The 43,635-nt window shown below is 70.5% G+C and carries 37 protein-coding genes and 7 pseudogenes; 14 read left to right on the top strand and 30 right to left on the bottom strand.

The window, feature by feature from the left end; all coding sequences use genetic code 11:
* Positions 1-84: 84 nt before the first annotated feature.
* The 3 genes from ABGB16_RS24020 to ABGB16_RS24030 all read right to left on the bottom strand — a co-directional run bounded on the left by ABGB16_RS24020 (position 85) and on the right by ABGB16_RS24030 (position 7,586).
* Positions 85-4,815: a PQQ-binding-like beta-propeller repeat protein gene (locus ABGB16_RS24020; RefSeq protein WP_347670355.1), complete on the bottom strand. Its 4,731-nt coding sequence runs from the start codon at positions 4,813-4,815 to the stop codon at positions 85-87.
* Between the two features lie 33 nt (positions 4,816-4,848).
* Entirely contained in the window at positions 4,849-5,979 is a 1,131-nt protein-coding gene (locus ABGB16_RS24025) for a HupE/UreJ family protein (RefSeq protein WP_347670356.1), read from the bottom strand.
* Between the two features lie 503 nt (positions 5,980-6,482).
* Entirely contained in the window at positions 6,483-7,586 is a 1,104-nt protein-coding gene (locus ABGB16_RS24030) for an endonuclease/exonuclease/phosphatase family protein (RefSeq protein WP_347670357.1), read from the bottom strand.
* Between the two features lie 140 nt (positions 7,587-7,726).
* On the opposite strand from ABGB16_RS24030, the gene ABGB16_RS24035 reads away from it, so the two are divergent.
* The 8 genes and pseudogenes from ABGB16_RS24035 to ABGB16_RS24070 all read left to right on the top strand — a co-directional run bounded on the left by ABGB16_RS24035 (position 7,727) and on the right by ABGB16_RS24070 (position 13,963).
* The gene (locus tag ABGB16_RS24035; protein WP_347670358.1) at positions 7,727-9,061 is read left to right on the top strand and encodes a phytase; all 1,335 of its coding nucleotides are present in this window, start codon (positions 7,727-7,729) and stop codon (positions 9,059-9,061) included.
* A gap of 263 nt (positions 9,062-9,324) precedes the next feature.
* Positions 9,325-10,485, top strand: coding sequence for an alkaline phosphatase PhoX (locus tag ABGB16_RS24040; protein ID WP_347670359.1), 1,161 nt, complete (start codon positions 9,325-9,327; stop codon positions 10,483-10,485).
* 100 nt (positions 10,486-10,585) lie between these two features.
* Positions 10,586-11,323, top strand: a complete 738-nt coding sequence (locus ABGB16_RS24045) for a hypothetical protein (RefSeq protein WP_347670360.1) — start codon at positions 10,586-10,588, stop codon at positions 11,321-11,323.
* Between the two features lie 59 nt (positions 11,324-11,382).
* Positions 11,383-11,757 (top strand): metalloregulator ArsR/SmtB family transcription factor, encoded by a 375-nt coding sequence (locus ABGB16_RS24050; protein ID WP_347670361.1) that lies wholly within the window; start codon positions 11,383-11,385, stop codon positions 11,755-11,757.
* Positions 11,754-12,467 (top strand): annotated as a pseudogene (locus ABGB16_RS24055) (MIP/aquaporin family protein); the annotation flags it as partial. The gene ABGB16_RS24050 and the pseudogene ABGB16_RS24055, both read left to right, overlap by 4 nt.
* A 20-nt stretch (positions 12,468-12,487) precedes the next feature.
* Positions 12,488-13,003 (top strand): annotated as a pseudogene (locus ABGB16_RS24060) (N-acetyltransferase family protein).
* A gap of 13 nt (positions 13,004-13,016) precedes the next feature.
* Positions 13,017-13,424: an arsenate reductase ArsC gene (locus tag ABGB16_RS24065; RefSeq protein ID WP_347670362.1), complete on the top strand. Its 408-nt coding sequence runs from the start codon at positions 13,017-13,019 to the stop codon at positions 13,422-13,424.
* 167 nt (positions 13,425-13,591) lie between these two features.
* Entirely contained in the window at positions 13,592-13,963 is a 372-nt protein-coding gene (locus ABGB16_RS24070; protein WP_347670390.1) for a metalloregulator ArsR/SmtB family transcription factor, read from the top strand.
* A 214-nt stretch (positions 13,964-14,177) separates the two neighbouring features.
* On the opposite strand, the gene merB (ABGB16_RS24075) is transcribed toward ABGB16_RS24070, so the two are convergent.
* From merB (ABGB16_RS24075) to ABGB16_RS24100, 6 genes and pseudogenes are all read right to left on the bottom strand, one after another.
* Positions 14,178-14,399: an organomercurial lyase gene (gene merB / locus ABGB16_RS24075; RefSeq protein ID WP_347670363.1), complete on the bottom strand. Its 222-nt coding sequence runs from the start codon at positions 14,397-14,399 to the stop codon at positions 14,178-14,180.
* The gene (gene merB / locus ABGB16_RS24080; RefSeq protein ID WP_347670391.1) at positions 14,396-14,638 is read right to left on the bottom strand and encodes an organomercurial lyase; all 243 of its coding nucleotides are present in this window, start codon (positions 14,636-14,638) and stop codon (positions 14,396-14,398) included. Before merB (ABGB16_RS24080) ends, merB (ABGB16_RS24075) begins: the two co-directional genes overlap by 4 nt.
* Positions 14,639-14,794 (bottom strand): annotated as a pseudogene (locus tag ABGB16_RS24085) (DUF4158 domain-containing protein); the annotation flags it as partial.
* 352 nt (positions 14,795-15,146) lie between these two features.
* Positions 15,147-16,376 carry an MFS transporter gene (locus tag ABGB16_RS24090; protein ID WP_347670364.1) on the bottom strand — a complete coding sequence of 410 codons (1,230 nt, stop codon included), beginning with the start codon at positions 16,374-16,376 and terminating at the stop codon, positions 15,147-15,149.
* A gap of 1 nt (position 16,377) precedes the next feature.
* Positions 16,378-17,739, bottom strand: a complete 1,362-nt coding sequence (locus ABGB16_RS24095) for a condensation domain-containing protein (RefSeq protein ID WP_347670365.1) — start codon at positions 17,737-17,739, stop codon at positions 16,378-16,380.
* Between the two features lie 5 nt (positions 17,740-17,744).
* The gene (locus ABGB16_RS24100; protein ID WP_347670366.1) at positions 17,745-20,228 is read right to left on the bottom strand and encodes a tetratricopeptide repeat protein; all 2,484 of its coding nucleotides are present in this window, start codon (positions 20,226-20,228) and stop codon (positions 17,745-17,747) included.
* Positions 20,229-21,046: 818 nt separating this feature from the next.
* Between ABGB16_RS24100 and ABGB16_RS24105 the strand changes: the two genes are divergently transcribed.
* Positions 21,047-21,250 carry a hypothetical protein gene (locus ABGB16_RS24105; RefSeq protein ID WP_347670367.1) on the top strand — a complete coding sequence of 68 codons (204 nt, stop codon included), beginning with the start codon at positions 21,047-21,049 and terminating at the stop codon, positions 21,248-21,250.
* Between the two features lie 253 nt (positions 21,251-21,503).
* Here the strand turns inward: ABGB16_RS24105 and ABGB16_RS24110 are convergent, their stop codons facing one another.
* The 6 genes from ABGB16_RS24110 to ABGB16_RS24135 all read right to left on the bottom strand — a co-directional run bounded on the left by ABGB16_RS24110 (position 21,504) and on the right by ABGB16_RS24135 (position 30,242).
* Entirely contained in the window at positions 21,504-22,760 is a 1,257-nt protein-coding gene (locus ABGB16_RS24110) for an MFS transporter (RefSeq protein ID WP_347670368.1), read from the bottom strand.
* Positions 22,761-22,927: 167 nt separating this feature from the next.
* Entirely contained in the window at positions 22,928-23,689 is a 762-nt protein-coding gene (narI, locus tag ABGB16_RS24115; RefSeq protein ID WP_347670369.1) for a respiratory nitrate reductase subunit gamma, read from the bottom strand.
* Positions 23,686-24,309: a nitrate reductase molybdenum cofactor assembly chaperone gene (gene narJ / locus ABGB16_RS24120; RefSeq protein ID WP_347670370.1), complete on the bottom strand. Its 624-nt coding sequence runs from the start codon at positions 24,307-24,309 to the stop codon at positions 23,686-23,688. The genes narI and narJ overlap by 4 nt, the downstream gene beginning before the upstream one ends.
* Positions 24,306-26,000 carry a nitrate reductase subunit beta gene (gene narH / locus ABGB16_RS24125; protein WP_347670371.1) on the bottom strand — a complete coding sequence of 565 codons (1,695 nt, stop codon included), beginning with the start codon at positions 25,998-26,000 and terminating at the stop codon, positions 24,306-24,308. The genes narJ and narH overlap by 4 nt, the downstream gene beginning before the upstream one ends.
* Entirely contained in the window at positions 26,000-29,665 is a 3,666-nt protein-coding gene (locus ABGB16_RS24130; RefSeq protein WP_347670372.1) for a nitrate reductase subunit alpha, read from the bottom strand. The genes narH and ABGB16_RS24130 overlap by 1 nt, the downstream gene beginning before the upstream one ends.
* A 127-nt stretch (positions 29,666-29,792) precedes the next feature.
* Positions 29,793-30,242 (bottom strand): hemerythrin domain-containing protein, encoded by a 450-nt coding sequence (locus ABGB16_RS24135; RefSeq protein WP_347670373.1) that lies wholly within the window; start codon positions 30,240-30,242, stop codon positions 29,793-29,795.
* Between the two features lie 234 nt (positions 30,243-30,476).
* Here ABGB16_RS24135 and ABGB16_RS24140 point away from each other — a divergent pair, with 234 nt between their 5' ends.
* From ABGB16_RS24140 to ABGB16_RS24150, 3 genes are read left to right on the top strand one after another with little or no spacing between them, the layout of a single operon-like run.
* Positions 30,477-31,184, top strand: coding sequence for a helix-turn-helix domain-containing protein (locus ABGB16_RS24140; RefSeq protein WP_347670374.1), 708 nt, complete (start codon positions 30,477-30,479; stop codon positions 31,182-31,184).
* Complete coding sequence (locus tag ABGB16_RS24145; protein WP_347670375.1) at positions 31,181-31,585, top strand: hypothetical protein; 405 nt, start codon at positions 31,181-31,183, stop codon at positions 31,583-31,585. The genes ABGB16_RS24140 and ABGB16_RS24145 overlap by 4 nt, the downstream gene beginning before the upstream one ends.
* Positions 31,582-32,337 carry a YwiC-like family protein gene (locus ABGB16_RS24150; protein WP_347670376.1) on the top strand — a complete coding sequence of 252 codons (756 nt, stop codon included), beginning with the start codon at positions 31,582-31,584 and terminating at the stop codon, positions 32,335-32,337. The genes ABGB16_RS24145 and ABGB16_RS24150 overlap by 4 nt, the downstream gene beginning before the upstream one ends.
* 454 nt (positions 32,338-32,791) lie before the next feature.
* Here the strand turns inward: ABGB16_RS24150 and ABGB16_RS24155 are convergent.
* Both ABGB16_RS24155 and ABGB16_RS24160 read right to left on the bottom strand, forming a co-directional pair.
* Positions 32,792-32,842, bottom strand: a pseudogene (locus tag ABGB16_RS24155) (hypothetical protein); the annotation flags it as partial.
* 382 nt (positions 32,843-33,224) lie between these two features.
* Positions 33,225-33,755 (bottom strand): annotated as a pseudogene (locus ABGB16_RS24160) (nitroreductase); the annotation flags it as partial.
* A gap of 2 nt (positions 33,756-33,757) precedes the next feature.
* Between ABGB16_RS24160 and ABGB16_RS24165 the strand changes: the two are divergent.
* A pseudogene (locus ABGB16_RS24165) lies at positions 33,758-33,945 on the top strand (LuxR C-terminal-related transcriptional regulator); the annotation flags it as partial.
* A gap of 257 nt (positions 33,946-34,202) precedes the next feature.
* Here the strand turns inward: ABGB16_RS24165 and ABGB16_RS24170 are convergent.
* From ABGB16_RS24170 to ABGB16_RS24180, 3 genes are all read right to left on the bottom strand, one after another.
* The gene (locus ABGB16_RS24170; RefSeq protein ID WP_347670377.1) at positions 34,203-34,616 is read right to left on the bottom strand and encodes a hypothetical protein; all 414 of its coding nucleotides are present in this window, start codon (positions 34,614-34,616) and stop codon (positions 34,203-34,205) included.
* A gap of 339 nt (positions 34,617-34,955) precedes the next feature.
* Entirely contained in the window at positions 34,956-35,411 is a 456-nt protein-coding gene (locus ABGB16_RS24175; RefSeq protein WP_347670378.1) for a DUF6463 family protein, read from the bottom strand.
* Between the two features lie 2 nt (positions 35,412-35,413).
* Positions 35,414-36,028, bottom strand: a complete 615-nt coding sequence (locus ABGB16_RS24180; RefSeq protein ID WP_347670379.1) for a DUF2867 domain-containing protein — start codon at positions 36,026-36,028, stop codon at positions 35,414-35,416.
* A 91-nt stretch (positions 36,029-36,119) separates the two neighbouring features.
* Between ABGB16_RS24180 and ABGB16_RS24185 the strand changes: the two genes are divergently transcribed.
* Positions 36,120-36,677 (top strand): TetR/AcrR family transcriptional regulator, encoded by a 558-nt coding sequence (locus ABGB16_RS24185; RefSeq protein ID WP_347670380.1) that lies wholly within the window; start codon positions 36,120-36,122, stop codon positions 36,675-36,677.
* Between the two features lie 368 nt (positions 36,678-37,045).
* Here ABGB16_RS24185 and ABGB16_RS24190 read toward each other — a convergent pair whose 3' ends face one another.
* The 10 genes and pseudogenes from ABGB16_RS24190 to ABGB16_RS24235 form a co-directional block, all read right to left on the bottom strand.
* The gene (locus ABGB16_RS24190) at positions 37,046-37,537 is read right to left on the bottom strand and encodes a winged helix-turn-helix domain-containing protein (RefSeq protein WP_347670381.1); all 492 of its coding nucleotides are present in this window, start codon (positions 37,535-37,537) and stop codon (positions 37,046-37,048) included.
* A 37-nt stretch (positions 37,538-37,574) separates the two neighbouring features.
* Positions 37,575-37,823, bottom strand: a complete 249-nt coding sequence (locus tag ABGB16_RS24195; protein WP_347670382.1) for a dihydrofolate reductase family protein — start codon at positions 37,821-37,823, stop codon at positions 37,575-37,577.
* A gap of 28 nt (positions 37,824-37,851) precedes the next feature.
* Positions 37,852-38,991 carry a glutathione-independent formaldehyde dehydrogenase gene (locus tag ABGB16_RS24200; protein ID WP_347670383.1) on the bottom strand — a complete coding sequence of 380 codons (1,140 nt, stop codon included), beginning with the start codon at positions 38,989-38,991 and terminating at the stop codon, positions 37,852-37,854.
* Between the two features lie 56 nt (positions 38,992-39,047).
* The gene (pqqE, locus tag ABGB16_RS24205; protein ID WP_347670384.1) at positions 39,048-40,220 is read right to left on the bottom strand and encodes a pyrroloquinoline quinone biosynthesis protein PqqE; all 1,173 of its coding nucleotides are present in this window, start codon (positions 40,218-40,220) and stop codon (positions 39,048-39,050) included.
* Positions 40,213-40,425, bottom strand: coding sequence for a pyrroloquinoline quinone biosynthesis peptide chaperone PqqD (gene pqqD / locus ABGB16_RS24210; RefSeq protein WP_347670385.1), 213 nt, complete (start codon positions 40,423-40,425; stop codon positions 40,213-40,215). Before pqqD ends, pqqE begins: the two co-directional genes overlap by 8 nt.
* Before the next feature lie 85 nt (positions 40,426-40,510).
* Positions 40,511-41,200, bottom strand: coding sequence for a pyrroloquinoline-quinone synthase PqqC (pqqC, locus tag ABGB16_RS24215; protein ID WP_347670386.1), 690 nt, complete (start codon positions 41,198-41,200; stop codon positions 40,511-40,513).
* 5 nt (positions 41,201-41,205) lie between these two features.
* Positions 41,206-42,099, bottom strand: a complete 894-nt coding sequence (pqqB, locus tag ABGB16_RS24220; protein WP_347670387.1) for a pyrroloquinoline quinone biosynthesis protein PqqB — start codon at positions 42,097-42,099, stop codon at positions 41,206-41,208.
* A 92-nt stretch (positions 42,100-42,191) separates the two neighbouring features.
* Complete coding sequence (pqqA, locus tag ABGB16_RS24225) at positions 42,192-42,302, bottom strand: pyrroloquinoline quinone precursor peptide PqqA (protein WP_347670388.1); 111 nt, start codon at positions 42,300-42,302, stop codon at positions 42,192-42,194.
* Between the two features lie 35 nt (positions 42,303-42,337).
* The gene (locus tag ABGB16_RS24230; protein WP_347670389.1) at positions 42,338-43,441 is read right to left on the bottom strand and encodes a PQQ-binding-like beta-propeller repeat protein; all 1,104 of its coding nucleotides are present in this window, start codon (positions 43,439-43,441) and stop codon (positions 42,338-42,340) included.
* A gap of 104 nt (positions 43,442-43,545) precedes the next feature.
* Positions 43,546-43,635: pseudogene (locus ABGB16_RS24235) on the bottom strand (IS5/IS1182 family transposase); the annotation flags it as partial.

The following is a 43,635-nucleotide window of genomic DNA, read 5'->3' on the forward strand; positions in this document are numbered from 1 at the left end:
CGGCTTACCCGTCTCCCGCACGATCCGCACAGCGCCCTCACGGAACTCCCGGTCGAACCGTCTCCTCGTTTCAGCCATGACCATCTATCCCCTTAGGTCCGGCCTCCACGCTATCGGGGGAACCTCAACGCCGTCGAGGATGCCCACCGCGTCGGTGCCCGGGGTGACAACGAGCTTGCGGGTGAGGGTGTAGGAGCCACCCGCCGGCACGTCGACGTTGAACCGACTCATCACCCAGTTGCCCGCGGCGTAGACGTCGAAGGCGCTGGCCGGCGTACCGTAGACGAGACCGAAGACCTGCGGGTCGGTCCCGGTCATGCCGATGTACGGCTTGGTCGGGGCGTACGCCGCCGTCGCGCCCGGCGTCACGATGCCGGCGCCCGGGATGACACTGGTCTGGCCGGCTGCGTCGTGGTCCATCGCGTCGCCGGTCCACACGTTGAGTGGTGCCGAGCCGGAGTTGCTCAGGTCCGTCGAGACCGTGGCGAAGGTGTCGCCCGGCTTCAGCGTGTAGGTCGTCGTCGCCGTCAGACCCGTGAAGCCCTTGACCGGCCCGGACACCCGGACGACGGCCTTGTCGCCGGTCGCCTGGACGATCTGGACGTCGGTCGCCGTCACCGACCGGATGTCCCACGCGCTACCGTCGGTCGGCTGGGTCGCCGAGACGTAGGGCAGGTTGATCCAGTCGAGCTGGTCGGCCATGCCGCGGACGGCGATGTCGACCGGCTTGCCGCGGGTGCCACCGGAGAGCTGCGAGTCGTTGTAGGCGTCGGCGATCGCCATCGAGAGCTTGTCGTTCTCGAGCATGACGTCGCCGTGGCCCGCCTCGACCAGACCCGAGCCGATCTGCTTGCCGTAGCTCGCCTCGACCGTGACCGGGCTCAGCGCGATGTCGGCGGCGCCGCTGCCCGCCGCCGGTACGGTGACCGTGCCGGTGGCCGTCTGGTAGCCCAGCTTGGACACCCGGACGTCGTACTGACCGGTCGGGGCCTTGACGAGATACTTGCCCTGGGCGTCGGTGCTCGTGGTCGCGACCACCGTGCCGGCCTGCTCGAGGGCGACCCGGGCACCGGAGACGGCGGCGCCGCCTGCGGTGATCGTGCCGGCCGCGCGAGCGGCGTCCGGGACGGCCGCGTCGTGCAGGTCGATCTCGTCGGCCCACTTCTCGATGTTGCGGGTGGGGTCGCCACCGGCGGTCGCGTAGTCGGTCAGGTGGTAGAAGCTGAACTGCTTGGTGGCGCCGGGCGCCATCGTGGCGTCGTAGTAGAGACCCTCGACGTAGCCGTACGCACCGACCGCGGTCGGCGTGTCCAGCGCCCACGCGAGACCATGGGCGGCCTGGCCGTTCGTGGTGGCCGCGTCCGCACCGACGTAGACGTAGTTCCCGGTCCAGCCCGAGGTCTTCAGACCCGGGTTGATGCCGCTGAACCCGGGGATCCGGCCGTTGTCGACCGAGCTGTCGGGGTCGATCATGTAGTTGAAGTAGCCCTGGTAGCCCGTCGTGCCGGTGTTGGTCAGCTTGACCGTCATCTTCACGATCGGAGCGTCGGGCAGGGTCTCGTAGCGGACCTGCGCCTTGATCGCCGGGTTTGCCCGGTACTGACCGTTGCCGACCACGGCAGCGCCGTCGACCGCGAGGTCGGGCAGGTCGAGCTGGTCGTTCGGCCGGTCCCACGAGTCGGGCGGCGTGAGACTCGGACGCAGCAGCATCTCGGCCCAGTCGAGGGTCTCGGCGCCGTTGGCGTCGTTGAGCATGAGGTCCGACAGCGCCCCCTGGCCCAGACCGCCGGCGCCGTTGTTGCCGCCGACGTACGGCGTCACGGACGCCCGGATCTTGTCGTTGGCCAGGTAGTAGTATTCCTTGCCGGTGACGACGTCCGTGCGTGTGCTGCCGTTGCCGTAGTCCGGCGCGTACGTCGACTTGCCGGCGACCGGGCGGGTCACCTTGATCAGCTTCAAGTCGGCCGTCGCGTTGCCGGTGGTGCCGACCGTGACGCTGGCCGCCGAGCGGTCGTCGGCGATCAGGCCGCGCTTGGCCGCCGTGACGGTCCAGGTCGACGCCGGCAGGCCGATCCGGTAGTGGCCCTGGGCGTCGGTGCTTGTCACCGCGGTGTCCTGACCGGCGGCGACGGCGGTGACCTTCGCGCCGGCGATCGGAGCGCCCGTCTCCGGGTCGCTGACCGTGCCGGCCACGGTCGTCCAGCGCTGCGCGGACTCGCCGCCCGGCACGTAGGCGTAGAGGTTGCCGTCCCAGGCGCCCGTCACGACGGTGTTGCCGCTGACGGCCGGGCCGGCGCCCACCCAGGTGCCGATCTCGTGGCTCCAGAGGATCTGGCCGGTGTCGGTGGCCAGGGTGTAGAACCTGCCGTTGTTGGCGCCGACGAAGAGTGTGTCGCCGGCCACGACCGGGCTGGACATGACGCCACCGTGGTAGACGTCGCCGGGCAGCACCCGCTCCCAGAAGACGTTGCCGGTCTGGGCGTCGAGGGCGACGACGGCGCCGCTCGGGAAGCCCATGTAGACGACGCCGTCCTTGACGGCCGCGGCGCTCGGGGTCGAGCCGCTCGAGACGAGCGAGGAGCGCGAGCTCCGGTAGGTCCACAGCGTCGCGCCGGTCTTGGCGTCACGGGCGGCGATGCCGTTGTTGGCGCCGATGAAGACCTTGCCCTCGGCGGCGGTCGGTACGCCGTCCTGCCAGCTGCCGAGCGACTCGACCCCGGTCCACTTGCGGGCTCCGGTGGCCAGGTCGTAGGCGAGCACGCGGTCGGCGGTCTGGTTGCCGACGTACACGGTGCCGTCCATGACGGCGGGCGTGCCGTCGCTCATGGTCGCGCCGGACATCGGGGCGGCCCAGATCTCCTGGCCGGTCTTGGTGTCGAGCGCCTTGAGGACGCCCTGGCTGCCGATGCCGTAGCGGGTCTGATAGGGCCACAGCACGGTGTGGCCGGAGACGGCCGGCGAGTAGTAGCCGTAGGTGCGCTGGTTGTTCGGGGCCGGCGCCTGCTCGGGCACGGCCTTCCAGCGCAGCTCGCCGGTCACCGCGTCCACGGCGTAGAGCTCCGAGCCGAGGGTCGGCGCGAAGATCAGGCCGTCGCCGTAGGCGAGGCTGCCGTGGATCGACTGTGGCACCTCGAAGTTCCACAGCTCCTTGCCGTTCTTGAGCTGGACGGCGTGGACCCGGCTGTTGCCGTCGCCGTTCTCGTCGCGGGTGCCCGCGTAGACGACGCCCTCGTGGATGACCGGCGAGCCGGTGAGGAAGGTACCGTCGGTGCGGAAGCTCCACGCGAGGCGGCGACCCGGCTCCTGCGCCGGGGCCACACCAGAGTGGGCCTCGTCGCCGTGGTGCTGGGTCCAGTCGGCGCCGGCGACGGACTGCAGCGCGGGCTCGCCGGTCAGCATGAAGTCGGCGGACTTGGTCCACGTCTTGCCGGCCGCGTCGACGACCTTCACCTCGACGGTGTGCTTGCCGACGGTCTGCAGGTTCTCCGGCAGGTTGCTCTGCCAGGTGAACTCGCCGCTGTCGTGCAGCGGCAGCCAGATCTTCGAGCCGTCGATGCGGTAGCGGGCCGAGACGACCTCGTCGCCGGTGTCGTAGGCGTTGACCTGGATGCCCGGGAAGCCGGCGGCCGGGACGGCCGTGCCCGGGGCGGGGTTGACGATGGTGAGGTGCTCGTTCTCGCCGTACATCCGGAACGGGTTGTCGAAACCCGGACCCGCCATGTGGATGTAGCGGAAGCCGCGGGGCGCGTTGTCGATCGTGTAGGAGCTCGACACGGTCTGGATGTGCTTGGCGGTCGAGGCGAACGCCGAGTGGTTCTCGACGTGGTTGGAGTGCTCGTGGCCGACCAGGATCAGCTGCGCCTGGTAGTGCTCGAGCACGTCGCCGAAGGCGTCGTACGTCGACGGCGAGCCGAACGGGACGTTCATCGGCTGGTGGGCGAGGACGACGACCTCGATGTCGTTGGTCGGGTCGTCGTCGAGCGGAACGCTCGCGGCGAGGTCGTCCTTGAGCCAGTTCAGCTCCTCGTCGAACGGCGCCGAGCCGTTGTTCTCGAGCACCACGAAGTGCCGGTTGCCGTAGTTGAACGAGTACCACTCCGGACCGACGTTCTTGCGATAGTTGTCGATCTTGTCCGCGTACGCCGACCCGCTCGCGTACTCGTGGTTGCCGACGGCCGGCCACACCCCGACGGCCGACTGCTGGGTGCCGCGGCGATACGTGTCGAACTGCCCCTGGCTGGCGTCGTTGGTGAGGTCGCCGCTGACCGCGATGAAGCGCAGGTCGGTGCCCGTGGAGTTGATCTCGCGAATCTGGTCGGGCAGCTGTGCGTTGACGTGCGGGTCGGCGATGTTGGCCCAGGAGAAGGTGTCGCCGTCGGAGAGTTCGTCACGGACGAGCGCGAAGTCCGCGGTCGGCGTAGCGTCGTCGGCGAGCTGGCCGAGGTTGGCCCAGAACATCGGCTCCTGGTACTGGTCCAGGCCGAACCGGTAGCCCCGCGGCTGGCCGGCCCACACGATGTCCGTCTTGCGACGGTCGGTGGAGATCGTCAGCGAGTAGGAGCCGTCGGCGGCGGTCGTGGTGGCGACCTTGCCGTCGGAGACGCGCACGCCGGCCAGGCCGACCTCGTCGGGGTTGTGCTGACCGTCGCCGTTGGCGTCGACGTACACGACGCCGCTGACGGTGGCCTCCGGCGGGTCGATGGCGGCCGCCGCGTACGACGTGAGCGGGCCCGCCACGACGCTGGCGGCGAGCCCCAGCGTGGTGGTGTACAGGACGACGCGCAGGCGCGCGCGTGTCCAGGTGAACGCGGACATCGGGATCCTTCAGGGTGGGGGGGGAGGTGGATGTCAGGTCAGGAGCGGGGAGCGTTCGACGAACCAGACCAGACCGGCACCGGCGACGGCGACGGTCGCCGCGACGGTGCCGAGCGTGAGGGCGCGAGCGGCGACCGGCGTGGTCGCGGCCCTGCGCAGGAACAGCAGCGCCGGGAAGGTGAGCGCGATGGTCGCCAACTGGGCGAGTTCGATGCCGACGTTGAAGGAGACCAGGTCGGCCAGCGTCGAGGCCGACAGCGGCCCGTCGACGCTGAGTACGCCCGCGAAGCCGAGCCCGTGCAGCAGCCCGAAGCCGAAGACCACGGGCAGCCGGTGGCTCGTCCTCGGCGAGAGCAGGTTGTCGAGCGCGACGAACGCGATCGACAGCGCGATGAGCGGCTCGACGATCCACCCGGCCACGCTGACCCAGCCGATCGCGGCCAGCACCAGGGTCATCGAGTGTGCGACCGTGAAGGCCGTGGCGACCTCGACGACGTCGCGCAGCCGCTTCGCGCCCAGCAGCAGCGCCAGCAGGAACAGCACGTGGTCGAGCCCGAAGAGCAGGTGCTCCGCCCCGAGCCGGACGAACCGCGGGATCTCGCGGAGCAGGTCGGTGCGCCCCACCGTGACGCTGGTGCGGGCGGCGTCGAGCAACGTCGAACCGCGGCGGCCGTCGATATCGTAGGCCACCACCGTGGTGGTGTCGTCGATGACGCCGTCGGAGGCGCGGAAGATGCCGCTGCGGACCGTGAGCGCGCCGGACGCCGGGCAGTCGTAGGCGAGCGCGACCCGCACCGCGCCGGAGTCAGCGAGTTCGACGCGGGCGTCGTCCTCAACGGTGCACCCGATCGAGCCGCGGCTCAGCCACAGCCGCCCGCCGACGTACGCCGCCACGTCGCTCGCGTGCGCGTCCAGCGACCTGCGCCGCACCTCGGTCGGCACCTCGGCGGCCGCGCCGTCCACGCTGACCGCGTCCGGGCTCAGGGCACCGTCGAGACTCAGCAGCCGGGCGAGGACGTCGTACTCCACGTCGACGACAGCCGCGACACCGTCGCCCTGGCTGCGCAGGTCCACCGCGACCGAGGTCGCGCGGACGTGCGCCCGCGCCGGAGCAGCGACGAGGAGCACGGCGACAAGGGCGGCAAGGAACGCCAGTACACGCACAGGCAGGCACTTCCGTCGTGGGGGGAACGGCGGTCGTTTCCCAACCCTGCAGTGCTCGCTCCATACCCGGCAACTCGATACGGTCCCCTTTCACCGAACCTTCCGCTGCTGGTCACCCACCGGCCGAAAGCCGGGTTTCTGGGCGTCGAAAGCCGGGTTCTGGGGCCCGGGTACGAGGCCCGCGTCCGAAGCCAAGCCGGGTGGGCCCGGAGGCGATCCCGACGCCCAGGGCGCACCCGCCCGAGTTGAGCATGACGTCGTCGACGTCGGCGGCGCGGCTCAACAGCAACTGACCGAGCTCGATAAGCAGCGACGCGGCCGCCGAGGCGGCAGGCGGTTTCGGTGTGCGGGCGCAGCAGCAGGGCATCGAGAACGATGTCCTTGGCGCCGCTGCAGACGGCGACGGCTCACAGTCGCCCCCCGCCTCGGCGATAACCGGGGCCATGTCCGTTGAGCGTTTGAACATGGACGAGCGCGTCGACCAGCCCAGAGGTGCACAGTGTTCACCAGCTGAGGCTGGCCGCCACCGGCAGGTGGTCGCCGCCGGTGGCCGGCAGCACCCAGGAGCTCTCCGGCTTCACGCCGCGGACCAGGATCTGGTCGATCCGCACCACCGGGAACTTCGCCGGCCAGGTGAAGCCGAAGCCGTTCCCGGCCTCGCCCTGCGCCGAGCGCAACTGCGAGGTGATGCTGGCGAGCGCGCGGTCGTCCATGGTGCCGTTCAGGTCGCCGAGCAGCACCACCCGCTCGTTCCGCTCGGCGGCAATGGCCTCGCCGAGCGCCTGCGCGTTTCTGTCCCGATGGGCCGTCCAGAAGCCCGCCCTGGGATTCACCCGCACGGACCCCAGGTGGGCCACATACACCGCCAGCGGCCCCTGGTCCGTGGCCACCGTGGCGCGCAGCGCCCGGTTGTAGGCCATCTTGATGTCGACCGGCTTGGTGGCCGCCAGCGGCCCGGCATCCATCTGGATGTCGACCGGCTGAGTGTCCGACAGCGGCAGCTTGCTCCACAGCCCGACCGTGCCCCGCACCGTGTGGTGCGGGTACGCCTTCGCCAGCTCCTTCTCGTACGTGCCCGTGGCCTGCGGGGTCAGCTCCACCAGGGCCAGCACGTCCGCACCGGAGGCGGCCAGGTCGCGGGCAGTGCCGGCCGGGTCGGAGTTGTCGGCGTGGACGTTGTGCTCGGCCACGGTGAGGTCGCCGCCCGGGCGGGACCTGTCTCCAAGCAGCCCGCCGAAGAGGTTCAGCCACACCACAGCCGGCAGCAGCAGCGCGGCCACCGCGGAGGCGGAACGACGCCACAGCGCCCCGATCAGCAGTACGGGGATGAACAGGCCGAACCACGGCAGGAAGGTCTCCACCAGGCTGCCGAGGCCCCCGCGGTCCGTGATCTGCGCGTGCAGCAACAGGATCAGGCCGAGCAGCAGCGCCAGCGCCGCGAGCACCAAGCCGCGCTTCCAGGGGCTCGGCCGCAAGACGGCGCGTATCGCCCGGCGGATGCGCACGCGCCAAGTCCCGGCACCGGCATCCCGGCGGCCGGCGTCGCCCTGCCCGGTACCCGCCGTGTCCACCTGCGTCATCGTCTGCCCCCGCTCACCGCCGGTCACCGCTACATCCTATTTTGATCAACGGGTTGTCCGGGTGAGATCACCGAGGCGCACAAATGGAGGCCGGGTATGCGCCGAGTTTCATCCACGGCAACCGCTGATCCCATCGGCGGCAATCTCCGGCCCGGAGTCTGGCTGCCGTGACGTACACATTGAACGCCATGGTCGCCGTGGGTGCCGTCGTCGCCGCGCTGCTCGCCCCGCCCCACGCCAGCGCCGCCACCACACAACCCGCTGTCGTGACCACCGACAACGAAACCCCGGTCCTGTACGACGACGAGGCTGGCGGGAACGCTTCCGGTGACGACCCGGCCATCTGGGTCCACCCGGCGGACTCCCGGAAGTCAATGGTGATCGTGACGGCCAAGGAGGGCGGCCTCCGGGTCTACGACATGGGCTCGCGGGAGCTCCAGTCGCTGCCCGCCACCGAGGCACCGCGGATCGACACCGCCGTCGGTCGCTACAACAACGTCGACATCGCGTACGGCGTCAGCCTGGCGGGTCGCACGGTCGATGTCGCCGTCGTCTCGGACCGCTACAACGACCAGCTCCGGTTCTTCGTCATCAACCCGGCCGGTGCTACGGCGCGTACCCCGCTGGTCGAGGTCACCGCAGCCGACCAGAACTTCCTCTTCAACCCCGACCGTGCGGCCGTAGACGAGGAGCACACCGCGTACGGCCTCGCCATCTGGCAGCCGCGGCCCGGTGAGTCGTACGCCGTCGTCACCCAGGAGGGGGCGACGACCGTCGCGACCGCCCGGATCGTCGAGATCGGCGGCAAACTCGGCTACACGGACATCCGACGGCTCACCATGCCGGGCACCTTCCGGCTGCCCGACGGGACGACCTGGGTTCCCTGCGAAGAGCCGGGTGTGCTGCCGCAGTTCGAGGGCGTCGCAGTGGACCAGGCGTCGGGCGTGCTCTACGCCGCGCAGGAGGACGTCGGCCTGTGGCGGCTGCAGCTGCCGCTGGGCTCGGCCAGCCAGCCGACGCTCATCGACCGGGTGAAGGACTTCGGGATCCACGACGTCTACGACAGCGAGACCGAGGAATGCCAGCCGGTCGACCCGAACGCCAAGGGCTACGGCGGAAACCTGCTCACGGCCGACGCCGAAGGCGTCGACATCTACTACGGGCCGGGCGCGAGCGGGTACGTCCTCGTGTCGAGCCAGGGCGACGACACGTTCGTGGTCTACGAGCGCCAGGGCGCGAACGAAGCGTTGGGCAGCTTCCAGGTCAAGGGCGTCGACGGCGCCGACGACATCAACGGCTCCGACGGCCTCGCCGTGACGAACCGCCCCGTCGGCGACTACCGGCAGGGCCTGCTCGTCACGCACGACGAGCCGGAAACCGGGCCCGACGTTGACGACGAGCGCGACGCCACGAACTTCTCCTACGTCTCGTGGGGTGACATCGCGGGTGCGATGTCGCTGACCGTGGACATCCGGACCGGAAACGATCCGCGCTTCCGCTGAGCTGAGCCGCCCGCAAGCGCGAAACGGCCTGCTCCAGATCCCCTGGAGCAGCCCGTTTCGGAGCAGGCCGTTTCGCGTGTGCATCGAGCTCGGGATGTTCGCCGGCATCGGCGATGCCGCATGTCTCCGGGTTTGACACGCCCGGCTGTCACATTGCCGTCCACCGATCGCCAAGCGGCCGCCGCGCATCGTTCACCTCACGCTTGGCCGCCAGATAGCAAACCACTCCTAACGTTCTCTGTACCCGATTTCGAGGAGGATTCATGGATCGGCGCACACTACTGAGGGCAACGGTCGCCGGAGCAGGTGGATTGGTCCTGCCATTCACGGCATGGTCCACAGCGTACGCGGCACCGGCACAGAACGCCGCCAGCCCCTACGGCCCACTGCAGGCCGCCGACGCCAACGGCATCCAACTGCCGGCTGGCTTCACCAGCCAGATCATTGCGCGGTCCGGCCAGGTAGTGCCCGGCACATCGTACGTCTGGCACAACGCGCCGGACGGTGGCGCCGTGATCGCGAACGGCACCGGCTGGATCTACGTGTCCAACGCCGAGACCAGTGCCACGTCGGGCGGTGGCGCATCGATGATTTCGTTCAACTCCAGCGGCCAGATCACCGGCGCCTCCCGCATCCTGTCCGGCACCGACAACAACTGTGCCGGTGGCAAGACCCCGTGGAACACCTGGCTGTCCTGTGAAGAGATCAGCCTCGGCCGCGTCTGGGAGACCTATCCCCTGGGCGGAACGGCCGTCGTACGCCCGGCTATGGGCCGGTTCAAGCACGAAGCCGCCGCCGCCGACCCGGTCCGCAAGGTCATCTACCTGACCGAGGACGAAACCGACGGTCGGTTCTACCGCTTCGTCCCAACTACCTGGGGCGACCTTTCCACCGGCACCCTGCAGGTCCTCGTGGCCGGTACCGCAACGTCCGGCACATACACGTGGGCCACCATCCCCGACCCGGACGGGTCGCCCAAGGCCACCCGCAAACAGGTCTCCGGCGCCAAGGTCTTCAACGGTGGGGAAGGTTGCCACTACGCCAACGACACCGTCTGGTTCACCACCAAGGGCGACAACCGGGTCTGGCAGGTCAACCTCACCAACAACACCTACGAACTGGCCTACGACGACAGCCTGGTCAACCCAGGCCCCGCCCCGCTCACCGGCGTCGACAACGTCACCGGCTCGACGTTCGGAGACCTCTACGTCGCCGAGGACGGCGGCAACATGGAGATCTGCATGATCACCCCAGACGACACGATCTCGGTGTTCCTACGAATCAACGGACAGAGCTCGTCGGAAATCACCGGCCCCGCCTTCACCCCCGCCGGCGACCGGCTCTACTTCTCGTCCCAGCGCGGCACAACGGGCTCCTCGTCCGGCGGCATCACCTACTGCGTGACCGGACCATTCCGCACCTGACCCCGCAATTCCCCGGCAACGTCGTGAGGGTGTCTGACCCGACCTGTCTGGTGTAGACGCGCCCTTGCTCGTGGCAGCAAAGCGGGCATGACCGGTTCAGATGATCATCGAGGGGTCTCTACGCCTTGTTGATCGTTCGAAACAAGTCATGCCCGCCTGCCATCATCACCGATCTCGTCTGTGTCAAACGCGCCGGCTGTCACCGTGCCCGAACCGCTGCCGGGATCTCGCTGCCACCGGCGTGGTCAACAACGCGTGGCGCAACAGCGCGGTGGAGGACTGGCACGCCGGCGACGGGCCACCCATCGACGGCGACATGCTCCGCATCAAATCACGAACCTGCTGGCGGGTACGGCAGATCATCCGGCGCTGCCGCCATGAGGTGGACCTGGCAGCAGATGCCGCCACTGGGCAGCTTGACGACGTTAGCGTGGACGATCGGGATTGGCGGGCCGTACGGATCTGGCGCTGGTTGGTCAACTCGCAGCGCCTGCTGCCGGGTGGCTTGCGGCTTGTCGAGATCGCCGGCGACGACCTCGCGGAATACAGCGACATGTCGCCGGAGTGTTGGGCGGGCGGGCAGTCGCAGCCGAGGAACGGGGTGGCCGACACTCCGCCTGGCGCGCCGCGGCACACGGTGGGCTGGCGTGCCGCCATCGGTGGGACACGCCGACCTGGCCCAGCCTGGTCGACGGTTTCGTCACCGTCTTTGACGAGCCGTCGCATCGGCACTGGGGTCCCGACGGCCAGCGGCACCGACGTCCTCGGCGTCGACGCGACGGCGACGGCGACGGCGACGGCGACGGAACAGCTTGATCATCGCTTCACTCTTGCCTAGATGCTTTTCGAAGCAGGAACCACATTGCACTCTGTTTCGAAATCTGCCAACCTAGAGGAATGTCGAAACAAGCGCTGCCGGTGGTGGATCTCAACGCGGTCGCCTGCTGCTCCCCCATCGCGGCCAGCCCGATGGACGCCGATCAGGCAGCGGTGGTCGCGCCGATGTTCAAGGCCCTGGGTGACCCGGTCCGGCTGCGACTGATGTCGATGATCGCTTCGGTGCCGGAGATCTGCGTCTGCGACCTGACCCCGGCGTTCGACCTGTCCGGGCCGACCATCTCCCACCACCTCAAGCTGCTGCGGGAAGCCGGCCTGGTCGACTCCGAGCGCCGCGGCACCTGGGTGTGGTACCGGGTGAAGCCGGAGGCGTTCCGGCAGCTCGGCTCGCTGCTGGAGATGTCCATCACCCCGGCCGCCGGTGGCACCGCGTGAGCCTCACCCTGGCCCGGCGGGCATCGGCGGAATTCGCCGGCACCGCCCTGCTGGTCGCCGCCGTGGTCGGCTCCGGGATCGCCGCCGCCCGGCTCTCCCCCACCGACGTCGGCCTCCAGCTCCTGGAGAACGCGATCGCCACCGCCCTCGCGTTGGGCGCGCTGATCCTGACCTTCGGCCCGGTGTCCGGCGCGCATTTCAATCCGGTCGTCTCCGCCGTCGACTGGTGGCTCGGCCGCGGCGCCGGCACCGGCACCGGCCTGACCGGACGCGACCTCGCCGCCTACACCGCCGCCCAGATCGGTGGCGCGATCACCGGAGCGGCCCTGGCTGACCTGATGTTCGGGCTACCCGCCGTGGCCTGGTCCCGCACCGACCGCACCGGTGGGAACCTGTGGCTGGCCGAGGTTGTAGCCACCGCCGGCCTCGTCGTCCTCGTCTTCGCCCTCGCCCGCAGCGGCCGCACCTCCGCCGCACCGGCCGCAGTAGGCGCCTACATCGGCGCGGCCTACTGGTTCACGTCCTCGACCTCCTTCGCCAACCCCGCCGTAACCATCGGCCGGGCCTTCACCGACACCTTCGCCGGCATCGCCCCCACCTCGGTGCCCGGCTTCATCGCCGCCCAACTCGTCGGCGGCCTGATCGCCATCGCCGCCCTCAACGCCTGGTACCCCCACGCCGCCGACTCCGCCGACGCTGTCGTCGTGCCGCACCTTGCCCAGGAGAATCGATGACCGCTCCCGCCAGCACCACCGGCATCACCATCACCGCAACGGGCGAACAGCACCCCGACGCCGTGCTCGACATCTACCGGCTCGGCATCGCAACCGGCCACGCCACCTTCGAAACGGAGCCACCGACCTGAGAGCGGTTCACCGCGACCCGGCTGCCAGACCATCGCTGGGTGGCCGTCGACTCCGCCGGCCGGGTCCTCGGCTGGGTGGCCTACTCGGCCGTGTCCGACCGGTACGTCTACGCCGGGGTGGTCGAGCACTCCGTCTACGTCCACCCCGACACCCACGGCCGAGGAGTCGGCCGGCTCCCGCTCGACGCCCTGATCGCCTCCACCGAGCAGACCGGCATCTGGACCATCCAGTCCAGCATCGTCCCCGAGAACACCGCCAGCCTCGCCCTACACACCGCCTGCGGATTCCGCACCGTCGGCACCCGCGAACGCATCGGCCGCCACCACGGCACCTGGCGCGATGTCACCCTCATCGAACGCCGCAGCCCCACCATCACCTGACAGGAACCCACAGATGAGCGACAAGCCCACCGTCCTGTTCGTCTGCGTCCACAACGCCGGCCGCTCCCAGATGGCCGCCGGCTGGCTACGCCACCTCGCCGGCGACACCGTCGAGGTCCGCTCCGCCGGCTCCGCACCCGCCGACCAGATCAACCCCGCCGCCGTCGAGGCCATGCGCGAGGTCGGCATCGACATCACCGACCAGACCCCCACGCTCCTCGAGTACCAGACCGCGGAGTCCTCCGACGTCATCGTCACCATGGGCTGCGGCGACGCCTGCCCCGTCTTCCCCGGCAAACGCTACGAGGACTGGAAGCTCGAAGACCCCGCCGGCAAGGGCGTCGACGCGGTCCGCCCGATCCGGGACGAGATCCGCGCCCGGGTGGAGAAGCTCCTCACCGAAGTGAGCCCCACCACCTGACCCATCCGCCGGCGCTACCCGTCCGCCCGGTCACCCGTTGGGCGGGGCCGACACGCGCTCATCCGGCCGCTGACACGGCCGGGACAGACCAACACTGCTCCCTGCCCCGCAAAATGACGGTGACCGGGTCCTGGTTCACCCGGCGTATCGATGGTGTTGGTGCAACGATGGAAGACGTGGGAACTACGAAAACCGCAACGCCTGCCGTCTCACCGCTCGCCGGTGAGCCGATCAAGCGTGCTGACGCCGAGCGGCTCGCGCAAGTGCTGAAGGCAGTCGCCGACCCAGCCCGACTGCGACTGCTCAGCCTGATCCAGTCCGCCCCCGAGGGCGAGGCGTCCGTCAGCGACCTCACCGCCCCGCTCAGTCTCTCCCAGCCGACCGTGAGCCATCACCTTCGGATCCTCACCGAAGCCGGCCTGCTCGAACGCGAGAAGCGCGGCGTCTGGGCGTACTACCGCCTCGTGCCGTCCGCGATAGCCGCGATCGCCGACCTGCTAACCCCGCCCCGCAAACGAGCGACGAAGAAGACCCGCTGAGCGCACCCGCGAAGAACGGCTCGGGTTCTGCGGGTGTGCCGGTCCGCACTGGTCACGGCGTCGAGCACGCCGACAAGGTCTTGCCTCATCAACGATGCCCGATCGGCGTCGAGCCGTGATTGCGGAGTAGGGACACCAATGTTTGCCCGTCGTCGGCCAGCCGGCGGCGCCGGCTGGTGAGCCGCATTCAACGGTGGCGATAGCCGACCGGGCATCAGACCAAGCGGTGGTCGAGGGCGGTGTGGCGGGCGAGCAGCGGTTCGAAGATGTCGCGGCCCAGGGTGACGGCCTGCTCCTGGTCGAGATCCGTGGCGGCCAGGTTGGGATGCGCGGTGATCCATGCCTGAGCGCTGGATGCGCTCGTGAAGAAGTTGATGGTGGAGCAGCAGGTATCCACGGGGCGACCGGTGTCTCCGGTGGCCGCGTACACGATCACCGCTTCGCCGGCTGGTACGTCGCGGCACCGTTGGTGATGGTTACGCCGACCGGTTGGCCGATGTGCGGATCGGTGGAGGTGATCGTCGCGTCGGCGCCAAGCATGAACGGCATGCCCAACGCGTCGATGGCACACATCGCGAACACCTCGATATCGCCGAGTGCCACCACGTGCGGCGTTGGCGTTGGCGTTGGGGAGAACGGGTAGGCCGCGACCAGACGCCTGGGTCCAGGGGTCAGTCACCCCACGCAGCGGCCATCCGCTCCCTGCGGGTCGACGCCGAGCCGGTCGGCAAGCCGCATCACCGCCACCGGCGGCACCGCCCGCACCTCATCCGGCACGAACCCGAGCCACGGCAACGTGCACAGCTGCACAGCCAGGCCAAGCCGGTCCGCCGGACCCCGTCCCCGTCCTGGCGATGAACGCCACGTCCGCCGCGGTGAGCGTGAAGAACCGGATCAACTCGTCCGTGCCGATGTCCGGGTACGACTTCAACGGCTCCATCTGGTCATCGGGGAACAACCGCGTCGCCATCGCACACTCCCTACACCACCGGACAAACCAGGCGCGAACATATAGGAGATCATCAATTTAATCGTCATCGACCCCAGCGTTTCCGCAGGTTAGCCATATCCGTTGGTCTTTCCGCCAGGACTACCGGAACCCCCTGTTGCTGTGAGACCGGCTCGAGGGCTGAGCCGGTGCAGTCGGACGTGGCGCCCACTCCAGGCTCCCGCCACAGGTGGCCTACGCGGGCTGCCGGTCGGCCGGGACGCCCAGGCGCAGCAGCGGCAGGCAGGAGAGGAGCAGGCCGACCGCACCCACCCACAGGGCCACCCGGGCGCCGGCGGCGGCCCCCAGCACGGTGCCCAGCAGCGCGCCCAGCGGCATCGCCCCGCCGAGCAGGAACCGCATGGTGGCGTTCATCCGGCCGAGCAGTTCGGGCGGGCACAGCTGCTGCCGCAGACTGACCTGGGCCACATTGGAGGCCGTCGCACCCGCCCACAGCAGCAGGTAGCCGCCAGCCGCCAGCCAGATCCGGCCGGCGCTGTCGATCAGGGGTGTGAGCAGCGCGAACGGCGCGGTGACGAGGAGGCAGAGCCAGGCCGAGCGATACTGCCCGAGCCGCTGGGCCAGGCGCCGGGCCACCACCGCGCCGAGGATCCCGCCGGTGCCGCCCGCACTGAAGTACGCGCTGGCCGTCGCCGGGGACGCGCCCAGCTCGCTGACCAGGCGCACCGGCACCATCGTCTGCAACACCAGGGCAAACATGTTGTACGCGCCGCCGGCCAGCGCCAGCACGCGCAGCACCGGGTGGCGCAGCACGTAGGCCACGCCGTCCCGGATCTGCCCGGCGAGCCGGGACCGGCCGGTGGTGGCGGGCCGCAAGTCGACCGCACGGATCCGGGCCAGGTACGCGGCGGACCCGGCGAACCCCGCCGCGATCAGCAGGACGGCGGGTCCGGTGCCGGCCAGCTCGACGGCCAGCCCGGCCAGCGCGGGACCCGCGACCTGCGCCACGGCGAGGGTGGTGCTCAGGCGGGCGTTGCCCTCGACCAACTCCTCGGGCCGCACCACCCGCGGGAGGTAGCTCTGGTGCGCGACGTCGAAGAACACCGTGAGCACCCCGACGCCGAGTACGACGACGTACAACTGGCCGAGCGCCACGCCGCCCGGCGCCGCCGGCACGGCCAGCGAGGCGATGAGCGCGGCCCGCCCCAGGTCGGTGCCGATGAGCAGCCGCCGCTGCCGCACCCGGTCGACGACCGCGCCGGCGGGCAGGCCGACGACCAGGAACGCGACCGTGCCCAGCGTGCCGACCAGACCCACCTGCCACGCGGAGGCGTGCATCGGGCCGACCGCCACCAACGGCAGCGCCACCAGGGCCATCCGGGCGCCGAACTGGCTCGCGACCGCCCCGAGCCACAGGGACCGGAAGTCGTGCTGCCGGAGCAGCCCGGAGCGGCGGTACGCCATGTCAGGTCGGCGCGGCCGTGGTCGGGACGTCGGCCGCCCGCAGCCAGGTCGCGCGCAGCAGGTCGGCGGCCCGGTCCGCCTCGATGTCGGGCCGCTCCGCGAGCAGTTCGAAGAACCGGACCAGAGCGGCACCCACCGGCTCGGCGCCCGGCAGCACCTCGGGGTCGTGGTGGACGGTCAGCTCGGGCTGCTCAGCCGACCACGTGACCGCCAGATGCAACGCGTTGTAGGCGGGGAACCCGCGCCGGCTGGCGGGCGGGCGCACGGCGCCGCGCAGCAGCCGGCCCGCCCTGCCGATCGTGGCGGAGCCGAGCGTAAAGGTGCGCTCCGCCGCCACCACGTTGAGCACGAGGCGGCGCCGTTCGCGCAGGGCCTCGACCCCACCGAAGTCGGTCAGCCACTGGCCGAGCAGGGGCGGCGCGGCGGCGTTGGCGGCGGCGAGGCCGCGGACCCAGCCGGCGAGCGAGGGGGACGGGATGTCGTCCGGCGGCACGCTCACGACCGCCTCGTGCAGCGCGCCGGGGACCTCGAGGCTCTCCCGCGTCCACCGGCCGCCCCGCGCGTACAGCACCGGGACGTCCGCCTCGGTCCAGAGTCCCAGCAGGAACGACAGGGCCGCCAGGAGCAGGCCGGAGCCGGTCGCACCGGTGAGCTCCCGGCCACGCCGGATGGCCCCCGCGGTGTCGCCACCCAGCCGCAGCGGCCAGGCGGCGGTCGCAGTGGTGTCCCGCCACGGTTTCCAGCGCCCGCCGGGGAAGGCGACGGCGGGGACCTCCCGGCTCATCGCCTCCGCCCAGAACTCCCGGGAGGCGGACCGCCGCGAGTCCGCAGCGGCCTCGGCCACGTGCGCGAAGAACGAGGGCACCGGCGGCGGCGTGCGCTCGGGATGCTCGTACGCCGCAGCCGTGTGGCGCACGAACCGGGTGTGCGTCGCGTGATCGGCGAAGCCGTGGTCCACCACGAGGGCGAGCGCGTGGTCGTCCGGCGCCAGCCGGACCAGGCAGGCGCCGGCCAGCGGGTCGTGGCGCAGGTCGATCGGTGCGTACACCGCGACGCCGAGCGCCGCCCCGGCCGCCTCCAGCCGCCGGTCCGCCGGTATGTCGGCACAGTCCACCGTGGTCACCGGAAACGGCTGCTCGGCCCCGCACACCAGCTCGGGGCCCGGAGCGAACCGGGCTCGCCACACGTCGTTGCCGGCGGCGACGGCCCGCATGGCGGCGGCCAGGCGGGGCACGTCCACCTCGCCGCGGACGTGCCACAGCGTCCAGGCCCGGGGCATCGGGTTGTGCCGGGGCAGGCCGGCCTCGTCGGTGTCGCTCAGCAGCAGCAGTTCACGCTGCGCTCCGTAGGGCGGCACCCCCACCCGGCTCACCCCTCGAACGCGGGCAGCCGTGACCACGCCGGCTGGCCCGCGGCCCAGGCTGCCAGCACTCCCCGGTCATCGGGCAGCCGGCCGCGCAGGTGCAGGTCGCGCAGCCGGCGCAGCGGCGTCACGCCGGTCGGCCAGTGCGCGAGCGACCGGCGGTAGCACTCGGCGGCCAGGTCGGCCTGGCCCAGTTCCTCATGCACCTGGCCGGCGTTGAACCAGGAGATGCGGCCGTACGGGAACTGCAGGTGCGCGGCCCGCAGGTACGCGTCGAGCGCGCCGCTGACGTCGCCGGCCTGGTATCGCAGCTCCCCCGCGGTAAGCCAGGTCTTCGGGTCGATCGGGTCGATCCGCTCCGCCAACTCGTCCACCAGGGCCAGCGCGGTGTCGCGTTCGCCGAGGTACGTGTGGGTGCGGACGGCGGTCTCCACGGCCGGGAAGTAGTTGTCCGCGGCGATGACCCGGGTGTGCTCGTCGTGCCCGGTCAGCTCCCGGGCGATGCCGAGCCACCGGTCCATGTCCGCGCGCAGCAGGTCGCGGTCGCCGGTGAGGAACGGCAGGAACCCCATGGCCCTGAACCATCTGCTGGTCATGATCGCGGCGTCGAACTCCGACACCTCGGCCAGTGCGGTGTACCGGGCCAGGTCCTCCTCGCCGAGCTTGCGCCAGCGAGCAATGGTTTCGGGCTCCCGGCGCCGGGCCGCGTTGACCGTGGCGTTGATGGTGGTGACCACCCTCGTGCGGGCGTACCGGACGTCGTCGCCGAGCTGGTCGTACAGCGTGCGGAAGTGCGGCTCCAGCTCGGCCGCGTGCCCCGTGGTGAGCATCTGCTCGGCGAAGATCCAGCTGGCCAGCGCGTACGCGCCCACGGGGTCGCGCACCTGCACGTCTGGCCCTGGAAGGATCTGCTCGGCCTCGGCGTGGAAACCCACGGCGGACAGCAGCCGGCCCAGCAGCGCCCGGTCCAGCAGCGGCAGGTCCGACGCGTTGGCCAGCCGGTCCCGCACCTCGGGCGGGCAGCCGTCGGGCGCCGCCAGCCAGGTCCGGTAGTCGGCCGAAGCGCCACCGGAGGCGTACCCGTACACCGCGGCCGTCGCCTGCATCTCGTCGCGGAACATGGCGGCCGTCGCCCGCTGCGGGTGGATCTCCCGGAACCACGGCTCGCGACGCTCGAGCACGGCGGTGTAGGACATCAGTGGCGTGTGGATCGCGACCGGCGGAGAGTCGACCGGGTCGAGGATCTCGCTCGGGCTCAGGTCGAGGAACGGCCGGTAGCGCTCGAGCGGAAGCGGACGCGCCCCGGCCGCCGGCTCTCGCACCGCGACCGCCCAACGCACCGCGTCGGCGCAGACCGTGCCACCCAACGCCGGGCGCCGTGCCACGAGAACCTCCAACCGGTCCCGCTCCTCGCGGCGATCCGAGGCGAGCAGGTCGGCCAGCGCCCCCACCAGCTCGCCGGTGTCGGCTGTCGCAGCCGGCCCGCCGGTGTCGGCTGTCGCCGCGGGCCCGCCGCCCTCGACGGCCGCAGCGGGGGTCGCCAGGTCGAGCAGTCCGGCCACCGCTGCGGTCCGCTCCGCCAGCCCGGTCCGGGCGGCCACCCGGTAGTGAGTGCGGGCCGCCTCCTGGTCGCCCACCGCCCGGGCCGCGTCCGCCGCGAGGAGCCAGGTCGCCGCGCCGGTCGGATCGAGGGCGAGGGCGGCGCCGGCGAACTCGCGCGCCGGCTCGGCGCCGGTCGCCCCGGTCTCGTTCAGGGCGGCGCGGGCGGCGGCCCGCAGCAGCGCCAGCGCGGCGTCGCGCGCAAGGAAGTCGTCCCGGTCCGTCCCCAGGTCGCGGACGACGGCGCGGACCGTGTCGGCCTCGGGCCCCGGCTCGCCCGGGCAGCGCAGCCGCACGGCGAGGATCCGGGCCCGGGCGACCACGCCGAGCCGGTCGCCAGCCAGGCCGGCGGCCAGGGACTCCGCCGCGGCGAGCGCCTCCCCGGCCGGCTGCCCGCTCGTCGCGGCATGCCCGGCCCGGGCCAGTGCGGTGGCGAGGCGGACCGGCAGGCCCGCCGCCTCGGGCGGCACCGGGGGAAGTGGTTGCCGGCCGTCCTCGGCGAGCAGGAGATCCCGCCAGGCGCGCACCGGGGACGGTACGTCCTCACCGAGGCGCCACAGCAGTTTCGCGGCGTCTTCCCGGCGGCCCAGCGCGCGCATCAGTCGGGCTGCCCACAGGAGGCCGGCGTGGTCCTCGGTCTCGAGCCGCTCACGCACGTGGGGCGGCGCGACGAGTGTGTCCTTGGCGTCGAGCAGGCCGGAGCGGTGCATCGCGCGGCGCAGGCCGGCGGGCGGCGCATGTGCGGGCAACCAGCCGCACGGGTCGGACCGGCCGGCACAGAACAGTGCCGTTTCGGCGACCAGGGCCGGCGGGACCGCGGGATCGGCGGTCAGGTCGATGAGCGGGCGCAGCGGCAACGCCGCCGGATCCCGCCAGGTGATGTCGGCCATCCCTTTCCTCCCGCCCGGTCGGTTGGTTCGGTGCCGAGGGGCGGACACGCGGCGATGGGACAGCGCGCGCCCGCCCGGTTGGTGACCGCGGGTCAGTTGATGACGGCGTTGATCAGACCCACGGCGGTTCCTTCGAGGTCCTCGTAGCGCTCCATACTCGACACCTCCTCCCGCTCGGGCGAGGAAGACGGGCGATGACGGCCCCCTTCCCGCCATTCTCGCCCAGTTATTGATCACAGTCAATCAACGGAGGACGATCGACGGCGGGTGCCCGCCGTGCCCCGGCCGACCGGAACGGCCGACGGCCGGGTCAGGTGCCGGCGGGGGCGGTGCGCCGCCACTCGGCCCGGGCGGCGACCGCGCTGCCGGCGGAACCAGTGAGCAGACCTGCGCGGCAGGATGCACCGAGAGACGTTCTCGGGCCGCCGACTACCTCGCGGTCCCCGACCCATTCGATCCCGCCCGCATGGACCCATGGGCAACTGGAAGGTATGGGCGACCCACGGGCCGGCGCCGCGCTACGAACTCGGCGCTACCCAACGGGCCGGATCCGAGGGTCGCGGAGGATGGCGAACAGGTACGCACGCCCCGTGATTCGCTGGTCAACATCAGTAAGGGTGGCTTCCGGGCCCCCTCACCTGCCGTGAGAGGGAGAGAAGGACCGCTGTGACCGTCTACGCCTCGTCGGGGGTGGCCATCAACCACCACCCCAGCCCGGCCATCGCAAACGGCTCTGATCCACTCGTTGTGAGACCGCGCCCGGCCGGTCACGGCGAGTGGATAATGATCGTCGACTGTGGTCTGACATGATGCCGGCGGTGATGTCCCACCTCGACGGGGTGACGGTTGAGGATGCCGCGGTGGTGAACGGCAAGGTGGTCATCTCAGCGACGGCCTGCGCGACGATGGCGGCCTGCCCGGACTGCGCGACGGTGTCGAGTCGGGTGCATGGCTGCTATCGGCGGCGGCTGGCCGACGCAGTGCGGAAGGTGAGCTTCCCCGGGATGTGGACACCGGGTTAAGCCGCGATCTGATGCAGCGTAGTCGGTGTAAGGCTCTGTTCGTAGTCGGCGGGGCTGAGGTAGCCGAATGCGGAGTGGCGGCGGTTGTAGACGCCCCCCAGCGATGCTGCGGTTCGACCACTACTACGCGCCGTGCAGCGTTCGTGGTCGTACAGTTCCCTGCGGGTTCCGGCCCGCCACCGCCGGACTCTCGCGCTACCAACCGTGTTGCCGCCGCGACTGTCCATGCTGGCGTTGTCCTCGCGGCCACCACCTAACCATCGGCGTCGCCGCCGGGGCCCTGCTCATGACCACCGTTCCGAGGGCGGGCGAGGCCGCTCATCTTTACTGCGGTGTAGACGGCGGCGGCCAGGGCCACGTCGGACAGGAGCATCAGGCCGATCGCATACGAGGACTGCAGGCCGTAGACCCAGCCCATGATGAGCGGCGGGACGAAGCCGCCCAGGCCGCCGGCGGCGCCGACGAGGCCGGTTACGCTGCCCACCTTGTCGGCCGGGGCGACCCTGCCCACAAGGGCGAAGACCCCACCGCTGGCCGCGCCGAGCAGTATCGCCATGCCGAGGAAGGCAATCGTGCCGAGCGGCATCAGGGGTGGCTGGAACGCCTGGACCACGGCGAAGCCGGCGACGCCCGCGTAGCACCAGACCAGCACCGGGACGGGGTGCAGTTGGTCGGAGAGCCAGCCGCCGATCGGCCGGGCCGCCACCGCGAGCACCACGAAGCCGGCGGTGCGCAGCGCCGCGTCGGCGGTCTCCAGACCGTACGCGGTGCGCAGGTAGGCGGGTAGGTAGACGCTGAAGGCGACGAACCCACCGAAGCCCACCGAGTAGAGGAAGCACAGCTGCCAGGTGACGCCGAGCCGGCCCACCCCGACCAGCCGGGCCATCGCCGACCCGGCGGGACGCTGCCGGCCAGGTGCGTCGCGCAGCAGCAGGAACGCCAGCACCGCGTAGCCGGCGAGGACCGCCGCGACCAGGAGGAAGGGTGCCTTCGACCCGTACGCGTCTGCGAGCCGGACGGTGGTGAAGTTGGCGATCGCGGTGCCTCCGGTGCCGATGCCGAACACGCCGATGGCGAAGCCCCGACGGGCGGGCCGGTGCCAGCCGGAGACTAGGGGCACGCCGACCGCGAAGGCAGTGCCGCCGATGCCGAGGAAGAAGCCGGCCACGATCAGCGCGGGGTACGACGAGACATAGGCCAGGGCCAGTACGGGCACGATGGTGGCGAGGGAGACCAGCGGGAACATCACCCGGGCGCCGTACCGGTCGGTGAGCGCGCCGACGGGTATCCGGCCCAGCGAGCCGACCACTACGGGCACGGCGACCAGCAGTGACTGGGCGGCGAAGCTGAGCCCGAGCCGTTCCTTGATGCCCGGGCCGAGCGGGCCGAGCAGCGCCCAGGCCCAGAAGTTGAGCAGGAAGCCGAGCGTGGCGAGCGCCAGGTTCAAGACTGCTGCACGGGTGGCGCCGGCGGCGGGAGCCGCCACGCGCTGCTTGCCGGTGATGGTCATGGGTCACCTCGTCGGCACACGGCCCGGCTCCGGGGCCGGGACAGGGAAGAGCATCGCTTTCCGATTCGAAAGTAATCATCGGCCCGCCGGCAGCGGTCGACCCAGGGTCGTTGGTCCCGGCCCCGGCGGGCGTCGGTCACGTCCGCGCCGATCGACGCGATTCCGGCTCACCGCCGCGCGTGGTCCCGCCCACTGCGGGGTTCCGGCAGCCGCGGCGGCCCTTCCCAGCCGCGCCGGACCGGTCGCAGGCCGGGCCGCACGTCCCGGCTGCGGTAGACCACGTACGGCCGGGTGAGGTAGCCGACCGGGGCGCTGAACGCGTGCACCAGCCGGGTGAACGGCCAGAACGCGAACAGCGCGAACGCGGCGAGGATGTGGACCTGGAACCCGACCGGCACGCCGGCCATCACCTCCGGATCCGGCCGGAGGTAGAACAGCGACCGGAACCAGGGGGACACGGTTTCGCGGTAGTCGTAGCCGTCGCCGAGCACGTTGGCCCGTACGGTGGCCAGCAGGCCCAGGACGATCACTCCGGCCAGCACCACGTACATGGCCTTGTCGTTGCGGGTGGTGGCGGCGAAGACCGGGCCGGTCAGCCGGCGCCGGGCGATGAGGATGGCCAGCCCGATCAGCGTGCAGAGCCCGGCGACGGTGCCGATGAAGACCGCCATCAGGTGATAGAGGTGCTCGCTGATCCCGACCGCCTCGGTCCACGGCTTCGGAATCACCAGGCCGCCGACGTGGCCGACGAGGACCATCAGCACGCCGAAGTGGAATAACGGGCTTCCCCAGCGGAGCACCGTGCTCTCGTAGAGCTGCGACGAGCGGGTGGTCCAGCCGAACTTGTCGTAGCGGTAGCGCCAGATCACGCCGCCGACCAGCACGGCGATGGCGAGGTACGGGTAGACCACCCAGAGCAACACGTTCATCGACGGCCTCCCGTGGTTGTGTCTACGAGTCCGAACGGCTCGAGGCCGACCTGTTCGACGGGCGGGCCGGTGCGGGCCAGCCGGGCCGCAGCGGCCAGGTCGGCGGGTTTCGCGGGGGGCAGCATCTGTCGCGCCGCCGCCACCGCGTGCCGGTAGACCGAGCCCTCCCGGCCGAGCGCCTCGACCAGCAGGTCCAGCCCGACCCGGTTGTCCCGCAGCAGCCGCCACCCGCCGTCGTCGACGGCGGCCAGATCGAGCACCGCGGGCAGGAAGTCGGGCAGCTCGCCGTCGACCACCGTCAGCCCCGCCGCCTTGTACGCGGCGGCGAAGCCGACCAGCGCCTCCCCACGACGACGGGTGTCGCCGCAGGTGTAGTAGCTCAGGTGCAGGCAGCAGCGCCGCCGGAAGTCGAACAGCTGGACGTATGAGGAGCGCAGCTCGCCGGGCTCCGTCGACTCCCGGTGGGCGACGACCCCGCGCAGCGGCCCGGCCACCTCGGCCGGCAGCCCATCCAGGGCGGCCCGGATCGTGGGTAGCGCCGCCAGGACCTCGTCGTCGGGGTAGCGCAGCAGCAGCGACGCCGCGCGGGCGGCCACCGCCCGCCAGGCCGGCTGGCTCATGACTGGCCTCCGTTCACATGGTCGGAGTGCGGGCGGCGCGGTGGGAAGAGGCCCTTCGGGGTGCCCTTGCCGTCCCAGTTGAGCAGGTTGACCCGGCGTGGCTCGTCCGGGTCGACGAACCCGTCGGAGGTCTGCCGGTCGCGCAGCATGTGGAAGGTCTCCACCTGCACCGGCACCGGGTTGCCGGAGGATTCCCCGAACGGGCCCTGCCCGTACGGGCCGCCGCCGCCCATGCCGGGGCCGCCCTCGTAATCCAGGCTGCACTCGGTGGCGATCTTCTCCAGCCGGTGCGCGTCCTCGGCGTGTGCGGCGGGAATGACGTAGCGCTGCTCGTACTTGGCGATGGCCAGCAGCCGGTACATGTCGTCCATCGCGGCGCCGGTCATGCCGACGGCTGCGGCAATCGACTCGTCGGGCGCCTCGCCCAGGTTGATCCGCCGCTGGTACGCGCGCATGGCGGCGAGCCGGCTGAGCACCGCCCGCACCGGTGACGGGTCGCCGGCGGTAAACAGCTCCGCGAGGTACTCCACCGGGATGCGTAGGGCGTCGATGGCGCCGAAGAGGTTGCCGGCCGCCTCGCCGTCGTGCCCGGTCTCGCGCAGCACGTCGACCACCGGGGACAGCGGCGGGATGTACCAGACCATCGGCATGGTCCGGTACTCCGGGTGCAGCGGCAGCGCCACCTCGTACTTCATGATCAGATCCCAGATCGGGGACCGCTGCGCCGCGTCGATCCAGTCATCGGGGATGCCGGCCGCCCGGGCAGCGGCCACCACCCTCGGGTCGTGCGGGTCGAGGAAAACGTTGCGCTGCGCGTCGTACAGGTCGTGCTCGCTCTCGATCGCGGCGGACTCCGCGACCCGGTCGGCGTCGTAGAGCATCAGCCCCAGGTAGCGCAGCCGGCCCACGCAGGTTTCCGAGCAGATGGTGGGCTGGCCGATCTCGATGCGGGGGAAGCAGAAGGTGCACTTCTCCGCCTTGCCGGTGCGGTGGTTGAAGTACACCTTTTTGTACGGGCAACCGGTCACGCACATCCGCCAGCCCCGGCACCGGTCCTGGTCGACCAGGACGATGCCGTCCTCGGCCCGCTTGTAGATCGCCCCAGAGGGGCAGGAGGCGGCGCAGGACGGGTTGAGGCAGTGCTCGCAGATCCGTGGCAGGAAGAACATGAAAGTCTTCTCGTACTCCTGACGGACCTGGTCGGAGACCTTGGCGAGCACCGGGTCGCCGGCGGCGATCTCGTTGCCGCCGGCCAGGGAGTCGTCCCAGTTGGCGCTCCAGGTGATCTTCGTGTCCTGGCCGGTGAGCAGCGACTTCGGCCGGGCCACCGGGGTGTCCTCGCCGGCCGGGGCGGTGATCAGGTGCTCGTAGTCGTACGTCCAGGGCTCATAGTAGTCCTGCATGGCCGGCAGCTTCGGGTTGGCAAAGATGCTGAACATTTTCTTCAGCCGCCCGCCGGAGCGGGGCTTGAGCCGGCCGGAGCGGGTCCGCACCCAGCCGCCCTGCCAGCGGTCCTGGTTCTCGTACGTGCGCGGGTAGCCCTGCCCGGGGCGGGTCTCCACGTTGTTGAACCAGACGTACTCGACGCCGGAGCGGTTGGTCCACGCCTGCTTGCAGGTCACCGAGCAGGTGTGGCAGCCGATGCACTTGTCGAGGTTCATCACCATCGCCATCTGCGCCATGACCCGCATCAGTACTGCACCTCCTGGGAGCGGCGGCGGATCACGGTGACCTCGTCGCGCTGATTTCCGGTGGGGCCGAGGTAGTTGAACGCGAACGAGAGCTGGGCGTAGCCGCCGATGAGGTGAGTGGGCTTGACCAGCAGTCGGGTCAGGGAGTTGTGGATGCCGCCGCGGCGGCCGTTGACCTCGGCCTTCGGTACGTCGATCACCCGCTCCTGGGCGTGGTACATGTAGACGGTGCCCTCGGGCATCTTGTGGGTGACCACGGCCCGGCAGACCACCACGCCGTTGCGGTTGACCGCCTCGATCCAGTCGTTGTCCCGTACGCCGATCTTGGCCGCGTCGGCCTCGCTCATCCACATCGTCGGGCCGCCCCGGGACAACGTGAGCATGATCAGGTTGTCCTGGTACTCGGAGTGGATGGACCACTTCGAGTGCGGGGTGAGGTACCGGACGGTGATCTCCAACTCGCCGTTTCTGCCGAGTCGCGGCTCGCCGAAGAGTTTGTGCATGTCCAGCGGCGGCCGGAAGATCGGCAGCGCCTCGCCGGCCTCGTGCATCCAGTCGTGGTCGAGGAAGAAGTGCTGCCGGCCGGTGAGTGTGTGCCAGGGCTTGAGCCGCTCGGTGTTGATGGTGAACGGCGAGTACCGTCGGCCGCCGTGCTCGCTGCCCGACCACTCGGGGCTGGTAATGACCGGCACCGGGCGGGACTGGGTGTCGGCGAAGGAGATCTGCTTGCCCTCGTGCTCAGCCGCCAGGTCGGCCAGGCGTACCCCCGTGCGCTTCTCCACATCGTGAAAGCCGGCGGTGGCCACCCGGCCGTTGGTGGTGCCGGACAGCGCGAGGATCGCCTCGCAGGCGTGCACGTCCTTCGCCAGCGACGGCCGTCCGTCGGCGGCGCCGCCGCGGACCTCGCCGTTCTTGCGGCGCAGGTACTCCACCTCGGGGCGGACATCGACCGAGACGCCCTTGCCGGTGGTGCCGAGGGTGTCCATCAGCGGGCCGAGCGCGGCGAGCTTGTCGGCGATCGCGCCATAGTCCCGCTCCACGACGACCAGCTTGGGCATGGTCCGGCCTGGCACCGGGGTCTCACCCTCGGCAGCCCAGTCGCGGACCCGGCCGTGCGGCGTCGCCATCGCGTCCGGGGTGTCGTGCAGCAGCGCCGCCGCGACCAGGTCCCTGCGGACGCCCAGGTGCGTCGCGGCCAGCGTGGAGAACGCCTTGGCGATGCCGTGGAAGGCGTCGAAGTCGGTGCGGGTCTGCCACGGCGGGTTGATCGCCGGGGTGAAGGCGTGCACGAACGGATGCATGTCGGTGCTGCTCAAGTCGTGCTTCTCGTACCACGTGGCGGCGGGCAGCACGATGTCGGAGAAGAGCGTCGTGGAGGTCATCCGGAAGTCCAGCGACAGCAGCAGGTCCAACTTGCCCTCCGGCGCCTCCTCCCGCCAGGTCACGTCCTTCGGCCGCAGCTCCGCCGGCGCCTCCTCGGCGCGCAGGTTGGCGTCGGTGCCGAGCAGGTGCCTCAGGAAGTACTCGTTGCCCTTCGCCGACGAGCCGAGCAGGTTCGCCCGCCACACGGTGAGCACCCGCGGCCAGTTCTCCGGCGCGTCCGGGTCGGTGCAGGCGAGGCGCACCCGCCCCGCACCGAGCTGCTCGGCCACCCAGCCCGCCGGATCGTCCGGCCGGGCGGCGAGGGCCTCGTCGGCCAGGTTCAGCGGGCTGCGGTCGAAGGTCGGCATGGACGGCATCCAGCCGGAACGGGCGGACTGGGCCAGCAGGTCCATGGTGTGCTTCCCGGCGAACGCCCCCGTGCCGGTCGGAGAGGACACCACGTCGGCGGAGTACGTGTCGTAGCGCCACTGGTCGGTGTGCACGTACCAGAACGCGGTACCGATCATCTGTCGCGGCGGGCGGACCCAGTCCAGGCCGAACGCCAGCTGCTGCCAGCCGGTCACCGGCCGGCACTTCTCCTGCCCGACGTAGTGCGCCCACCCGCCGCCGTTGACCCCCTGACAGCCGGTCAGCGTCACCAGCGCGAGGATCGCCCGGTAGGTGGCGTCGGAGTGGAACCAGTGGTTGGTGCCCGCCCCCAGCAGGATCATCGACCGGCCGCCCGAGCGTTCGGCGTTGTCCGCGAACTCCCGCGCGACCCGGGCCACCTGCCCGGCCGGCACCCCGGTGATCGGCTCCTGCCACGCCGGCGTGTACGGCACCGCGGCGTCGTCGTAGCCGGCCGGCCACTGCCCGGGCAGCCCGTCGCGGGCCACCCCGTACTGGGCCAGCAGCAGGTCGAACACGCTGGTCACCAGCTGCCCGTTGACCGTCCGGGTCGGCACGCCGCGCCGCAGCACCTGCGGGGTGTCGGTGTCGAAGCGGGGCAGCTCCACCTCGACCGGGTCGCCCGCACCGAGGCAGGTCAGCGCCGGCTCCAGCCCGCCGAGGTCGAGGTTCCACTGGCCCGGCTGCTCGCCCCACCGGTGGCCGAGGCTGCCGCGCGGCACGGCGGGCGCGTCGGTCACCGAGTCCCAGAGCACCGTCTTGAATGCGGCCTCCGTGCCGGATTCGTCGAGGTCGGCGGCGGTGAGGAACTTGCCCGGCCGGTACGCGCCGTCCGCACCTGGCTCGAGGGTGACCAGGAAGGGCAGGTCGGTGAAGCGGCGCACGTAGTCGACGAACCGGGGGGTGCGCCGTTCGACGAAGAACTCCCTGAGGATCACGTGCCCCATCGCCATGGCGAGCGCCCCGTCGGTGCCCGGCTGGGCGGGCATCCACTCGTCGGCGAACTTGACGTTGTCGGCGAAGTCCGGGCTGACCACCACGACCTTCTGGCCCCGGTAGCGGGCCTCGGCCATCCAGTGCGCGTCCGGCGTACGGGTCACCGGGACGTTCGAGCCCCACATGACGAAGTAGGAGGCATCCCACCAGTCCCCGGACTCGGGCACGTCGGTCTGGTCCCCAAACACCTGCGGGGAGGCCACCGGGAGGTCGGCGTACCAGTCGTAGAACGACAGCATCGAGCCACCGAGCAGCGACAGGAAGCGCGCCCCGACCGCGTGCGACACCATCGACATCGCCGGAATCGGCGAGAAGCCGGCGACCCGGTCGGGGCCGTACTCCTTGATGGTGTGCACGTGCGCGGCGGCGGTCATCTCCAGCGCCTCGTCCCAGGAGATCCGCACCAGGCCGCCCTTGCCGCGGGCCTTCTGGTAGCGGCGCCGCCGCTGCGGGTCCGCCTGGATGTCGGCCCACGCCGCCACCGGGTCACCGAGCCGGCGCTTCGCCTCTCGGTACATCTCCACCAGCACGCCCCGCGCGTACGGGTAGCGCACCCGAGTGGGAGAGTAGGTGTACCAGGAGAAGGCCGCGCCCCGCGGGCAGCCGCGCGGCTCGTACTCCGGCCGGTCCGGCCCGACACTCGGGTAGTCGGTCTGCTGCTGCTCCCACGTGATGATGCCGTCCCGGACGTACACCTTCCACGAGCACGAGCCGGTGCAGTTCACCCCGTGCGTCGAGCGCACCACCTTGTCGTACGACCAGCGGTCCCGGTAGAAGGCGTCGGCCTCCCGGCCACCGATCTGATGCAACGTCCGTCCGTCGGCGGAAACCTCGGCCCGGCGTACCAGGCCGCCCACCCTTAGCAGCGCCCGCTGGGCGCTCTCGGTCGCTCGCAACATACGCCTCATTCCCTCGATCGTGGCGTGATCCACCGTGACCCGCACTGTGCCGGGTCGCAACCGGAGCGGCACTCGTCGCCATCGTGCCGTAGGACAACGGCGGGGGACCGGGCCGAAGGTCCCGAGATCATCCGGCGTTGTGCCCAGCGACCGGTGCGGGCCCGGTGATCCGGTCCCAGGCGTCGATCGGCAGGGCGATCACAGCGGCGGGAAAGAGACCGTTCTCCTCGTGGTCGATGTGCCGGCGCAGGCGGTCGAGGGCGGCGAGGACGGGCTCCCAGTCGGGGGCGCTCCGGTCGACGCGGCCCAGCACCCCGTGGATGTCGTCGTGCTCGGCACACAGCAGGTCCACCGCCTCGGCCAGGCTCCCCTCGGCCCGCAGCTCGGTGAAGAGTCCACTCTCCTCGGTCGCGGTGTGCGGCATGAGGAGCGCGAGCAGGTCGTCGAGCGCCGCGAGGGCGTCGCCGCCGGCGCGTACGGCCCGGGCCAGCCGACCGGCCGCGTTCGCGATCGCCTCGTGCTCGGCCGACAGCCGACCGACCAGTGGGAAGTCCCGACAGCCGCAGTAGGAGCACACGGGCGTACCTCCCCGTCTCGGACACCGACGCGGTTTCATTGTCGCCCCGGGAAAACGTCGGCGGTCAGGGCCGGAGGGCCCGGCACGGTCGGGGCGGCAGGCCCTGTCTCCCGCCGCCGCGCCGCGACAGTCTGCTCAGGTGACCACCCTGGGCGAGCCCGAGGAGCTCAGCCTGAGTGGGACAGGACACCCTCGATGGTTTTGACGATGTTTTACGTTGTAACGTCATTCATCGTGGAAACCCGGAGAACAGGGCCCACCGGGGAGGTCATCGACACCGCCCGGCACCGGGCGCTCGGCACCGCGAGCCGGGCCTCGATCCTTGAGCTGGTACGCGCCGCCGGCGGCGGCCTGACCATCGCCGAGGTCGGCGAGCGGACCGGCCTGCACCCCTCCACCGCCCGTAGCCACCTCGACCGCCTCGTCGACGCCGGCCTGCTGGTCAAGGCGCGCGCCAGCGGCGGGCAACCGGGCCGGCCGGCCTGGCGCTACCGGGTGACCACCGAGGAGGCCCCCGCGCCCGCGCCGTACCGCGCGCTCGCCGCCGCCCTGCTCGACCATCTCGCCCGGCTCGGCCGGGGTGACGTCCGGGCTGAGGCCGTCCGCGCCGGCCACGACTGGGGCCGCCATCTCGCCGCCGCGACGCGGCCGGGCGGGAACCCGGCCGACACCCTGCTGGCGGTGCTGCGCGGCCTGGGCTTCAACCCCGGCCTGCACCCCACGGCCGACGGGCGTACCGAGATCCACCTGTCCACCTGCCCGTTCCTCGATCTGGTGGGCCGCAACCCTGACGCCATCTGCGGGCTGCACGTCGGCGTCGTCCGCGGAGCCCTGGAGCAGGCCGGCGCCCCGTCGAACGACGCCGTGCTGGAGCCGTTCGGCGCGCCGACCGCCTGCGTGGTGCGCCTGTCCCTCCCTCCGAACGCCGCCCCGCCGGCATGACCACCCGGCCGGGCGCGGTGCGTCGGCGGACGCCGGTCCTGGCGGCCGGCGGGTTCGCGCTGCTGACCGGCCTGTACGCCGCCCTGCTGTTCGGGGTCCCGGACCGGCCGCTGCCGGCCCGGGCCGGCGAGCGCCTTCGGGTCTGGCTGCTCGGCGCCGACCCCAACCGGGGCACCTCCTTCCACGTCGGCGCCCAGTTCGGCAGCGTCTACCGGGAGGGGCGCTGGGAGAGCCCGCCGGCCGATCCCGGCGGGGCGCAGGTGCTCCCGCTGGCTCCCGCCGCCGGCGGCTTCGTCCGGATGGTCTTACCGGAGCCCGGTTGCTACCCGTTCGTCAGCCACGCCATGGTCGACGCCGCACGCGGCACCCGTGGCCTGTTCGAGGTTGAGGTGAACCCGTGACCACCGCCGTCACCGCCGCCCAGCTGGTCAACCGCCGTCGCGCCGTCCGCCGCTACCTGCCGCCACAGCACGGCGCCTGGGTGATGCTCCTGCTCCCGTACCTCGTCGGAGTCGCCCTGGTCGGACCGCGCTGGCCGCACCTGCCGCTGCTCGGCGCCTGGCTGGCCGGCTACCTGCTGTCCTACTACGCCTTCCAGGCCGCCAAGAGCCGCCGGCCACGCCGCTTCGCCGCGCAGCTGTGGGCGCACGCCCTGGTCGCGGTGCCCCTCGCGCTGGCGGTCGTGCTGGTCCGGCCAGCGGTGCTCTGGTACGCCCCCGTCTACGCGGTGCTCCTCGCGGTCAACGTCGGGTACGCCTGGCGCCGGCGCGAGCGGGCCCTGCTCAACGACCTCGCCTCGGTGACGCAGAGCTGCCTGCTGCTCTTCGTCGTGGCCACCGTCGCCGGCGTGCCGCCGGTGCGGGTCGCCCCCGCGTTCGTGGCCCTGCTGCTGTACCTGGCCGGCGCCGTCCTCTACGTCAAGACGATGATTCGCGAGCGGGGAAGCGTTCACTACCTGCGCTACTCGATCGGTTACCACCTGGCAGCCCTCGCCGCGGCGGCCTGGGTCGACCTGCTGCTCGCCCCGGTCTTCCTGGTGCTGCTGGTCCGAGCCTGGGTCCTTCCGGCCCGTCGGCTCCGCCCCGCGCAGGTCGGCGTGGTCGAGATCGTCTGCTCCGTGCTCGTCCTCGCCGCCGTGCTGCTCGCGTCCTGATCGAGAGGCTGTCATTCTGGTACCGCTTTCTTCCCCCGGTCGAGGTCGGGGGAAGGCGTTCCGTCGGCGGCGCATTCCCGGATCGAACAAGTGGGTACGGCGAGGTGGTCAAGCCGTGCAGGAGGTGCCCATGTCCGTGTCCTCGCTCACCACGTTGACCGAGAAGCAACTCGAACTTGCCCGGGCCATGGAGAACGGTCGCAGCGCCCGGACAGTGCACGGCGGCCCGGGCCGCGGACTGCGGCAGACCCTGATGGCCCTGGTCGCCGGGCAGTCTCTGGCGGAGCACGCCAGCCCCGGCGACGCGACGCTCCAGGTACTGCGGGGACGGGTCCGGCTTGTCCCTGCCAGGTGGGCGAGATGCGGCGAGCAGCGCGGGCGTCTCGGCGAGGGACGGCCTGTACCAGGTCAGGTCGCGGCCCGACACCATGCGGCCTGCACGCCGGGAAACGCCGGCGAATCCATCGTCGGCGCTGAACGGGTACGGCTCGTCGGGCAGCACCACCGGCTCCGACTCCCGTCCGCGCAGCTTGCGCCAGGCTCGGTCGGGCTACCGGCCCTCGTGATCGGCCCGTTGTTCCCGATTCCGAGTCGGCGGAGCATTCCACCGCATCTCTTCGGCCGGACCTGCCAAAAGATCCACATTCCACAAGCCGCCAGCCGTTGGACTGGTTGAGCCCTCGCCGCATGCGGCTGCGCCGCGCCCGCGCCACGAGTACCACTATTGCAGGAGCGGGGTACGCGGCGGCGCCGGAACGCTGGCTGGTGGCCCAGGCGGTCGCCCACAACCTCGCGCTGGCCAGCGGCGCTCAGCTGTCGCGGTCGATCCGGACGGGAGGCGGCTCTGCTGGCCGCCACTCCGACCCGGAGCTGACCGGCGGGTGTCGTCAGGCCGGCACCACCGGCACGTCGAGCACCTCCCCGACCGGGCGGCGCGGGGTGGCGGTGCCGGGCTGGCCGTAGCCGATCCGCAGCACCATCTGCGGGGTGCCGAACCGGCCCAGGGACAGCCGCAGTGTCTCCCGCGCGCCGGGCACCTCGATCGGCTGGGAGATCAGCGACACGCTGAGGCCGGCATCGGTGGCGGTGAGCAGTACCCGTTGCAGAGCCTGGCCTGCGGTGATCTGGTCGGTGGCGGTGTTCCCCGTCGAGCCGAGCACGGCGACCAGCGGCTCCGGTTCGAAGTCCCGGCCGGGCGCCCGGTTGCGGCCGCCGTAATCGCGCTGCGGCAGCAGGTCCTGCGACTCGCCCTGCGCCCCGCCCGCGGCGGCCGGTACGCCGTCGGGCGACGGCTCGGCGCGGATCCACGCGGCCCGCTCGGCCACGTACGCGGGGTCGCGTTCGAGGACCCGGTGGGCGCTGTGGGCGATCTCGGCGAGCGCGTTGACGGCGCTGGCACCGATCGCCACCTCCAGCCAGCCAGTCCCTGCCCGACCCGGCGATCACCATCCGCTGCTGGAGCGGATCCGCAGCGGCGTCGAGCAGCCGCGCGAGCTGCAGTCCCTCACCGAGCAGGAGCGGCGGATCCTGGAGTACGTGGCGGAAGGGCTCACCAACCGGGAGATCGCCGGGCGGATGTTCCTCGCCGAGAAAACGGTGAAGAACTACCGTCTCCAGCGGGCACCGCGCGGCGTCCCGTACGGGGTCTCGGTGGGGTGGCCGTCGGCGATGGCACGGCGGTAGACGGCGCGGGCGGCCGCGATGACGAGATCCTGCCAGAGGGGAAGGCAGATGTTGCGGAAGTCATCTATTCGAAGCCGTTGCGCCACGGGCCTTCCGGTAGAACTTTCTCCCGAGGAACGCGGGTGCCTCGATCCCCGTTCGCGTCGGCAGATGATGGGACGTGGCCGGTGGCACGACGATGCTCATGGATGTCCTCGGGTGCGCAGGGGCGCGTGCGACTCGCGGTTTCTGCGGAAAACACCGCGGCGACGGGCGTAGGCGATGGTGACAGCGATGACGAGTGGGCCCCAGGCGAGCAGCGGCGCATAGCAGAGGACCATGATCACGCCCGCTATGCCGCGCGGAAAGTCGGGATTGTCGAGCGGGCCGTGTGGGGCCAGGGCGACCATCGCACAGAGCGCCGTCACTGCGAGCGCGCCGAGCAGGGCCGGTGTGATCACCGCCAGCGGCGGAATCGATCGCCGGCCCAGCCGCGGAACCCACGACGGCACCCGCTCACCCCACGGCCGGACCAGGCCGAGCGTCAGGAACGCCGCAGTCTGCGAGACGACGGTGAGGATCCAGACGTACAGCAGGAAGGCCGGGCCCGAGTACATCTCGCCGAGCGCGCCGGTGAAGCCGACGTCGATACCGACACCGGCGGCGATTCGCCACAGGGCTGAGGGAACAGTGCACCACACCGTCGCCCAGGCCGCAACGGCCGCCCACTGTGGAACGGGCTGTCCGGTTCTCGCCGAGACCGTCCGCGAAGTATGCAGCATTGCCGATTTCCCCCATTGTCGGAAGTGGAAGTTTTGAAAACCAGCGGGGCTTTTGTTTACCGCCGATTCCCATACCGCCCAGAGACAGGGACTGACGAGGAGGAATCCGAGGCGGCTCGCCGTACCGTCTCCCGTGGGCCAGCGAGCCGTCGACAGCCCCTCGCGGGCGAGGAATCACGCCAGGTTGGTCTCCCGGTCGCGGGCTGCCCGCGACCGATCTTCTTTCCGCTTCGCCAGGACGATGAGTGCGCCCGAGATGACGCCCGCGAAGTACGGGGACGGCACAAGCAGGACGCCGCCGACGAAACACCACGCCGCGAGGCCCCAACCGATCCCGGCGGGCATGGCCACCCCGCGTCCAGCGAGGTGCCAGGTCAGGCAACCCAGGAGAATCAGGGGCACGGCAAAGCTTCCCGGACCGGCCCAGAAGGTGACCCCATTCTGAAGGGACTCCACCGTCTGATCGGCGCCCCTGTCCGCCAGCGCGAGCGGGACGGCTGCCCACATCCCCCGATCCACCCAGCCGGCGATGTCTTCCCAGGCGAAGAGAATCAGCAGCAACAGGTGACCCGTGCCCAGCGCGAGCATGATGCCGCTTGCCCAGCGCAACAGTCGCTTACCAGCGTTCATCGTCAGCCCCGTTCACCACGCCGCGCCGCAAGATCGTTGCGGTCGCGCCAGGCTCGTTCCCACTGCCTGGCCAGGGCTGGGTAGACGATGACGTATCGGAAGGGCGCGATGGCGGCCATGTAGAGCCGCCCGAACCATCCGTTCGGCTTGACGAGGACGGCCATCCGCAGCTCGTGGTCACCGTTCGCTCCCTGCACCCAGCCGAGGTGCATGACGGTGTGCACGGTCTTGTTCGCCAGCTCGCGGGCGGACTCCATGGCAAGCTCGTAGATCGCTTTCAGGGGCATGTTGTCGTTGTCCTGACCCCGGGGAGCATCGCGGAGGTCGCGGGGCAGGCGGTCGCGGATCGAGGCAACCCGGGCACCGACACCCGCCGTCGGGTTGTCCCAGCCGAGGAGTGCGCCGAGCTTCCACCGAACGGCGAACAAGAACCGCACCGGCCAGGTCTGTCTCGCGAGCCCGCCGGCCGTCCGCATCACAGCCAGCATCGTCGGGAAGTCGTCCGGCCCAGCCCGGGGAGTGCGGAACGCCCACACATCCTCGACTCTGAAGTCAGAGGTGAGGTCGTGGATGCGCCACGGATGCTCGGTGTACGTCGACTTCGCGAGTCGTGCCACGCTTCGACCTCTCGTTCTGTACGCAGCCGTATACTTGATCTGTACGCTACCGTACACCCTCACGACACAACACCCTGAGACAGGTGAGTAGGTGCCTTCCATCGCTCGTACCCCACGAAGTCGCTGGATCGAAGCGGGGCTCGACGCCCTCGCCCGGGGCGGACCAGACGCTGTCCGAGTAGAGGCTCTGGCCGCTGAGATCGGGGTGACGAAGGGCGGCTTCTACGGGTACTTCGACGGTCGTCCGCAGTTACTCGCCGAAATGCTCGACGAGTGGGAACGCCGCTGCACCAACGCCATCCTCGAGCAGGTCGAGACCGAAGGCGGCGACCCCGCCGAAAGGGTCCGGCGAGCCGGCCAACTGACCTTCTCGGACGACCTCCACCGGATTGACCTCGCGGTCCGCGAGTGGGCCCGCCATGACCCATCGGTCGCGACGCGACTGCGGCGGATCGACAACACCCGGATGGAGTTCCTTCGCGCAATGTTCGGGAGCTTCATCGCAGACCCCGACGAAGTCGAGGCCCGAAGCACTCTGACCTTCGCGCTCGCGATCGGCCGCCACTTCATCGCCGCAGACCACCCCGGACGCACCACACGCGAAGCCATCCACCTAGCCGGAGAACTTCTCCTGCGGCCCCAACTCTGAACACCCGAGGTTGTCGACCAGACTGGGACTGTCCGAGAAGATCAGACACTCCCGGAGAGCGGGCGGGATCACCGTGAAAGCCTCCTGAACAGCTATGTCGACCCACCCCGCGGTCGCACGTGCGCTCACATCGACACGACTGCGCGTCGGGCGCAACCACTCCTTTCGTCAGTACCGTGACGCCCGATCGGCGGCATAGCGGCGCGGCTTGTAGCAGGTCAGACCCGCGATCGAGACCCGGCCGGAGCCCTTGCCCGACACCGGCGCAATCGGCGTGATGCCGCGTCGACCCCACGTGCGTGCCTTCGGTGGGCGCAGCGTCTGACCGGCCTCGTCCTCGAAGCAGATCCACGCCCTGCGCTGCGCCGCTACCGTTTTCCCGCCGGCCACACCTCCCGCCGCCACGTCATCACCGCAGCCTCGTCCCGTTCCACCGGCCGATGCTTCGGGACCTGCACCGACCAGCCGATACGGTGCAGCAGATAGGAGGTACCGCGCAGCGTGTACCGGGTGTGGAACAGCCGGGCGATCAGGTCCGACACCCGCGCCAGGGTCCACCGTTGATCGTCACCGAACCCGTGCGCGGCCGGCCCCACATCCAACGCTTCGGCCAGGCGCCGCAGCCGCGGCTCGTCGAGGCGACACCGCGACCCGCCGGGCCCTTTCAATGCGAGGGCGTCCTCGCCGCCGGCCCGCCACTGCTGCCGCCAGCCGTACACCGCGGTCTGCGACACCCGCAACCGCGCCGCGATCTCCGGCACCGACACCCCGTCGGCGAACCACCCGGCCGCCTGCCGCCGCACCGCCTCACGCTTGGCCCGCCCCCGCGCCGACAGACCACCACCATCGGGATACCTCATACCACCGGGCACTACCCAGGATCGGCAGGATCACGCATCACAGTGGACCAAGCTGGCCATTCAAGATCTGTACCGGCGGTTCGAGGAGTGTGACGTTCGTGGGCACCGCGCCATCGTCGAACACCTTCTTCCCGACGCCGAGCACGATCGGGTGCACCCAGAGGTCGAGACGGTCGAAGAGCTTCTCGCGCAGGAGGGTCTGCACCAGGTTCAGGCTCCCGACGACCTTCACGTGCTCGTGCTGTCGGTAGACCGGCCAGCCCTCGCTCCAGGTACGCAGCCCCACTGTCGCGCCCCTCCGCCTCGGCCGGCCGTCAGGCGGCTGCCGGTTTCAGCACCACCTTGGAGTAGCCCGGCTCCCGCCGGTCGAAGTGCGCGTACGCCTCCGCCGCCCGCCCGAGCGGCATCTCCTTGCTGACCACGAAACTCGGCTTTGCCCGACCGGCCACGATGAGGTCACGCAGATAGCTGTTGTACGCCTTGACGTTCGTCTGCCCGGACCCCATCCGAAGGCCCTTCTCGAAGAACCTGCCGACCTTGAAGAGCAGTTCTCCGCTGCGGGAGTGCACATCGGGTGCGCCGGGGTCCTGGGACAGGTAGAGCCCGACCACGCCGATGACGCCGGTGGCCCGGACCACCTCCACGAGGCTGTTGAGCACCGCCGCCGGCTGGTCCTCGCCCTCCGGGTTGACCGCCTGGTAGCCGACCGCGTCGACGCCCTTGTCGGTGCCGGCGCCCAGGGTCTGCTCCTTGATCTGCTCGACCGGGTCGGCCTTGCTGTAGTCGATGGGGATCGCTCCGATGGACTCGGCGAGCCGCAACCGGTCGGGGACCTTGTCGACCACGAAGACCTTCGCGGCGCCCATCAGCACGGCGGAGTGCGCGGCCATCAGGCCGACCGGCCCGCCACCCATGATGGTGATGGTTTCCCCGGGGCGCAGGTCGGTCATGGCGACCCCGTGGTAGCCCGTGGGAAAAATGTCGGCGAGCATCGCGAAGTCGTTCTCGTGCCCGTCGCCGTTCGGCAGTTGCAGGCAGTTGAAATCGGCGAACGGCACCCGGAGGTACTCGGCTTGTCCGCCGCGGTAGGGGCCCATCGAGACGTAGCCGTAGGCGCCACCGGCGAAGCCGGGATTGACGGTGAGGCAGAAGCCGGTCTTGCCTTCCCGGCAGTGGCGGCAGAAGCCGCAGGCGACGTTGAACGGGATCGACACCCGGTCGCCCTTTTTGACGCTCACCACGCCGGAGCCGACCTCGACCACGACGCCCATGTTCTCGTGGCCGAACACGATGCCCGGTTCGACCAACGTGCGCCCCTCGTACATGTGCAGGTCGGAACCGCAGATCGCGCTCGACGTGACCTTGATGATCACGTCGTTCGGCGACTCGATGCGTGGGTCTTCGACGTTCTGCACGGTGACGTTGCGCGGTCCCTCGTACACCACTGCCTTCATGTCTACAGAACCTAGGAGGCCGGGGCGTGGAACGTGGGTGTAATGGGCAAATACCACTAATCGGCAGGGTCCTGGCCGCCGGATTGAGTCGTGCCCGCCAGTTCGGCTGGCGCGACGGCTCCCGCGTTCGTGCGGCCGCCCGGGTGCGGACGCGCCCCCGGTTCGTGTTCACCCGGGTACGTCCGGAGCCGGGTGTCACTGTTGGCGGCCCGCACCGCGGCGGCAACGAGCCCGTGGTCCGGCGAGAGGTGGCAGACCGGATCGGTGCGAGCGGCGTCACCGGTGAGTTGGAACGCCTGGCAACGGCACCCGCCGAAGTCGATCTCGCGGCGCGCGCAGCTCTGGCAGGGGTCAGGCATCCAGTGGGTGCCGCGGAAAGCCTGGAACAGCGGCGACTGCGTCCAGATCCACGCAAGCGTGTCCGCGCGTACGTTCGCGGAGGGTAGCGGCAACGCCTGCGCGGCCGGGCAGGGGAGGACATCGCCGTTGGGCGCCACGGTGAGCTGCCGCTGTCCCCACCCCCCCATGCACGGCTTCGGGTACCGCTCGTAGTAGTCGGGCAGGACGTAGACGATCTCCATCCGCCCCTTCAGGCGCTCCCGGGCGGCCCGGGCGACACTTTCCGCTTGCTCGACCTGCGACCTGGTGGGCAGCAGCGCGTCGCGGTTGCGCCATGCCCAGCCGTAGTACTGGGTGTGGGCCAACTCGACGCGCTCGGCCTGCACCTCTTCCGCCAGCCCAAGGATGTCGGCGATCCGGTCGATGTTGTGCCGGTGCAGGACGACGTTCAACGTCAGCGGCCAGCCCAGCTCCTTGACCAGGCGCGCTGCCTCGATCTTGCGCGCGAAGGACGGGGTGCCGGCGATCCGGTCGGACTCGGTCGGACCGTCGGCCTGAATGCTGATCTGCACGTGGTCGAGTCCGGCTGCTCTGAGCTGTTCGGCACGCCGGCGGGAGAGGCCGAGCCCGCTGGTGATGAGGTTCGTGTACAGGCCGAACTCGGTGGCTGTGCCCACGATCTGGGCTACGTCGCGGCGCTGCAGCGGTTCGCCGCCGGACAGGTGAAGTTGCAGAACGCCCAGTTCCCGGGCCTCGGCCAGCACCCGCTGCCACTCCGCCGTGGTCAGCTCGTCCCGGTAGTCGGCCAGGTTGAGCGGGTTCGAGCAGTACGCGCAGTGCAGCGGGCAGCGGTAGGTGAGTTCGGCCAACAACCCGAACGGCCTAGTCATCGCTGAGCTCCACGCACCACCTGGCGACGAGGCGAGTGAGGAAGTTCGGCACCTCTTCGCCGATCACGCAGTTGTACTGGCCGCGCAGCTCCGCCACGATCTCGGCCACCGTCCGCTGTCCGTCACAAAGTCCGAGGATGGCCGCGCCGGTCGCGTTCATGACCAGGACCGACTCCGGCGCCAGCAGCACGTGCCGTTCGCGCACCTGATCGAAGATCAGGTGGACGTGCGGTGAGAGCTTTGGGCGGCTGGACGGTCGCACTGCCGGGCTCGTCGCCGTCTCGGCTGGATCAGTCTGCATAAGCCCGGTCGATCGCATCGAGGATGCCCCAGAGAACATCGCATTTGAAGGACAGCGCCGCCAGGACGCGTTCCTGGTCGTCGGTTGACCGGCAGTGTTCGGTCACCACGTCCAGGGCGTGTTCGCAATCGCGACGAGCCTGCGTCAGACGGGCCCGGAAGTACGCAAGGCCGTCCCGGTCGATCCAGGGGTAGAAGCGCTCGAACGCGGCGATGCGCTCGGCCATCAGGTCCGGCGCGAACAGCTCGGTCAACGAGGATGCCACCGCCTCGACCCACGGCCGGGTCCGGGCGAACGTGACGTACGCATCGACGGCGAATCGAACCCCGGGAACGAGGTGACGCCGGTCGACTATTTCCTCGCGGGTCAGTTCCACCGCCTCACCCAGGCGCAGCCAGGCCTCGATGCCACCTCCGCCACTCGTCGTGCCGTCGTGGTCGATGATGCGTTGGATCCAGCGCCGGCGTACCTCCCGATCGGGGCAGTTGGCGAGGATGGCGGCGTCCTTGCGCGGGATGTTCTCTTGGTAGTAGAAGCGGTTGGCCACCCACCCCTGAATCTGCCGGCGGCTCAGCCGCCCGTTGTTCATTTTGACGTGGAAGGGATGCTGGTGGTGGTAGCGCTGCGACTGGGCGCGCAGCGCTGCGACGAAGCTGTCGGTGTCGGTTAACGTCATCATCGCCCCTAGACTTTTACTTCCAGCCCGTCCGCGGCCACTTCCATGCCGCGCTCCTCGACGAGGCGTCGCTCGGGCGAGTCTTCCAGCAGGATCGGATTTGTGTTGTTGATATGGATGTAGATCTTGCGCTCGATCTGAAGTGGTGACAGCTGTCGGAGACTGCCGTCGGGGCCGTCGATCGGCAGGTGCCCCATCTCGCGCGCCGAGCGTTCGGCCAGACTGAGCCGGATCAGCTCGTCGTCGCTCCAGCAGGTTCCGTCGACGAGCAGGCAGGCGCAGCCATCCAGCTGTGCGCGTACCGCCGACGTGAGCTCCTGCACGCCCGGCAGGTAGACGGCTGTCCGGCCGCTGTGCTCGTCGGTCAGCCGGTATCCCACGACCCGCGCCTGCCCACTGCCCGGACCGAAGCGGGTTCGCTTGCTCGTGGGCACGTCGAAGGCCCGGTAGGACAATCCGGCTCCCAGGGATACGTCGGCTCCCGGGACGACCTGTCGCCAGGTGACCGGGCAGTACGCTTCGAGCGTCCGAACCAGGGCCGTCCCCGAGCACAGGATCTCCCGCACCGCAGCGGTGGCGTGCAACTCGAGACCCCGCCCCTCGCGCAGGAGCAGCAGGCCGAGCGTGTGGTCGAGTTCGGCGTCGGTGAGCAGCACCGCCTGCAGCGGAGTCGCTCTCCCGTCCTGCGGGTGCAGAGCGGGGAAGGACTCGAACTGGACACGGAGGTCAGGGGAGGCATTGATCAAAAACCACCGCCGGTAGTCGGCGCTGACCGCGACCGACGACTGCGTGCGGGGGCGACACGGGCGCGATCCGTCGCGTACCGCCCGGCAGGCGGGGCAGTTGCAGTTCCACTGTGGGAAAGCTCCGCCCGCCGCTGACCCCAACACCCGCACCCACATCGTCGTTCTCCGCCTCGGCGCCTTGAGCAAACTTGTGTTGGCAGACCGGATGGGTGCCCGCGGCAGCCGGCACCCATCCGTCGACACAGGCCCTAGACCTCCCACCGGCCGGTGTACATCGTCACCTCGGGACCGCACCCGATTTCCTCGAACTCGGGGGCCTCCCACTCCAGAAGATCAGACGGGACGGCAATGGTTTCCACGGCAGACACCTCCTCTCTGTCCCCTCAGGAACGGGTTAGTCTTCTGGCAGCGCGAAGGCGAAGAGGCTGCCTCCGTGGTGCGCGCCCACCATCTCGGGTGAGAAGCCTTCGACCCAGCTACCCCACCCGGTAGGCACGGCTAAGTACTGCCTTCCGTCGACGCTGTAGGTCGTCGGGCTACTGTGGTGGCCACTTCCCGTCTGAAACTGCCACAACAGCTTCCCGGTGGAAGCATCGAACGCGTTGAACTCCCCGGTGGGTTCGCCGGCGAACACCAGGTCACCTCCTGTGGCCAGCACCGACGCGGACATCGGCTGCTTGGAGCGCCACCGCCACACCTCCTCGCCCGTGGACGCGGCAAAAGCCTTCACGAACCCCTGCGCGTCCTTGGTGAGGGGCGAGACGCTTGCTCCCCAGTAGGGAATGCCCTCCTTGAACTCCCGATGCCGCCGGGTGACCTCCGCGCCGACATCTTGTACGGGCACGTAGAACATCTGCGTCCTGGGGCTGTAAGCCGCGTGCGTCCATTCCTTGGCGCCACCCGGCCCCGGCCAGAAGCGGACCGGCTCCCCTTCCTTGGGGTAGACCTTGGGCGTCACCTTGCCGTTGGCGTCGATCTCACCCCAGGTGATCCGTTCGCCGAAGGGAGTTACCCGGACGAACTGGCCCTCCGTACGGTCCAGGACGAAGAAGTAACCGTTCTTGTCGAAGTGTGCCAGTAGCTTGCGTCCGTCTAGCTCGAAGAGGATGTTCTCCATGTTGCTGTCGTAGTCCCACACGTCGTGCGGGGTGTACTGGTAGTGCCAGCGGATCTGGCCGTTGTCCGGATTCACGGCTATGACGGAGTCGGTGTAAAGGTTGTTACCCTCCCGGACGCTTCCGTCGAAGTCGGGCGCCGGATTACCGGTTCCCCAGTACAGGAGATTCAGCTCCGGGTCGTAGGTGCCGGTGACCCAGCAGTTCCCGCCACCCCGCGCCCAGGCCGGGCCGTCCGGCCAGGTCTCCGACCCCGGCTCGCCGGGCTTCGGGACGGTGTAGGTGCGCCAGACGTGCCGTCCGGTCTCGACGTCGAAGGCGTCGAGGTGGCCGCGGACCCCGAATTCCCCGCCGGAGCTCCCGACGATGACCAGGTCCTTCACCACCAAGGGTGCGACCGTGGCGCTCTCGCCGGCCCGCACGTCACCGTACGCTTGATCCCAGACACACTGAGCCTTTCCGCGTAACGGGTCGTGGCGTTGGGTGATCAGGTTGTGCGGTTGTGCTCGATGTGCAGGAGTACGAGGGCCGCCGCGGTGATCCTGCCGATGTTCCACGGGCACAGGCTGACGTTGCG

The sequence above is a fragment of the Micromonospora sp. B11E3 genome (assembly GCF_039871625.1).
Lineage (GTDB): Bacteria > Actinomycetota > Actinomycetes > Mycobacteriales > Micromonosporaceae > Micromonospora.

What these genes read in the sequence shown, in the direction of transcription:
- ABGB16_RS24020 (WP_347670355.1), bottom strand. Translation starts at nt 4,815, where the DNA reads ATGTCCGCGTTCACCTGGACACGCGCGCGCCTGCGCGTCGTCCTGTAC.
- ABGB16_RS24040 (WP_347670359.1), top strand. Translation starts at nt 9,325, where the DNA reads ATGGATCGGCGCACACTACTGAGGGCAACGGTCGCCGGAGCAGGTGGA.
- ABGB16_RS24045 (WP_347670360.1), top strand. Translation starts at nt 10,586, where the DNA reads ATGATCATCGAGGGGTCTCTACGCCTTGTTGATCGTTCGAAACAAGTC.
- ABGB16_RS24050 (WP_347670361.1), top strand. Translation starts at nt 11,383, where the DNA reads ATGTCGAAACAAGCGCTGCCGGTGGTGGATCTCAACGCGGTCGCCTGC.
- ABGB16_RS24065 (WP_347670362.1), top strand. Translation starts at nt 13,017, where the DNA reads ATGAGCGACAAGCCCACCGTCCTGTTCGTCTGCGTCCACAACGCCGGC.
- ABGB16_RS24070 (WP_347670390.1), top strand. Translation starts at nt 13,592, where the DNA reads ATGGAAGACGTGGGAACTACGAAAACCGCAACGCCTGCCGTCTCACCG.
- ABGB16_RS24090 (WP_347670364.1), bottom strand. Translation starts at nt 16,376, where the DNA reads ATGGCGTACCGCCGCTCCGGGCTGCTCCGGCAGCACGACTTCCGGTCC.
- ABGB16_RS24100 (WP_347670366.1), bottom strand. Translation starts at nt 20,228, where the DNA reads ATGGCCGACATCACCTGGCGGGATCCGGCGGCGTTGCCGCTGCGCCCG.
- ABGB16_RS24110 (WP_347670368.1), bottom strand. Translation starts at nt 22,760, where the DNA reads ATGACCATCACCGGCAAGCAGCGCGTGGCGGCTCCCGCCGCCGGCGCC.
- narI (WP_347670369.1), bottom strand. Translation starts at nt 23,689, where the DNA reads ATGAACGTGTTGCTCTGGGTGGTCTACCCGTACCTCGCCATCGCCGTG.
- narJ (WP_347670370.1), bottom strand. Translation starts at nt 24,309, where the DNA reads ATGAGCCAGCCGGCCTGGCGGGCGGTGGCCGCCCGCGCGGCGTCGCTG.
- narH (WP_347670371.1), bottom strand. Translation starts at nt 26,000, where the DNA reads ATGCGGGTCATGGCGCAGATGGCGATGGTGATGAACCTCGACAAGTGC.
- ABGB16_RS24130 (WP_347670372.1), bottom strand. Translation starts at nt 29,665, where the DNA reads ATGTTGCGAGCGACCGAGAGCGCCCAGCGGGCGCTGCTAAGGGTGGGC.
- ABGB16_RS24145 (WP_347670375.1), top strand. Translation starts at nt 31,181, where the DNA reads ATGACCACCCGGCCGGGCGCGGTGCGTCGGCGGACGCCGGTCCTGGCG.
- ABGB16_RS24170 (WP_347670377.1), bottom strand. Translation starts at nt 34,616, where the DNA reads ATGTACTCGGGCCCGGCCTTCCTGCTGTACGTCTGGATCCTCACCGTC.
- ABGB16_RS24175 (WP_347670378.1), bottom strand. Translation starts at nt 35,411, where the DNA reads ATGAACGCTGGTAAGCGACTGTTGCGCTGGGCAAGCGGCATCATGCTC.
- ABGB16_RS24190 (WP_347670381.1), bottom strand. Translation starts at nt 37,537, where the DNA reads ATGAGGTATCCCGATGGTGGTGGTCTGTCGGCGCGGGGGCGGGCCAAG.
- ABGB16_RS24200 (WP_347670383.1), bottom strand. Translation starts at nt 38,991, where the DNA reads ATGAAGGCAGTGGTGTACGAGGGACCGCGCAACGTCACCGTGCAGAAC.
- pqqE (WP_347670384.1), bottom strand. Translation starts at nt 40,220, where the DNA reads ATGACTAGGCCGTTCGGGTTGTTGGCCGAACTCACCTACCGCTGCCCG.
- pqqC (WP_347670386.1), bottom strand. Translation starts at nt 41,200, where the DNA reads ATGATGACGTTAACCGACACCGACAGCTTCGTCGCAGCGCTGCGCGCC.
- pqqB (WP_347670387.1), bottom strand. Translation starts at nt 42,099, where the DNA reads ATGTGGGTGCGGGTGTTGGGGTCAGCGGCGGGCGGAGCTTTCCCACAG.